Source organism: Paenibacillus sp. FSL K6-2859, assembly GCF_038008265.1.
Lineage (GTDB): Bacteria > Bacillota > Bacilli > Paenibacillales > Paenibacillaceae > Paenibacillus_AQ > Paenibacillus_AQ nitricinens.
This window is the reverse complement of the sequence record NZ_JBBOYU010000001.1, coordinates 5185552-5243222: the sequence shown is the minus strand read 5'-3', so window position 1 is coordinate 5243222 and position 57671 is coordinate 5185552. Positions and strand designations below refer to the sequence as shown.

General features: G+C 44.7%; 59 protein-coding genes, 3 tRNA genes and 1 other annotated feature (1 of these 63 running past the window's edge). Of the genes, 51 read left to right on the top strand and 11 right to left on the bottom strand.

What is annotated here, in order from left to right; all coding sequences use genetic code 11:
• From murD to MHB64_RS23375, 19 genes are all read left to right on the top strand, one after another.
• Positions 1 to 335: the final stretch of a UDP-N-acetylmuramoyl-L-alanine--D-glutamate ligase gene (gene murD / locus MHB64_RS23465; RefSeq protein WP_094873075.1), read on the top strand. Its footprint begins 1087 nt before the window's first position; only the last 335 of its 1422 coding nucleotides appear in the window; the start codon falls outside the window, past its left edge; it ends in the stop codon at positions 333 to 335.
• A 54-nt stretch (positions 336 to 389) separates the two neighbouring features.
• Positions 390 to 1487 (top strand): stage V sporulation protein E, encoded by a 1098-nt coding sequence (gene spoVE, locus MHB64_RS23460; protein ID WP_042130238.1) that lies wholly within the window; start codon positions 390 to 392, stop codon positions 1485 to 1487.
• Positions 1488 to 1492: 5 nt separating this feature from the next.
• Positions 1493 to 2605 carry an undecaprenyldiphospho-muramoylpentapeptide beta-N-acetylglucosaminyltransferase gene (gene murG, locus MHB64_RS23455; RefSeq protein WP_094873073.1) on the top strand — a complete coding sequence of 371 codons (1113 nt, stop codon included), beginning with the start codon at positions 1493 to 1495 and terminating at the stop codon, positions 2603 to 2605.
• A gap of 308 nt (positions 2606 to 2913) precedes the next feature.
• Entirely contained in the window at positions 2914 to 4197 is a 1284-nt protein-coding gene (gene murA / locus MHB64_RS23450) for a UDP-N-acetylglucosamine 1-carboxyvinyltransferase (RefSeq protein WP_094873072.1), read from the top strand.
• 63 nt (positions 4198 to 4260) lie between these two features.
• Positions 4261 to 5031 carry a cell division protein FtsQ/DivIB gene (locus tag MHB64_RS23445; RefSeq protein ID WP_094873070.1) on the top strand — a complete coding sequence of 257 codons (771 nt, stop codon included), beginning with the start codon at positions 4261 to 4263 and terminating at the stop codon, positions 5029 to 5031.
• 344 nt (positions 5032 to 5375) lie between these two features.
• The gene (ftsA, locus tag MHB64_RS23440; protein ID WP_094873069.1) at positions 5376 to 6638 is read left to right on the top strand and encodes a cell division protein FtsA; all 1263 of its coding nucleotides are present in this window, start codon (positions 5376 to 5378) and stop codon (positions 6636 to 6638) included.
• Between the two features lie 61 nt (positions 6639 to 6699).
• A complete protein-coding gene (gene ftsZ / locus MHB64_RS23435; RefSeq protein ID WP_094873067.1) occupies positions 6700 to 7821 on the top strand; it encodes a cell division protein FtsZ in 1122 nt (373 codons plus the stop codon).
• A gap of 275 nt (positions 7822 to 8096) precedes the next feature.
• Positions 8097 to 9044 (top strand): sigma-E processing peptidase SpoIIGA, encoded by a 948-nt coding sequence (gene spoIIGA / locus MHB64_RS23430; RefSeq protein WP_094873089.1) that lies wholly within the window; start codon positions 8097 to 8099, stop codon positions 9042 to 9044.
• Between the two features lie 91 nt (positions 9045 to 9135).
• The gene (gene sigE / locus MHB64_RS23425) at positions 9136 to 9858 is read left to right on the top strand and encodes an RNA polymerase sporulation sigma factor SigE (RefSeq protein WP_028530613.1); all 723 of its coding nucleotides are present in this window, start codon (positions 9136 to 9138) and stop codon (positions 9856 to 9858) included.
• Positions 9859 to 9936: 78 nt separating this feature from the next.
• The gene (gene sigG / locus MHB64_RS23420) at positions 9937 to 10719 is read left to right on the top strand and encodes an RNA polymerase sporulation sigma factor SigG (RefSeq protein WP_036683631.1); all 783 of its coding nucleotides are present in this window, start codon (positions 9937 to 9939) and stop codon (positions 10717 to 10719) included.
• 197 nt (positions 10720 to 10916) lie between these two features.
• Positions 10917 to 11228 carry a YlmC/YmxH family sporulation protein gene (locus MHB64_RS23415; RefSeq protein ID WP_341135480.1) on the top strand — a complete coding sequence of 104 codons (312 nt, stop codon included), beginning with the start codon at positions 10917 to 10919 and terminating at the stop codon, positions 11226 to 11228.
• Between the two features lie 131 nt (positions 11229 to 11359).
• Positions 11360 to 12217 carry a peptidoglycan editing factor PgeF gene (gene pgeF / locus MHB64_RS23410; RefSeq protein ID WP_341135479.1) on the top strand — a complete coding sequence of 286 codons (858 nt, stop codon included), beginning with the start codon at positions 11360 to 11362 and terminating at the stop codon, positions 12215 to 12217.
• Positions 12218 to 12220: 3 nt separating this feature from the next.
• Positions 12221 to 12907 carry a YggS family pyridoxal phosphate-dependent enzyme gene (locus MHB64_RS23405; RefSeq protein WP_341135478.1) on the top strand — a complete coding sequence of 229 codons (687 nt, stop codon included), beginning with the start codon at positions 12221 to 12223 and terminating at the stop codon, positions 12905 to 12907.
• A gap of 11 nt (positions 12908 to 12918) precedes the next feature.
• Entirely contained in the window at positions 12919 to 13362 is a 444-nt protein-coding gene (locus tag MHB64_RS23400) for a cell division protein SepF (RefSeq protein ID WP_094873064.1), read from the top strand.
• Positions 13363 to 13396: 34 nt separating this feature from the next.
• On the top strand, positions 13397 to 13636 hold the full coding sequence (locus tag MHB64_RS23395; protein ID WP_060622150.1) for a YggT family protein: 240 nt from the start codon (positions 13397 to 13399) through the stop codon (positions 13634 to 13636).
• Positions 13637 to 13645: 9 nt separating this feature from the next.
• On the top strand, positions 13646 to 14428 hold the full coding sequence (locus MHB64_RS23390; protein WP_094873063.1) for a YlmH family RNA-binding protein: 783 nt from the start codon (positions 13646 to 13648) through the stop codon (positions 14426 to 14428).
• Between the two features lie 228 nt (positions 14429 to 14656).
• Positions 14657 to 15169, top strand: coding sequence for a DivIVA domain-containing protein (locus tag MHB64_RS23385; RefSeq protein WP_076299650.1), 513 nt, complete (start codon positions 14657 to 14659; stop codon positions 15167 to 15169).
• A gap of 280 nt (positions 15170 to 15449) precedes the next feature.
• Positions 15450 to 15724: a binding site (T-box leader), on the top strand.
• A gap of 355 nt (positions 15725 to 16079) precedes the next feature.
• Complete coding sequence (gene ileS / locus MHB64_RS23380; protein ID WP_094877673.1) at positions 16080 to 19172, top strand: isoleucine--tRNA ligase; 3093 nt, start codon at positions 16080 to 16082, stop codon at positions 19170 to 19172.
• Positions 19173 to 19507: 335 nt separating this feature from the next.
• Positions 19508 to 19798 carry a DUF5665 domain-containing protein gene (locus tag MHB64_RS23375; RefSeq protein ID WP_373455841.1) on the top strand — a complete coding sequence of 97 codons (291 nt, stop codon included), beginning with the start codon at positions 19508 to 19510 and terminating at the stop codon, positions 19796 to 19798.
• 420 nt (positions 19799 to 20218) lie between these two features.
• Here MHB64_RS23375 and MHB64_RS23370 read toward each other — a convergent pair whose 3' ends face one another.
• Positions 20219 to 20944, bottom strand: coding sequence for a molecular chaperone DnaK (locus MHB64_RS23370; protein WP_094873058.1), 726 nt, complete (start codon positions 20942 to 20944; stop codon positions 20219 to 20221).
• A gap of 247 nt (positions 20945 to 21191) precedes the next feature.
• On the opposite strand from MHB64_RS23370, the gene lspA reads away from it, so the two are divergent.
• From lspA to MHB64_RS23300, 14 genes are all read left to right on the top strand, one after another.
• Positions 21192 to 21704 carry a signal peptidase II gene (gene lspA, locus MHB64_RS23365; protein WP_094873056.1) on the top strand — a complete coding sequence of 171 codons (513 nt, stop codon included), beginning with the start codon at positions 21192 to 21194 and terminating at the stop codon, positions 21702 to 21704.
• On the top strand, positions 21697 to 22668 hold the full coding sequence (locus MHB64_RS23360; protein WP_341135477.1) for an RluA family pseudouridine synthase: 972 nt from the start codon (positions 21697 to 21699) through the stop codon (positions 22666 to 22668). The genes lspA and MHB64_RS23360 overlap by 8 nt, the downstream gene beginning before the upstream one ends.
• Before the next feature lie 206 nt (positions 22669 to 22874).
• On the top strand, positions 22875 to 24128 hold the full coding sequence (locus MHB64_RS23355; RefSeq protein ID WP_094877676.1) for an LL-diaminopimelate aminotransferase: 1254 nt from the start codon (positions 22875 to 22877) through the stop codon (positions 24126 to 24128).
• A 505-nt stretch (positions 24129 to 24633) separates the two neighbouring features.
• On the top strand, positions 24634 to 25197 hold the full coding sequence (pyrR, locus tag MHB64_RS23350) for a bifunctional pyr operon transcriptional regulator/uracil phosphoribosyltransferase PyrR (RefSeq protein ID WP_149647673.1): 564 nt from the start codon (positions 24634 to 24636) through the stop codon (positions 25195 to 25197).
• Positions 25198 to 25201: 4 nt separating this feature from the next.
• Positions 25202 to 26107, top strand: coding sequence for an aspartate carbamoyltransferase catalytic subunit (locus MHB64_RS23345; protein ID WP_341135476.1), 906 nt, complete (start codon positions 25202 to 25204; stop codon positions 26105 to 26107).
• 110 nt (positions 26108 to 26217) lie between these two features.
• Positions 26218 to 27501, top strand: coding sequence for a dihydroorotase (locus MHB64_RS23340; RefSeq protein ID WP_179281705.1), 1284 nt, complete (start codon positions 26218 to 26220; stop codon positions 27499 to 27501).
• A gap of 117 nt (positions 27502 to 27618) precedes the next feature.
• Positions 27619 to 28797 (top strand): glutamine-hydrolyzing carbamoyl-phosphate synthase small subunit, encoded by a 1179-nt coding sequence (gene carA / locus MHB64_RS23335; protein ID WP_094873050.1) that lies wholly within the window; start codon positions 27619 to 27621, stop codon positions 28795 to 28797.
• Between the two features lies 1 nt (position 28798).
• On the top strand, positions 28799 to 32026 hold the full coding sequence (gene carB, locus MHB64_RS23330) for a carbamoyl-phosphate synthase large subunit (protein ID WP_094873049.1): 3228 nt from the start codon (positions 28799 to 28801) through the stop codon (positions 32024 to 32026).
• 110 nt (positions 32027 to 32136) lie between these two features.
• Positions 32137 to 32883, top strand: a complete 747-nt coding sequence (gene pyrF, locus MHB64_RS23325; protein WP_341135475.1) for an orotidine-5'-phosphate decarboxylase — start codon at positions 32137 to 32139, stop codon at positions 32881 to 32883.
• Complete coding sequence (gene pyrE, locus MHB64_RS23320) at positions 32880 to 33518, top strand: orotate phosphoribosyltransferase (protein WP_094873046.1); 639 nt, start codon at positions 32880 to 32882, stop codon at positions 33516 to 33518. Before pyrF ends, pyrE begins: the two co-directional genes overlap by 4 nt.
• Positions 33519 to 33960: 442 nt before the next feature.
• Positions 33961 to 35448: an ABC transporter substrate-binding protein gene (locus tag MHB64_RS23315; protein ID WP_341135474.1), complete on the top strand. Its 1488-nt coding sequence runs from the start codon at positions 33961 to 33963 to the stop codon at positions 35446 to 35448.
• 111 nt (positions 35449 to 35559) lie between these two features.
• Entirely contained in the window at positions 35560 to 35724 is a 165-nt protein-coding gene (locus tag MHB64_RS23310) for a hypothetical protein (RefSeq protein ID WP_019909365.1), read from the top strand.
• Between the two features lie 82 nt (positions 35725 to 35806).
• Positions 35807 to 35883: transfer RNA gene (locus MHB64_RS23305), tRNA-Met, on the top strand.
• 44 nt (positions 35884 to 35927) lie between these two features.
• Positions 35928 to 36001 (top strand) — tRNA-Ile (locus MHB64_RS23300).
• Positions 36002 to 36570: 569 nt separating this feature from the next.
• Here MHB64_RS23300 and MHB64_RS23295 read toward each other — a convergent pair.
• Positions 36571 to 37158: a GNAT family N-acetyltransferase gene (locus tag MHB64_RS23295; protein WP_341135473.1), complete on the bottom strand. Its 588-nt coding sequence runs from the start codon at positions 37156 to 37158 to the stop codon at positions 36571 to 36573.
• Positions 37159 to 37881: 723 nt separating this feature from the next.
• Between MHB64_RS23295 and MHB64_RS23290 the strand changes: the two genes are divergently transcribed.
• The 8 genes from MHB64_RS23290 to MHB64_RS23255 all read left to right on the top strand — a co-directional run bounded on the left by MHB64_RS23290 (position 37882) and on the right by MHB64_RS23255 (position 43334).
• Positions 37882 to 38844, top strand: a complete 963-nt coding sequence (locus MHB64_RS23290) for a helix-turn-helix transcriptional regulator (RefSeq protein ID WP_341135472.1) — start codon at positions 37882 to 37884, stop codon at positions 38842 to 38844.
• 113 nt (positions 38845 to 38957) lie between these two features.
• Entirely contained in the window at positions 38958 to 39584 is a 627-nt protein-coding gene (locus tag MHB64_RS23285) for a type 1 glutamine amidotransferase family protein (RefSeq protein WP_094874639.1), read from the top strand.
• 28 nt (positions 39585 to 39612) lie between these two features.
• The gene (locus tag MHB64_RS23280; protein WP_256990061.1) at positions 39613 to 39747 is read left to right on the top strand and encodes a hypothetical protein; all 135 of its coding nucleotides are present in this window, start codon (positions 39613 to 39615) and stop codon (positions 39745 to 39747) included.
• A gap of 310 nt (positions 39748 to 40057) precedes the next feature.
• The gene (locus MHB64_RS23275) at positions 40058 to 41389 is read left to right on the top strand and encodes a serine hydrolase domain-containing protein (RefSeq protein ID WP_341135471.1); all 1332 of its coding nucleotides are present in this window, start codon (positions 40058 to 40060) and stop codon (positions 41387 to 41389) included.
• A gap of 237 nt (positions 41390 to 41626) precedes the next feature.
• Positions 41627 to 42244: a restriction endonuclease gene (locus tag MHB64_RS23270; RefSeq protein WP_094874643.1), complete on the top strand. Its 618-nt coding sequence runs from the start codon at positions 41627 to 41629 to the stop codon at positions 42242 to 42244.
• 207 nt (positions 42245 to 42451) lie between these two features.
• Positions 42452 to 42697, top strand: coding sequence for a hypothetical protein (locus tag MHB64_RS23265; protein WP_341135470.1), 246 nt, complete (start codon positions 42452 to 42454; stop codon positions 42695 to 42697).
• Between the two features lie 373 nt (positions 42698 to 43070).
• Entirely contained in the window at positions 43071 to 43187 is a 117-nt protein-coding gene (locus MHB64_RS23260) for a YjcZ family sporulation protein (RefSeq protein WP_341136116.1), read from the top strand.
• Between the two features lie 30 nt (positions 43188 to 43217).
• Positions 43218 to 43334 (top strand): YjcZ family sporulation protein, encoded by a 117-nt coding sequence (locus MHB64_RS23255; protein WP_341135469.1) that lies wholly within the window; start codon positions 43218 to 43220, stop codon positions 43332 to 43334.
• 216 nt (positions 43335 to 43550) lie between these two features.
• On the opposite strand, the gene MHB64_RS23250 is transcribed toward MHB64_RS23255, so the two are convergent.
• From MHB64_RS23250 to MHB64_RS23225, 6 genes are all read right to left on the bottom strand, one after another.
• Positions 43551 to 44540, bottom strand: coding sequence for a hypothetical protein (locus MHB64_RS23250; protein ID WP_341135468.1), 990 nt, complete (start codon positions 44538 to 44540; stop codon positions 43551 to 43553).
• Entirely contained in the window at positions 44537 to 45031 is a 495-nt protein-coding gene (locus tag MHB64_RS23245; protein ID WP_341135467.1) for an RNA polymerase sigma factor, read from the bottom strand. Before MHB64_RS23245 ends, MHB64_RS23250 begins: the two co-directional genes overlap by 4 nt.
• Before the next feature lie 176 nt (positions 45032 to 45207).
• Positions 45208 to 45540 carry a DUF3139 domain-containing protein gene (locus tag MHB64_RS23240; RefSeq protein WP_341135466.1) on the bottom strand — a complete coding sequence of 111 codons (333 nt, stop codon included), beginning with the start codon at positions 45538 to 45540 and terminating at the stop codon, positions 45208 to 45210.
• 369 nt (positions 45541 to 45909) lie between these two features.
• Positions 45910 to 46071: a hypothetical protein gene (locus tag MHB64_RS23235; protein WP_170880221.1), complete on the bottom strand. Its 162-nt coding sequence runs from the start codon at positions 46069 to 46071 to the stop codon at positions 45910 to 45912.
• A 74-nt stretch (positions 46072 to 46145) separates the two neighbouring features.
• Positions 46146 to 46679, bottom strand: a complete 534-nt coding sequence (locus tag MHB64_RS23230; protein ID WP_094874642.1) for an ImmA/IrrE family metallo-endopeptidase — start codon at positions 46677 to 46679, stop codon at positions 46146 to 46148.
• Positions 46680 to 46828: 149 nt separating this feature from the next.
• A complete protein-coding gene (locus tag MHB64_RS23225; RefSeq protein ID WP_094874632.1) occupies positions 46829 to 47005 on the bottom strand; it encodes a YjfB family protein in 177 nt (58 codons plus the stop codon).
• Positions 47006 to 47154: 149 nt separating this feature from the next.
• On the opposite strand from MHB64_RS23225, the gene MHB64_RS23220 reads away from it, so the two are divergent.
• A complete protein-coding gene (locus MHB64_RS23220; RefSeq protein ID WP_179281775.1) occupies positions 47155 to 47304 on the top strand; it encodes a hypothetical protein in 150 nt (49 codons plus the stop codon).
• Between the two features lie 79 nt (positions 47305 to 47383).
• Here MHB64_RS23220 and MHB64_RS23215 read toward each other — a convergent pair whose 3' ends face one another.
• Positions 47384 to 47815 carry a NucA/NucB deoxyribonuclease domain-containing protein gene (locus MHB64_RS23215; RefSeq protein WP_042194351.1) on the bottom strand — a complete coding sequence of 144 codons (432 nt, stop codon included), beginning with the start codon at positions 47813 to 47815 and terminating at the stop codon, positions 47384 to 47386.
• A gap of 107 nt (positions 47816 to 47922) precedes the next feature.
• Between MHB64_RS23215 and MHB64_RS23210 the strand changes: the two genes are divergently transcribed.
• Together MHB64_RS23210 and MHB64_RS23205 are read left to right on the top strand one after the other, a co-directional pair.
• On the top strand, positions 47923 to 48339 hold the full coding sequence (locus MHB64_RS23210) for a cytidine deaminase (RefSeq protein ID WP_280786818.1): 417 nt from the start codon (positions 47923 to 47925) through the stop codon (positions 48337 to 48339).
• A gap of 174 nt (positions 48340 to 48513) precedes the next feature.
• The gene (locus MHB64_RS23205; protein WP_280786743.1) at positions 48514 to 49989 is read left to right on the top strand and encodes a glycosyl hydrolase; all 1476 of its coding nucleotides are present in this window, start codon (positions 48514 to 48516) and stop codon (positions 49987 to 49989) included.
• 82 nt (positions 49990 to 50071) lie between these two features.
• On the opposite strand, the gene MHB64_RS23200 is transcribed toward MHB64_RS23205, so the two are convergent.
• The gene (locus MHB64_RS23200) at positions 50072 to 50560 is read right to left on the bottom strand and encodes a PH domain-containing protein (RefSeq protein ID WP_094869520.1); all 489 of its coding nucleotides are present in this window, start codon (positions 50558 to 50560) and stop codon (positions 50072 to 50074) included.
• Between the two features lie 118 nt (positions 50561 to 50678).
• On the opposite strand from MHB64_RS23200, the gene MHB64_RS23195 reads away from it, so the two are divergent.
• Both MHB64_RS23195 and MHB64_RS23190 read left to right on the top strand, forming a co-directional pair.
• A complete protein-coding gene (locus tag MHB64_RS23195) occupies positions 50679 to 51239 on the top strand; it encodes a hypothetical protein (RefSeq protein ID WP_094869519.1) in 561 nt (186 codons plus the stop codon).
• A 381-nt stretch (positions 51240 to 51620) separates the two neighbouring features.
• Positions 51621 to 51956: a YolD-like family protein gene (locus tag MHB64_RS23190; protein WP_094869518.1), complete on the top strand. Its 336-nt coding sequence runs from the start codon at positions 51621 to 51623 to the stop codon at positions 51954 to 51956.
• Here the strand turns inward: MHB64_RS23190 and MHB64_RS23185 are convergent.
• Positions 51953 to 52117, bottom strand: coding sequence for a hypothetical protein (locus tag MHB64_RS23185; protein WP_179085776.1), 165 nt, complete (start codon positions 52115 to 52117; stop codon positions 51953 to 51955). The two genes, MHB64_RS23190 and MHB64_RS23185, sit on opposite strands and share 4 nt — an antisense overlap.
• 189 nt (positions 52118 to 52306) lie before the next feature.
• Between MHB64_RS23185 and MHB64_RS23180 the strand changes: the two genes are divergently transcribed.
• The 5 genes from MHB64_RS23180 to MHB64_RS23160 all read left to right on the top strand — a co-directional run bounded on the left by MHB64_RS23180 (position 52307) and on the right by MHB64_RS23160 (position 57424).
• Complete coding sequence (locus MHB64_RS23180; protein WP_341135465.1) at positions 52307 to 52993, top strand: M15 family metallopeptidase; 687 nt, start codon at positions 52307 to 52309, stop codon at positions 52991 to 52993.
• 76 nt (positions 52994 to 53069) lie between these two features.
• On the top strand, positions 53070 to 53540 hold the full coding sequence (locus MHB64_RS23175; protein WP_094869517.1) for a hypothetical protein: 471 nt from the start codon (positions 53070 to 53072) through the stop codon (positions 53538 to 53540).
• A gap of 159 nt (positions 53541 to 53699) precedes the next feature.
• Positions 53700 to 53785 (top strand) — tRNA-Leu (locus tag MHB64_RS23170).
• A gap of 771 nt (positions 53786 to 54556) precedes the next feature.
• Positions 54557 to 55477 carry a helix-turn-helix domain-containing protein gene (locus tag MHB64_RS23165; RefSeq protein WP_094877405.1) on the top strand — a complete coding sequence of 307 codons (921 nt, stop codon included), beginning with the start codon at positions 54557 to 54559 and terminating at the stop codon, positions 55475 to 55477.
• A 177-nt stretch (positions 55478 to 55654) separates the two neighbouring features.
• A complete protein-coding gene (locus MHB64_RS23160) occupies positions 55655 to 57424 on the top strand; it encodes a glycoside hydrolase family 2 protein (RefSeq protein WP_341135464.1) in 1770 nt (589 codons plus the stop codon).
• The last annotated feature ends 247 nt before the right edge of the window (positions 57425 to 57671 follow it).

The window sequence follows — 57671 nt, the reverse complement described above, 5'->3', positions numbered from 1 at the left end:
GTCCCGTAGTGCTGATCGCTGGTGGATTAGATCGTGGCTCCGATTATATGGAGCTGCTGCCAGTCCTGAGCGGCCGAGTCAAAGCGATAGTGGCGTTAGGGGAGACTAGGGACAAGCTAACAAATGTAGCACAGTTGGCAGGATTAAAGCAGATTATCTCCGTCGATAATGGGGAGAGTGCCGCTGCCGTGCTTGAGCAAGCTGTGCAGGAAGCTTCCGCTCTGGCGGAAGAAGGAGATGTTGTTCTTTTGTCTCCTGCCTGTGCAAGCTGGGATATGTTTACATCCTATGAAGAGCGCGGGTGTATTTTTAAAGAGGCGGTGCATAACCTTTAAGTAGGGGGGTGGATAAGCCCCATCCCTACTACGGATGCAAGAGGTGTGCTCCTGATGAACAAAACTCGTCATGCTCCCGATATTTGGTTGCTGATTCCTATTCTATCTTTGCTGGTGATCGGCATGGTGATGGTATACAGCGCCGGGTCCGTTCTGGGCTTCCGCAATTATGGAGATTCGTTTTACTTTGTAAAAAGACAGCTTTTGTTTGCAGGACTAGGCCTAGTCGCAATGTTCGTTACGGCGAATACCGATTACAGGGTGCTGAAAAAGCTGGCTAAGCCGGCACTTCTAATCTGCTTTTTCTTACTTGTTATTGTGCTTATCCCGGGTATTGGTGTAGTACGCGGGGGAGCGCGCAGCTGGCTAGGAATTAGCTCCTTCGGGATCCAGCCTTCTGAATTCATGAAGATGGGGATGATTCTATTCTTAGCCAATTGGCTAGGAAAAGAGGAATACGACATCACTTCCTTCACACGCGGCCTGCTCCCACCGCTTGCGCTCATTGGGTCAGCCTTCGCGTTGATCATGCTCCAGCCGGATTTGGGTACAGGTACTGTCATGTTTGGTGCAGCCTTGATGATGGTTTTTACAGCAGGGGCTAGAATGAAGCATTTACTTTCCCTTGGAGTAGCTGGTGCGGCAGGGTTTGTTGCTTTGATTGCAGCAGCGCCTTACCGGTTGCAGCGGATTACCGCTTTTCTTGATCCATGGTCCGACCCCCTTGGTGCAGGTTACCAGATCATTCAGTCGCTATATGCGATCGGTCCTGGGGGGCTCGGTGGTCTTGGATTAGGAATGAGTCGGCAGAAGTACAGTTATGTGCCTGAGCCACAAACAGATTTTATTTTTTCTATATTGGCCGAGGAGCTGGGGTTTATCGGTGGTTTGGCTGTGTTGATCCTATTTCTTATTCTAATCTGGCGCGGGATGAAGGTGGCGATGAGTCTGCCTGACCGTTTTGGAAGCTATCTGGCCGTTGGCATCGTCTGTATGGTGGCTGTGCAAGTCATTATTAATATTGGTGTTGTTATTGGTCTAATGCCTGTAACGGGCATCACGCTTCCTCTGATTAGCTATGGCGGATCTTCACTTACATTAATGCTAACATCCCTTGGCATTCTATTGAACTTATCCCGTTTTGCGAGGTGAAAGAGATGCGTATCGTATTAAGCGGCGGAGGCACGGGTGGGCATATCTATCCTGCGGTCGCTGTTGCTAGGCAAATGGAGTTGGAAGATAGCAAATCTACCTTCCTGTATATTGGTGGAACGCGCGGCTTAGAGAGCAAGCTTGTTCCTCAAGAGAATATCCCTTTCAAATCTATTGACATCACTGGTTTTCGGCGCAAGCTATCCATAGACAATGTCAAGACCGTGATGCGTTTCTTGAAGGGTGTTAAGGCATCCAAAGAAATGCTAAGAGAATTCAAACCAGATGTTGTGATTGGAACAGGCGGTTATGTGTGTGGTCCAGTCGTTTATGCTGCATCCCGGTTGGGCATCCCTACTTTGATCCATGAACAAAATGCCATACCAGGTCTGACCAATCGCTTTCTGAGTCGGTATGCGAGTACAGTTGCCGTAAGCTTTGAAGGAACAGAGTCCTCTTTTCCGGGCAGCAAAAATGTGATCTATACTGGTAATCCACGTGCTACAACAGTTACTACAGCAAGCCCACAACGTGGGTTCGCATCGCTGGGGATTTCGGATGGCAGTACAGTGGTTTTGGTGGTTGGTGGCAGTCAGGGGGCTAAGGCTATTAATAGAGCCATGATTGAAATGGCCCCTAAAGTGGGTAAGGGTAATGGTGTTCATTATGTGTATGTTACAGGTGAACCCTATTTCGAAGAGACACGGGCGGAATTACGTCAAAAGCTGGGTAGCTTACCAAACTGGTTGCATGTCCTTCCTTATGTTCATAATATGCCAGAGGTGTTGGCTTGTACCTCCTTGATCGTTAATCGGGCGGGAGCATCTTTTCTCGCTGAGATTACAGCGCTGGGTATTCCCTCTGTACTTATTCCATCTCCTAATGTGACGAATAACCATCAGGAGGCGAATGCAAGACAGTTGGAACGTGAAGGTGCTGCTGTGGTACTGCTTGAGAAAGATTTAAACGGCACGGCTCTATTTGAGGCGGTTCAAAAAATCATCGGAACTGAAGCCGTGCGTGAGGAGATGTCAGCGGCCTCCAAACGACTTGGTAAAAGAGATTCTGCGGCAGTAATCACAAGCGAGCTCCGAAGACTTGCAGGTAAGAAGTCTTAAGATATCATCGTTTTCCATACGGGTTTTCCTTATTGGCAGCTCTCTGTCACACACTTGGAGGAACGAACATAGGATAATCCTATAATCGTGACAATCACCCAGGACACTTCCAAACCTGAGATGTAGTGCAGGATATTCTTGAAATATAAGAAAGTATAAGTTTCACGTTATACATCATCCTTATATTTCTCGCTTAAACGCCTATCGTCCTTATAAAGGACGCCGAAGACGTTTATACTTGTACATTTCATATGAGCTTGTAACGGAAGTGTTTGTGGTGGGTGAGCGGTAATCTCGGAGGTGATACATTGGACAAATTGGTGATTGAGGGTGGAAGTCCCCTGTCAGGCACCATTCGTATCCATGGAGCAAAAAATGCGGCGCTGCCGATTCTAGCGGCAAGCCTGCTGGCCGAAGGAGTTCACTCACTGCATAATGTGCCGAAGCTGCTGGACATCGAGACTATGCTAGACATCCTAGATCGGCTGGGCTGCAGGTGCGTGCATCAAGAGGATACGGTGACGATAGATACGTCTGCCGTCGGGACATCTCATATCCCTGAGGATTTAATGCGGCAGATGAGATCTTCTATTTTTCTAATGGGACCGTTGTTATCCAGATTTGGAGAGGTAACGATCTATCAGCCCGGGGGCTGTGCGATCGGAGAGCGTAAAATAGATCTTCATCTACAAGGACTTAAGGCGTTAGGGGCGGAGATCGAGGAGAGCAACGGAAGAATATTCTGTCGGGGTTCTAAGCTTATAGGGAGTGATATTCATCTCGACTATCCAAGTGTAGGAGCAACGGAGAATATTATGATGGCTGCCGCAAAGGCAGAGGGAACAACAACGATATCGGGGGCCGCGAGAGAGCCGGAGATACAGGACCTACAGCAATTTCTAAATAGTATGGGTGCTCAGATTATCGGTGCAGGTACGGACACCATCACAATTCAAGGGGTGAAAAACCTATATCCCTGTACGTACGAGGTGATACCTGACCGGATTGTGGCTGGAACCGTAATGATTGCTGCGGCAGCTACACGAGGAAATGTGACTTTGACACATGCCAACGCGGGGCATCTGACTTCGCTTATTCATGTGCTCAAGCGGGCTGGTGTTCAAATCACAGTGTGCAATGATATAATTAATATCAGTTGTATGGGGCGTCCACGTGCTGTTGAGAGAATTGTGACTTCTCCTTATCCTTCTTTTCCAACCGATCTGCAATCTCAGGTCATGGTGCTGTTGTCACTCGCTGATGGCTTCAGTGTAATCAAGGAGACGGTGTTTGAGGGACGATTCAAGCATGTTGAAGAAATGGCGCGGATGGGCGCTGATATTTCTATTGATATGAATCGTGCGTTTATTCGCGGCGTTCAGAGATTGTATGGTGCTACTGTGGAAGCTACTGATTTGCGTGCAGGTGCGGCTCTGGTCATTGCTGGGCTTGCTGCACAAGGGACTACAGTCGTTGAGCAAGCACACCATATTGACCGCGGGTATGACGGAATAGAGAAGCTGTTTCAGAAGCTTGGCGCGCGTATAAGCCGCAAGGTACCCGTACCGGATCCACTTGATTTGGCCAATTAAAGCTCCCTGTCTCCTTCAGTTCTACCAAGGAAGGAGACAGGGCCTTATTACGGAGATATGAGAATGACAACAACCCGATTACCTCTTCTTAAAGAGGACAAGCCTAAGAAAAAAATGAGCCGTAAGATTACGGCGATCCTTCTGCTACTGTTCACTGCACTTCTTGCTGTGATTTTTTTTAGATCGTCTATTAGTCACATTACAGTGATAGATTTTCAGGGAAGCAAGTATTCTACTAGTGAAGAATTACTCTCGCAAAGTGGAATTCATATAGGTGGACAATTCTTTGCCGTTTCTACGAAGTCTGTGGAACAATCTCTGCTGGAGCTTAAGACGGTTAAGGCCGTGGCCGTAAAGAAGGATTTTCCCGGGGTAATCACAGTGAAGATTGAAGAATTCCCTGCGGTGGCCTATGAACTGGAACAGGGTGGCATCTTGAAGGCGATTCTGTCGAGTGGAGCTGCAGTGCCAGTAAATGATACGGGGATAGCCGTTGAGAAGCCCATATTAACTAACTGGGATCCGGACGATCCGAATAAGGCTAAGCTATGTCAAGCGTTAGCAAGCATTACTAATGAATTGACAAGTGATATCTCTGAGATTGTTCCGTCGCCAACTTTGTCATTTCCGGATCGTATCAAGCTCTATACTAGATCCCGTTTCGAAGTGATCACATCCATCTCTTTATTGAAGAGCAAAGTGTCATACTTGAATCAGGTAATAGAGACAAAGGAGCCTGGACTTATCACGATGCTTGAAGCCGATTCGTATGTTCCTTTTCAGGTCGAAAGTGAGGAGCAAAAGGGCGATGAGCAAAAAGATGTGCAAGAGTAGAGTAGAGGTCAATAGTCCCTACTAATAGAGTTCAAAAAATGCTACAATCGGATTTACGGGCAAGAAGCTATATCCCTCTTTTTTCTTCGATTTTTTTGAAATATAATACTATATATGGTTAGTAATAACCAAAAAGGCTTATATTTCTTGTGATAATTATCATTCTTATAAAAAATTATGAGTAACTAATCACATTTAGGGATGTTGGAATATTATTCCGTTCAAAAAATTTGTAGAAAAAAGAGGGAAAGGGTTAGGTATGTTGAATATGTACAGAGAAGTTTCCCGGGACCGGGATAAGGTTATGCAAATTATTTCGATTATAACAGGAGGTGCCATAGGACTTGAGCAACAATGACATCATTGTTAGTTTGGACATCGGTACATCCAAAGTTCGGGCAATAATTGGGGAAGTTACCAATGGAACCTTTAATATTATTGGCGTTGGATCTGCTGATTCGGAAGGAATACGTAAAGGCGCGATTGTAGATATCGACCAAACTGTGCAATCGATCAAAAGTGCTATAGATCATGCAGAGCAAATGGTGGGTATTCAAATATCAGAGGTTTATGTAGGCATTTCCGGTAATCATATTGGCCTGCAATCCAGCCACGGTGTCGTGGCCGTTCAGAATGAGGATCGTGAAATCGGTGAGGATGATATCGATCGCGTTATTAAAGCTGCGGAAGTCATCGCTATGCCTCCGGAGCGAGAAGTGATTGATGTTGTTCCTAAACAATTTATCGTCGATGGTCTCGAAGGTATTCAGGACCCGCGCGGAATGATTGGTGTTCGTTTAGAAGTGGACGCAACCATCGTTACGGGTGCTAAGACGCCAATACATAATCTACTGCGCTGTGTTGAGAAATCAGGGCTGAAAGTGAAGGATCTTGTGCTGATGTCTCTTGGTGCTGGTGGATTGGCGCTTTCCAAGGACGAGAAATCGATGGGATCTGTTCTGGTTGATATCGGTGCCGGGTCGACAACGATAGCCATATACGAAGAAAGTTCCCTTTGTGCAACCTCTACGATTCCGATCGGCGGAGAATTTGTAACAAATGACATTGCATACGGACTACGTACACTTACTGATCAAGCGGAGAAAGTAAAGCTAAAGTATGGTTGCGCATGGATTGACGATGCAGCCTCTGACGTTGTCTTCAAGGTGCTGCGCATTGGCAGTAATGTAGAGAAGGAATTTAACCAAGAGGATTTAGCGGCAATTATCGAACCACGGGTGCAAGAAATCTTCCATCTGATTAAACAGGAAGTGAAACGGCTTGGTTACAGTGAACTACCTGGAGGTTATATACTAACGGGTGGAACTGTTTCGATGCCTGGCGTATTAAAGGCGGCCCAGACTGAATTGGCCGCATCTGTACGCATCGCTGTACCGGATTATATCGGTGTACGGGACCCTGGGTTTACCGGAGGTGTTGGTATCCTGCATAATGTTGTCCGTAGCTTCCGTGGAAGAAGCAGTGGTGGAAGCAGCAACAAAAAGACGGTCAACCGGAGTAAGCAGAACGCCACTCCAAATCAGGAAACGGCTCAGAAGACCGGGTTTGTCGAGCGTCTAAAGAACATGTTCAGCGAGTTTATATAAGTGTAAGTCCAGATATACTTGGACCGGCCATCCAAGCACATTGAGGGGGAGATGGAACTATATGTTAGAATTTGATTTTGAAATGGAGAGCTTGGCGCAAATAAAAGTCATCGGCGTAGGCGGCGGAGGTAGTAATGCTGTCAACCGGATGATTGAAAACGGCGTTCAGGGTGTAGAGTTTATTACGGTTAATACAGACGCCCAAGCGTTGCATATGGCCAAATCGGAGCACAAGCTGCAGATTGGGGACAAGCTAACCCGCGGTTTGGGTGCAGGCGCCAACCCTGAAGTCGGTAAGAAAGCAGCGGAGGAATCCCGTGATCTGATTTCGAATACCCTTAAAGGTGCAGACATGGTGTTTGTTACTGCAGGAATGGGTGGCGGTACCGGTACAGGTGCTGCGCCAGTTATAGCTGAAATTGCTAGAGAGTGCGGAGCCTTGACTGTGGGTGTAGTTACTCGTCCGTTCACCTTTGAAGGAAGAAAACGTTATAACCAGGCAATGCTTGGTATCGAAGCTTTGAAAGAAAAAGTCGACACGCTAATCGTCATTCCAAATGACCGTTTGCTTGAGATCGTTGATAAGAAAACACCGATGTTAGAAGCTTTCCGTGAAGCAGATAATGTTCTCCGGCAGGCTGTTCAAGGTATCTCTGATCTAATTAAGGTTCCTGGTCTAATTAACCTTGACTTTGCGGATGTGAAGACCATCATGACCGAGCGCGGTTCAGCGCTCATGGGTATTGGTATCGCAAATGGTGAGAACCGTGCGTCAGAAGCCGCACGCAAAGCCATCATGAGCCCACTCTTAGAAACGTCTATTGAAGGTGCTCGTGGCGTAATTATGAACATTACGGGAGGATCCAACCTCTCTCTATACGAAGTGAATGAAGCGGCTGAGATCGTTACATCCGCCTCTGACCCTGAAGTGAATATGATCTTTGGTGCGATTATAGATGAGGATCTGAAGGATGATATCAAAGTAACAGTAATTGCTACTGGCTTTGAACATAAACCTTCGCCTGAAACTCCAGGACGTCGTCCGGTCTCGACGAATAACGAGCCTGCGGCAGCACCGGATAAGAGCGCAGCAAATTTACGTCCTTTCGGCAATCAGAGTTCTTCTGACCAGCTCGATATTCCGACGTTCCTGCGTAATCGTACTCGGGGCAACAACGATTAATTAAAGAGAATCAAGTTAATACGAGAACACCGTATCGCTTAGCTAATTAGCTATGGCGGTACGGTGTTTTTTTTTTGAAATAAAAGATCCGAAAATTCCATGAAGAAGGAATAAATCCTCAGGCGCTATAACTCGACAAAAAAACCGCAAGAATGCCCCCCAAGTTTAGACAGACTTTGAAAGCGAGACTTTCTATACTAATCATATCGTCCAAAAAACAGAGCCTGATCCAATTTGGCTAGAGGATAGATTCCGCCATTAAGCAGGTGAATGCACTGGTTGTTTATATTGACTTGATATTCGCCGCCAATCTAGTGATCGACGGAATTCTTTTGTGGCTGACAGGCTGGATGGTTAAGCTGAGAATCTCATGGTGGCGTTTAATCGTCTCAGCTCTCGTTGGCGCACTGTATGTAGTGATGATGTTTGTACCGGAGCTGTCTTTCATGTATACCTTCCTTATCAAGTTTGGATTGTCGGTAGTTATGTTATGGATTGCCTTTGGTTTTGGGAGTCTGCAAAGCTATCTTCGCACTATGGGAGCTTTCTATATTATCAATTTTGCAGCCGCAGGTGGAATTGTTGGTATTCACTATTTGCTGCAGAGCTCCAGCGACATTTGGAATGGTATTATGTTCACTGCTTCAGGAGGGCATGCCTACGGCCTAAAGATCGGCTTTTGGTTTGTCATTGCAGTATTCCCCCTGGTGTTAATCTGCTTCAAGGCAGTGCATTCTTCACGAATCAGAAGGGAGCAGCTTGAAACCTATATCGGTGAGGTGGTTGTTGAAATTGATGGTGTAAGTGTTTCCTGTCCTGGCCTGTTAGACACAGGTAATCGTCTCTGTGATCCTTTGACCCGCATACCGGTGATGGTGATGGAATCGACGCTCTGGGAGGGGCATCTGCCTGCTGCATGGAAAGGGAGACTCACTCAGGATGGTGCGGACAAACTTTTGCTAGAAACGGACGGGCAGTCGTTTGCTTGGCAGGATAGGATGCGACTAGTACCTTACAGGGGGATTAACCGAGGGGCATCATTTATGCTCGCACTGAAGCCAGACCTTGTGACGATAAAGCTCGGTGAAGATATCTTTTATAGTAAAAGAGTCTTAATTGGGCTGGATGGCGGGACACTCTCAGGAGATGGAGCCTATCGGGCGGTCATACATCCAGATTTAACTCAAAAAGAGAGCGCCACTGATGCAGCACTACCTTCCTAATCTTTAAAGCTAGCTGAACCAAACTTCTGATGGCTGAAAGCGGGAATTAAAAGCTTTATACGCTAACCGTGTACTTCTTGGAGGAGGAACAATAATGGTCAAATGGAAAATTGCTCTGCAGCTGCAATATTACCGCATGCTGTTTCTACTGGGGTTGAAGAGTCAGGAAATCTATTATATCGGCGGGAGCGAGGCTCTACCTCCACCGCTGACACGGGAAGAAGAAGAGTATCTGCTTCAGCGGCTATCCAGCGGCGATGCAGCTGTTCGTGCGATGCTGATTGAGCGTAACCTGCGCCTCGTAGTGTATATCGCTCGTAAATTTGAGAATACCGGAATCAATATTGAAGACCTGGTTTCGATAGGGGCTATCGGATTAATTAAGGCGGTTAACACTTTTGATCCCGAGAAAAAAATAAAACTAGCAACTTATGCATCACGTTGCATAGAGAATGAAATTTTGATGTATCTGCGGCGTAATAGCAAGACACGGAGTGAGGTTTCTTTTGATGAGCCTCTTAATATCGATTGGGATGGTAATGAATTGCTGCTCTCAGACGTATTAGGAACGGAAAATGATACCATTTATCGGAACATTGAAGAACAGGTCGATCGCAAGCTGCTGCAAAAGGCGCTGGAAAAGCTGAGTGAACGGGAAAGACTCATTATGGAGCTGCGTTTCGGACTGCGTGGGGGCGAAGAAAAGACACAAAAAGATGTGGCGGATCTGCTCGGAATTTCCCAATCTTACATTTCTCGTCTGGAGAAACGAATTATTAAGCGGCTGCGTAAGGAGTTTAACAAGATGGTATAAGGTGAAATTAGCAAGGAATAAAATGGCCAACCCGGGAGATAATGTACAGTAATGTTTCTCCTTGGGAGGTAAATCATCATGACCCGTAATAAAGTCGAGATTTGCGGTGTGGATACTGCTAAGCTGCCTGTTCTAACGAATGTGGAAATGCGGCAACTGTTCACTTCGCTGCAGCAGCAGGGCGAGCGATCCGCCAGAGAGAAATTGGTAAATGGTAATCTTAGGCTTGTTCTAAGTGTTATCCAGAGGTTCAATAATAGGGGGGAATTTGTTGACGATTTGTTCCAGGTAGGCTGCATCGGTCTGATGAAAGCCATCGATAATTTCGATTTATCACAAAACGTTAAGTTCTCCACATATGCGGTTCCGATGATTATTGGTGAGATCCGCCGTTACTTGCGTGATAACAACCCGATTCGAGTATCGCGTTCACTCCGAGACATTGCTTACAAGGCGCTTCAGGTACGCGATAGTCTGACTAATCAGAATTCGCGGGAACCGACGATATTCGAAATCTCTGAAGCACTTGGTGTACCGAAGGAAGATGTAGTGTTTGCCCTTGATGCTATACAGGATCCAGTGTCCTTATTCGAACCGATCTATCATGACGGTGGCGATCCTATTTATGTAATGGACCAGATTAGCGATGATAAGAATAAGGATGTGTCGTGGATCGAAGAAATCGCCTTACGTGAAGCGATGCGTAAGTTAGGTCAAAGGGAGAAACGAATTTTATCCATGCGGTTTTTCGAAGGGAAAACACAGATGGAGGTCGCAGATGAGATTGGTATCTCACAGGCACAGGTCTCACGTCTAGAGAAATCTGCGATTCAGCAAATGCAAAAACATGTGAAGTCTTAAATTGTCTGAATGAGGAGATATCCAGAATCCGTGATAAGGATTTTGGATGATCTCCTCTTTTTATTGTTTAAGCTTAGCCTCACTTTGCAGGGATATTTCAGGCATGTGGCCAAGCTTTCATAACATATATTGGACTATAGGTCTGATTGTACAGGGGTGGTGAAATGAACGAGGATTATTTAGGATCAGCTAAAAAGATGAAAATCTCTGATTTTCAGACTAAAGACGTTATTAATATTGTGGATGGCAAACGACTAGGCCAAATCAGTGACTTAGAGCTTGATTTACGCCGAGGTGTCATCGATGCCATTGTAATTCCCGGCTACACACGGTTTATGGGTTTGTTCGGAGGAGGAACGGATCTGATTATTCCATGGCGAAATATTGTCAAAATCGGGTCTGATGTAGTGCTTGTGAAGATTGAAGAATCAAGAATGCCTCAAGGGCAGGATGAACGAGAAACGATGTATCTGGAACGAGGGGACCGAGGCGAACGGCGCACTTATTAATTAGGTGCGTTTTTTGTTTTTTATAAAAGAATTGGAGTGCATCGCATAAAAAGCTGTTAATTTGAGGTTTTAAGCTTAAACGCATTTTGTGGGGGTATTTACATGTGGTACACTTAGGCGGAGGTGAGGATATGGAACCGTTTGTGCAGGGGAAGGAAACACTTATGCTGCTCCATCTGGAGCCTTGGTGTGTGGAGCATAAAGAAATTACAGCAGGGTTTACAGGTAGACAGGGAGGGGCTAGCAAAAAGCCTTATGACAGCCTGAATTGTGCATTTCATGTTGGGGATGCTCCGGAAGATGTCTTAACGAATCGTAGGACGCTTGCGGAAGCTCTTGATTTCAAGCCGGAAGCTTGGACTTGTGGGGAACAAACCCATGGAGTAGAAATAGCAGTGGTAAGGGAAGCCGATCGTGGTCGGGGCCAAAAGGATAGAGCCTCGGCATTTCAGACAACCGATGGCTTGCTTACAGATGTGCCGGGTGTATTGCTTACTTCTTTTTATGCGGATTGCGTGCCTCTTTACTTTTATGATCCAGTGCACCGAGTCGTCGGTCTTGCGCATGCTGGCTGGAAGGGAACTGTGGCCCAGATTGCAGCCGCGATGGTGAGTAAAATGGAGACCGTTTACGGCAGCCATCCGCAGGATATCATTGCAGCGATCGGACCCTCCATTGGGGACTGTTGTTATGAGGTGGACGATTATGTGATGAAGCATGTCCGTCAATTGGAGGGTGATTTGAGCAAGCCGACAGAAACAGCCGATTCTGTAGGGCTATACAGAACATCTGACACAGATGAGAACAAATACATGCTAAACTTGAAAGAAATGAATCGACGCATTATGATTAAAGCAGGAATATTGCCGACTCATATCGAATGTACTTCTTGGTGTACAAGCTGTAATCAAGATTTGTTCTTTTCTTATCGTAAAGAAAATGGGGTTACAGGCAGGATGACGAGCTGGATCGGAATAAAGGAGAGTTGAAAGTTGGCTTTAACACTGCAGGAGAGAATTGCTGAAGTAGAGGAACGTGTAGCACGTGCCTGCGCGGCAAGCGGCCGGGATCGAAATGACGTCAAGGTAATTGCAGTGACGAAATATGTTTCTCTGGAAATGGTGTCCTCCGTATTGGAGGCAGGCCTAGAGCATATTGCCGAGAGTCGCTGGCAGGATGCTGAGCACAAATGGAAGGTTTTAGGGGACCAAGGGACATGGCATTTTATCGGGCATTTGCAGACCAATAAGGTTAAAGACGTTATTGGCAAGTTTCAATATATACACTCTTTAGACCGGATATCCCTGGCGCAAGAATTACACAAAAAGGCGATTGCCGCAGATCAAGAAGTGAATGTCTTTCTTCAAGTAAACATCTCTGGAGAAGATACGAAATTTGGTCTGTCGCCTGAGGCGGTACCGGGATTTTTGCGTGAAATTGCCAGTCTCGACCGTGTAAAAGTAATTGGACTAATGACGATGGCACCTTTAGAAGGTGATCCGGAGCTTACCCGCCCTGTATTTCGCGGACTTCGTGAGCTGCGCGATGCGCTCAATCAACTTGCTTTGACACCTGAGCCGATTACGGAGTTATCCATGGGAATGTCGAATGATTTTGAAGTGGCGATACAGGAAGGAGCCACCTGGGTACGCCTAGGTACGGTGTTAGTAGGCCATTAGGAGGGATCGTGATGAGCGTTATGAACCGATTTATGAGTTTTTTGGGCTTGCAGGAGGAAGAGGAAATTGTGGAGCGGGAGCGTATTTCCCAAGATGAGGATGAATATGAGCCAGCCCCTGTCGAAACCCGCAAAAATCAAAGGGGCAACGTTGTCAGTATCCATTCGCAGAAGAATGTAAAAGTTGTACTCTATGAGCCGCGTTCGTACGATGAGGCACAGGAAATTGCGGACCATCTCCGTTCTCACCGGACGGTAGTGATTAATCTTCAGCGTGTCCGTAATGATCAGGCAATGAGAATTATTGATTTTCTTAGCGGAACCGTTTATGCCCTTGGGGGAGGAATCTCTAAAATTGGGGGCAATATATTTATGTGCACGCCAGATACCGTTGAAATTCAAGGTGCCATTACAGAAATCCTAGGTGACGATCCAGACTATAACAGAATGAGGTGAATGAGCTTTGCTCCAAATTGATTACATTATTGATATGCTGTTTAATATTTATTTTTACATGATTATTTTCTACGTACTGATGTCGTGGTTACCAAATGTTCGTGAGAACTTTATCGGAGAACTGCTGAGCAAGCTTGTTGAGCCGTATTTGACACCATTTCGTCGGTTTATTCCGCCACTCTTTGGTACGCTTGATATTTCCCCGATCATAGCACTGCTTGTCTTAGAATTTGCGGCAGGTGGACTCAAATCCATTTTGCACTTAATTTTTTAGGCAGAAGTGATGAAGACAGAAGTTTACGGGCATTTTCATCCCGATGAAAGACAATTTGTGGACAAGGCTTGGGAATGGGTTACCCATGCTGGAGAATATCATGAGACGAAACTGACCGAATTTCTAGATCCGCGCCAAGGATTTATTCTGCAAAGTCTCGTCAATCGGCATCCAGATGTTATCGTCAGATGGGAAGGCGGCCACCCTGAGGCAGAGCGGAAGCGAGCACTCATTGCGCCTGATTATCGTGATCTGGAACATGAGGACATGGAGCTGAAGGTTCTTGCGATAACCTCTGGTGAGCAAAAGTTTCTGGCGCTAGAGCATGGGGACTACATGGGCTCTATTCTGGGTGTTGGAGTAAAACGTGGCAAAATCGGTGATATTCATGTTCTGGACGATGGTTGTCATGTGGTAGTAGCTGCTGATATTGCAGATTATTTAGCCATGAATTTAACTGGAGTTCATCGAATACAGGTGAGCACGGAGGTACTGCCACTTTCTGCCTTGCGTAATAGTGAGGTGAAGCTGGAAATGATGGATTTGACTGTAGCGTCCCTACGATTGGATGGCATTGCCGCAGATGTAACACGGCTTAGCCGAAGCAAAATTCTTGCTCCCATCAAGGCTGGACGCGTTCGGGTAAATTGGAAAGTGGAAGAAGACCCTTCCTGCGGACTTAAAGATGGTGACATGGTATCTATTCAAGGATTTGGTCGATTCAAGGTTCTAGAGGTCGGTAGTTTGACGAAAAAGGGCCGATACCGTGTTCAGGTTGGTAAATTTGTGTGAATCCCTTGCAGGAATCCGGCTTTACTTGTCGAAATTGATTATTTCGAGGGAATCAAACATTTTTAAAGCAGGACGCCGATATTTTATAGAAGAGGCGAACCATGAATGGCAGTTGGAGCGTTGATATAATCCTCTGCCTTTACTTGAAGTACAGTCTTGCTTCTTTGTCTGCTGCGCAGGGTTGGTTCAGAGACTTAGAAGGTCCGAAATTTCTAGGAGGTGCACAGCATGCCATTAACACCGCTCGATATACATAACAAGGAGTTCTCTCGGAGACTTCGCGGTTATGATGAGGACGAGGTCAACGAATTTCTGGATCAAGTCATTAAGGATTACGAAAGTGTCATCCGTGAGAACAAAGAGCTGCAGAATCAGCTTTTGTCCATTCAAGAGCGTTTAGATCATTTTGTGAATATTGAAGAGAGTTTATCGAAAACGATCTTAGTCGCTCAGGAAGCGGCGGATGATGTGAAGAACAACTCCAAGAAGGAATCGCAGCTCATTATCAAGGAAGCGGAAAAGAACGCGGATCGGATTATTAACGAAGCGTTATCCAAATCCCGTAAGGTTGCTATTGAGACTGAAGAATTGCGCAAGCAAGCTTCGATCTATCGCACTCGTTTTCGCACATTGGTGGAAGCACAGCTTGAGCTGTTGTCTCAGGATGACTGGAATGCCTTGGAGAGTCGTGAGGCAAGCGAGAGCGTAACTTTTAAGGATGATGTTCTACATCGTATCTGATGCATTATGACGATTGAATGCTGATTTGGTGTGTGATTAGGCCAGATCTGGGGCTTAATGGTCTTCGATCAGATTAGAGGGAATTCCCTCTAATTTATAATTTCATGCTAAATCGGCTAAATAGAGGGAGTTATTCCCTCTATTTTTATTTTCCGCTAAAATCGATCATAATAAAGTATTCAGCCTACACTGGTATACTCCTAATTGCGGATTTCGCTAGCGGTTGTTGACATTTAGACTTAAAAAGTCTATAAATAGAACATATCTGTATAATGTTTATATGTATTCGATGACGGGACAAGTACGACAAGGTAACGTTCTCCAGAGAGTCGGCGATTGCTGAGAGCCGATTGTTCGAACCCTGCCGGAAGATCTTCCCCTAGAAGTTAAGCTGAAGCGTTGATCGTGCGTAAGCTTAGCCGTCTGCCGGACGTTACACCGGACCTGTGCATGAGATTTACGCACAGGACTGAGATTGTGCTGAATACATTCCCCTTAAGGATGTGCTCATGCGCAGAATTAGGGTGGTATCGCGAGCGTTGTCTCGCCCCTTTGGGGGTGGGATGACGCTTATTTTGTTGTTCCGGGGTGGCCATCCCCCTAAATCCCCCTTTCTAAGGGGGACCCCAAGGGCTGCCGCCCTCTGGACACCGGCAATGTAAAGCCTCGTGCATATAGGTACGGTGGTGGAAGCGAACGGACTCATGTGGCTGAAGGAGCGGCCCTTCTTAGGCTCCCCTGGCGGGTTAGCCTGCGGGGCCTTCACTGCTAGAGCAGACCGGCGTTTCACTCGCCGCTCCATGTGGCACCCCGAGCCAGTGCTGCCCTACGGGATCGCGGCTCGGATGCCTGAGATAAAGCGTGCCGCTTACGGCTTTACAGACTAAACCATGAAAGGATTGACCATCACATGCAAAAAGTAGATGTCAAAGAAAAAGCGCGGGCAAGAGATGTCCGCATACTGAAGAAATGGAGCGACGAAAATACGTTCCGTAAATCCATGGAGAATCGTGAAGGACGTCCGAACTATGTATTTTACGAAGGTCCTCCTACAGCCAATGGTGCTCCGCATATCGGGCACGTGCTGGGCCGTGTAATCAAGGATTTCATCGGTCGTTACCAAACGATGAAAGGCTACCGCGTGGTTCGTAAAGCCGGCTGGGATACACATGGTCTGCCAGTAGAACTAGGTGTACAAAAGAAGCTTGGCATCTCCGGCAAACAAGAGATCGAGGAATATGGCGTAGAAAAATTCATTCAGGAATGTAAAGACAGCGTCTTTGGTTATGAGAAGCAATGGCGCGAGTTTACTGAGGGTATCGGATACTGGACGGATCTGGATAATCCTTACGTAACTTTGGATAACACGTATATCGAGAGCGTGTGGAACATCTTGGCTACTGTGCATGACAAAGGATTGCTCTACCGCGGACACCGCGTTAGTCCTTACTGCCCTAGCTGCCAGACTACCCTAAGCTCCCATGAAGTAGCCCAAGGCTACAAGACCGTCAAGGATCTCAGTGCGACTGCAAAGTTCAAACTGGATGACAGTGGAGACTACGTACTAGCTTGGACGACTACACCTTGGACGCTGCCAGCGCATATGGCATTAGCCATGAACCCTGACATGGACTATGTACGTGTACAACAAGAAGATGGTATCTACATTGTTGCCAAAAATTTGGTGGAGGAAGTAATGAAAGGCGAGCACACAGTCCTTTCTACACATAAAGGTTCCGAGTTTATCGGCAAAACTTACGCTCCTCCATTCGGATACATCAAGGCAGAGAAAAGCAATGTCATCGTAGGTGCTTCCTTCGTTACAGATTCCAGTGGTACAGGGATTGTTCACATGGCACCAGCGCATGGCGAAGATGACTACAAGACTTGCCGCGAGAACGGCATCAGCTTCGTGAACGTGGTTGATAACTCCGGTAAGTATACGGATGTAGTGTCTGATTTTGCTGGACGCTTCGTGAAGGATTGCGATTTGGATATCGTTAAAGCTTTGTCTGAAAAAGGACTGCTTTACGGCAAAGAAAAATACGAGCACAGCTATCCGTTCTGCTGGCGTTGTGATACACCACTCTTGTACTACGCAACAGACAGCTGGTTCATCAACACTACAGCGATCAAAGATCAGCTGATTGCTAATAACAACAGCGTAGATTGGTATCCTGAGCATGTACGTGAAGGCCGTTTCGGGAAGTTCCTGGATGAACTGGTGGACTGGAATATCAGCCGTAATCGTTACTGGGGGACACCGCTTAATGTTTGGGTATGTCAAGAAACGGGCAAAGAGTTCGCTCCACACAGCATTGAAGAACTAAGAGCGATGGCGATTGGCGATGTACCTGAGGATATCGAGCTGCATAAGCCTTTTGTAGATAAGATCAAGCTGCGCAGTCCTTTCAGCGAAGGTGCAGAGATGGTTCGCACACCGGAGGTTATCGATGTTTGGTTCGATAGTGGTTCGATGCCATTTGCGCAAAGTCATTATCCATTTGAGAACGAGGATAAGCTGAATGATCAATATCCAGCAGATATGATCTGTGAAGGGATCGACCAGACACGTGGATGGTTCTATAGCTTACTAGCTGTATCTACCTTGTTTAAAGGTAAAGCTCCATATAAAGCTGTTATTGCTCACGGTCATATCCTTGATGAGAATGGTCAAAAAATGTCCAAATCAAAAGGCAATGTTATTGATCCTTGGGATATCATGAACGATTACGGCACGGATGCTTTCCGTTGGGCAATTCTGTCCGATAGTGCACCGTGGAATAACAAACGTTTCTCTCGTGGTCTTGTAGGGGAAACCAAATCCAAAGTTGTAGATACACTGGTGAATACGCATGCGTTCTTGACGCTTTATGCAGGCATCGATGGTTATGATCCTGCCGATCATCCTTTTAAAGTGTCGGAACATAAGCTGGACCGCTGGATTTTGTCCCGTCTGAACAGCTTGATTCTTTTGGTAGACAAAGGACTTGCAGTAAATGACTTCGTGAATACATCCAAAGGTATTGAGAACTTTATAGATGAGCTGAGCAACTGGTATATCCGTCGTTCCCGTGACCGTTTCTGGGGTAGTGGTCTAGGTGAAGATAAGCTGGATGCTTACCGTACACTGACTCATGTGCTTTTAAAGACCGCGTCTTTGATGGCTCCATTTACACCGATGTTGTCTGAAGATATCTTCACGAACCTTGGCGGCGGAGAAAGTGTGCATTTAGCAGATTATCCGGTTGCTGATGAAAGCTTGATCGATAAAGAGCTGGAAGAGGATATGGAAAGTGCGAGACAAATCGTTGAGCTGGCGCGTAATGTGCGTAACGAAACAGGCATTAAGAATCGTCAACCGCTGTCTGAGCTGATCGTTTCGATGAACCGCGACTTTCATTTGGCTGAGTATGAAGAGATCATTAAAGACGAGATCAACATCAAGAACATCGTGCTAGAGACTAGCGACAGTGGATTTGTTGACTTCACACTCAAGCTGAATCTTAAAGTTGCGGGTAAAAAATACGGTAAAAACGTCGGCTTCCTGCAAGGCTTCCTGAAAGCTTTGGATAGTGACTCCACCCGCAAAGCGGTGCAAGACGGCTCAATCGCGATTGCGACACCAGAGGGAGAAGAGCTGGTGATCACTTCTGATGAGCTACTCGTTGAAAAAGAAGCTAAAGCAGGTTTCGCTGCAGCTTCCGGATATGGAATTACGGTTGCGCTCAATACTGAAATCACACCTGAGCTTGAACAAGAAGGCTGGGTTCGTGAGATCATTCGTGCGGTTCAAGATTACCGTAAACGTTTGGATCTGCCGATCGAGAAACGGATCGCACTCACGCTGAATGTAGACGATGAGCTTAAAGCAGCAGTTACAGCCTTTGAGAATGTATTGCGAGACAATGTACTTGTAACTACGGTTGATTTTGGCGGAGAACATGCTTTTGAATCGGTAGATGTCGGTGGTAAATCCATCGGTATCCATATTGGAGCGTAAATCTGCATTACCTGTCCCAAAACAGCATATACTAGCGGCACAAGTGTAAACAGAGAACTTCTGTTTATGCGGGAAATATAGTCTTTATATTTCGCCCGCAAAAATAACGAGCCCCGTGCTCAAGGAGATTCATTCTCTTTGACCGGGCTCGTTTACTTTGTGGCGAATATAGACGTATGAGAGGAGCTGTGGCTGTGGAGGATCAGAAGAACAGAATCTCCGTCAAGACATCCGACAACAAGAACAGCCCAGATAAGGGAGCGGAGAAAAAGGTTATTCCTGAGGAAAACCCTGAGCGTTTAACAGCAGATCATCGTAATCCAGAAGATATTCCACTGGAAGAAAAAATGAATACGATGTATCGATTAACCTTTGAATGGGCTAATATATTGGAGAAATCACGAATTTATCAATATACAGAGCTGTTACATTCACCTTGGACTTTAATTTGGAAAAATATCTTATATGGAACGGCTCGTGGCGTTGGGATCGCGCTAGGCTTTACTTTTTTTGCAGCAACGATCATTTATGTCCTTCAGGGGCTTGGAGCCTTGAATCTGCCGATCATCGGAGATTATATTGCGGATATTGTACGAATTGTACAGCGTCAGCTGGAATTCAAATAGCTTTTAAAAGTGGTCTTTACTCCGGTTGTAGGGTGATTAGGGTTCGGTCTATTTTCTTAGGTGGATTTACCCAGCCTTGGGCTTCTACGTTTCTCCTCAGTCCGTATCTTTCGTTCTTTAATCTTTGGAGAGGGCTGCACTGCTTTTTTTTCTTGTGTATGATACGCAAACCTCTCATTAATAATAAATATCGTCTATCATCTTCATGACTGAGTTTCTGTACATTTTTAAAATACTCCTGATTCACTTACGTTACACTCCTTGTATGTCGATTTCAGCATCCGTTAGATCAGTTTACCAGCTGAATCTGAACATTTTCTTAACAAAATGACATAGAGCAGAAAAAATAAAAAAACAGCGGGCCATTCCATCATGATACTGGAACCGCGCGCTGTTCATTTTCTTGTAGCGACAATGCTTTTACTCCTCGCCTTCGAGTGGATCAAGCATGAAACTTCCCTCGTCGCTATCCTTATAACGCTCGTAGCTACGTCCCGGCACTACCATTAAATGATTACCTGTAATATCGGTAGCGATAAAGTTCTCCCAAGGCTCCACACAGCCTTCCAGCTCATCCGCTTCAATTTCCATATCATTATAGGAGTCAATATTATTGCCCTCCGCCATAGCGGGGGAATTGGAGCTGCCATAGCTTTCTACAATCTGCCAGGCATCCTCACCATCAAAGCCATTTTGATCCTCTCGTTCATCGAGACTAGTCCGCCCAAATGGAGGAGATAAAAATTCTTCTTCAATGGGCCGAGTAAAGGGTGCATTTTGACGTGGGGCGTGCTCTTTAGAATAAAGTGTGGAGGGAATGGCGGATAGACGCTCAAAAGGGATCGGTTGACCGCTAGCCTTACATATCCCATAGGTGCCTTCATCCATAGCGTTGAGAGCAGCTTCAATATCATCCAGCTCATGCTCGTCCCGCTCTAGCAGTGAAATATCCATGGAGCGGTTATACAAATCGGTGGCTGCATCTCCTGGATGGTTGTCATTCTCGGAAAGTTCTCCGGTGCCATCCCGCATGGATTCCTGTAAGCCGTAATTTTCATTATTCTGAAGCCTGTGCTGAATAGTATCACGGTCTTTTTCTAATCGGGCGCGCAGCTCTGAGAGCTGCTGTACTGTCAGGTGCGTCATGATGAGTAAGCTCCTTTCTGTACTTTTTCTAAGAATCCTTCCGACTAACCGATTTGCACCGGATGGTTCTTTGTTAGGTTGACCTGAGAGGCGTTATTTTAGCGATGGAAAATAGTCCCCAAGATTAAGCGCCCGAGAGGTGTCACGCAATAGACGATCTTCTAAGGGCTGTGCTACAATATACAAGTCTTATAACAGTATTTGTACCGCATTTGGCGGGAAAAATAAGAACGGAGTGACAACTTCTGTGGTGTACTATTTGATTGCTCTTATTGTATTTTTGGTGGATCAGGGAACGAAGTATCTCATTGCCACACGTCTGGAGCTCGGGGAACAGATTCCGGTCATCGGGAATTTTTTCCTAATTACCTCACATCGTAATCGCGGAGCTGCTTTTGGGATCCTACAAGGTCAGCAATGGTTCTTCTTTTTAGTTACGGTTGTAGTGGTTGCAGGTATCGTTTGGTACTTGAACAAAACTAGACATTCGCGGAAGATGCTGTCGGTTGCCCTTGGACTTGTTCTGGGTGGAGCGATAGGTAACTTCCTCGACCGGATGATTAGTGGTGAGGTTGTTGATTTCCTTCTGTTTAATTTTGGAAGCTATAGCTTCCCGATTTTTAACGTTGCAGATTCGTGTATCGTCATTGGGGTTGGTTTAATTCTTTTGGACTCCTTCCGCGATCTTAAGAACGGTGAAGAAATTACGGAAATTAAAGAAGTAAAAGAAGCAAAGGAAGTAAGGGAAGGGAATGAATGATTTGAATAAAGACGTCAATCACCAAGCGGCAACTACGAGCGAAGAAGAGAGGGACGTCACGGAGTGGACTGTTTCGGCGGAGAACGCGAAGGAGCGTATCGATAAATATATTACGGAATCTTGGGAAGAGGATGTTTCACGTTCTCAGGTGCAGCTGTGGATCAGTGGTGGCCATGTTATGGTTAATGGAGCACCCGTGAAAGCTAATTATAAGCTCTCAGAAGGCGATGTAGTTTCCATCATCGTTCCTGAAGCAGAAGTGACCGATTTGATTCCGGAGAATATCCCCCTTGATGTTGTCTACGAGGACAGCGATGTCATTGTGATTAATAAACCGCGTGGTATGGTTGTGCATCCGGCTGCCGGGCATCCGTCTGGCACCTTGGTAAATGCACTGATGTATCATTGTAAGGATCTATCCGGTATTAATGGTGAGATTCGTCCAGGTATTGTACATCGTATTGATAAGGATACCTCTGGTCTTATTATGGTGGCTAAAAATGATGCCAGTCACGCGTCGCTCGCAGCACAGCTTAAAGAGCACAGTGTAACACGCCGCTATATAGCTGTTGTACACGGCAACTTGTCGCATGACAAAGGTACGGTTGATGCTCCGATCGGTAGAGATCCACATGATCGCAAACTATACACTGTCACGGAAAAGAACAGTAAGAAATCTGTGACCCATTTTACGGTGATGGAGCGCTTTGGTGAATGTACTCTACTGGAGCTGCAACTGGAGACTGGCCGCACGCATCAGATCAGGGTGCATATGAAATTCATTGGTCATCCGCTTGTAGGTGATCCGGTTTATGGACGCAGCAAAGGAACAGCTATGAATGGACAGGCGTTACATGCAGCGGTGCTTGGATTTATTCATCCTACATCAGGTGAATATAAAGAATTCAGCAGACCTATTCCGGAAGACATGGAAGAGGTTCTGTTCACATTGCGCAGCAGATAAGTACAAATGAAGTGATAATTAGTCTATGGAATTGAACTCTGCTTTCCATCATATTTAATAACATAAGGATAAAGAGAAGGTTATGCCTTATTCTTTATCCTTATTTTTATAACTGAAACGGATCTCTAGAAACATAAGCCATCCAAGGGACGGCGAAGCCGTTTCTTCTAAAATGAGAATAGATAGCCAGGAGATGAGATGAAAGTATGAGTATTGAACAATACCAAGACAGCTTCATTCAGACTAATTTTGCAGACCGCATCGGCGGTGCGAACTACGGCAAGGACACTTCGATTTATAAATTTGAGAAGATCAAACGTGCGAAAGCATCCGCAAAACAGGATTTTCCTGATATTGAATTGATCGATATGGGCGTAGGAGAGCCAGACGAGATGGCTGATGCAGGTATCGTGGCTAAGCTGGCGGAAGAAGCAGCTAAGGAAGAAAATCGTGGTTATGCGGACAATGGAATTGCTGAGTTTAAGACAGCTGCAGCTGATTATTTGCGGGAAGTATTCCGTGTTGAAGGCATTGATCCCGTTACGGAGGTAGTTCATTCTATCGGATCTAAGCCTGCGCTGGCGATGTTGCCTTCTTGCTTCATCAATCCTGGGGATATTACGATCATGACGGTGCCGGGTTATCCAGTGCTGGGTACACATACTAAATACTTGGGTGGACAAGTGTTTACGGTAGAGCTGAAGAAGGAGAATAAATTCCTTCCAGATTTGAACGAAATTCCGGAAGAGGTTGCTCATAAAGCTAAGCTTCTTTACTTGAACTATCCAAACAATCCGACGGGCGCTAGTGCGACGCCTGAGTTTTTTGCTGAGGTCGTTGCATGGGCTAAAAAATATGATGTAGTCGTAATTCATGACGCACCATATGCTGCTTTGACCTATGACGGTTTGAAGCCACTTAGCTTCCTCTCTGTGCCAGGTGCCAAGGACGTAGGGGTGGAACTGCATTCCTTGTCCAAGTCCTACAATATGACGGGTTGGAGAATCGGCTTTGTTGCCGGAAATCCTTTAGTGGTAAAAGCCTTCAGTGATGTGAAGGACAATAACGATTCTGGTCAATTTATCGCGATTCAAAAAGCTGCTGCTTACGGTCTTGCGCATCCAGAGATTACAGAAGCAATTGCTGCCAAGTATTCTCGTCGTCACAACCTGTTGGTGGATGCACTGAACAGCCTCGGCTTCCAAGCTGAGAAACCAAAGGGTTCCTTCTTCCTTTATGTGGCTGCACCGAAGGGTGTCAAGGGTGGCCGCCGTTTCGAATCCGGTGAGGATTTCTCGCAATTCCTGATCCGTGAGAAGTTAATCTCTACCGTGCCTTGGGATGATGCAGGTCCATTTGTACGTTTCTCTGTTACCTTCATTGCTAAAGGGGAAGAGGAAGAAAGACGTGTCATCTCTGAGATCCAAAGACGCTTAAGCGATGTGGAGTTTGAATTTTAATCATTAGTTAGACATTGAAGCTGCCTAGGGGAAACCTTGGGTGGCTTTTTTGCGTTGAGTTTAGATCTAACAAATCTACAGGAAAAATAGGGTAACCTTCCCTATGAATCTGTGTTTAGGAGGAATCAGTTCAAATATAGGGAGGTTCTTCTTTTATTTCTAAAGAAATATTCAGCATTACCGCCTTCCTTTTGTTGTTAATAGAAGCAGGCTTGGAAAGTGTTGTAGTTTAGGCAGATAAAGTTGACATGCCGTGTTTGTTCTGTCATAATTCTCATTAAATGAATAGCGCCTTTAATTCAGTCCTGTGAGGCTGGCAAGGTAACGTGAATCGAGGTTCGCGACTCTTAGAAAGGTACCCGTGTGTATACACCGGACTGTCTTTTTATGCGCGCGGCCACCATCTTCTTCATCTGCGGATTTCACTCCTTGCCTGTTAATAGGCAAGGAGTTTTTTGATTTCCAGGAACTTGAACAGGCGAAACAAGTGGAGGGTGACAAGATTATGGTTACTGAGAAAAATGTAATTATGGACGAAACGGCGATCCGCCGGGCATTATCGCGTATTGCTCATGAGATTTTGGAGAAGAACAAAGGGATTGAGAATTGTCTGCTGGTCGGTATCCGGACACGAGGCGTGTACCTAGCACAGCGCATCGCTGAGCGGATCAAGGAAATTGAAGGCGTCGAGATTCCTTACGGCGAACTCGACATCACGCATTATCGGGATGACCGTGAAGTAGGAGGCAGTGAAGCAGTAGTGAAGAGTAACGTCATTATTACTTCCGGCAATGATGGCATCCATGATAAGAAGGTCATTTTGTTCGACGATGTGCTTTACACCGGACGCACCATCCGTGCGGCGATGGACGCTTTGATGGATTGTGGACGCCCACGAATGATTCAACTGGCAGTACTGGCTGACCGTGGACACCGTGAGCTGCCGATCCGACCAGACTACATCGGTAAGAATGTACCTACCTCAAAGCATGAGCAGATTGAAGTGGCGCTGAAGGAATACGACGGCAAAGATGAGGTCTACATTATTTCAAACCGGGAGGAACGATAACATCATGACACTTACAAAGGTAAAGGAACGTAGTCTGCTGGGAATAAAAGAGCTTGACCGGTCGGAAATCACTGGGTTGCTGGACAGAACAGCGTACTGGGACAATCAGAGCAAGAAGCTAACTCCCATTTTGAACTCGCATTTTATTTCTAACATGTTCTTTGAGAACAGCACACGCACTCGTTTCTCCTTTGAAATGGCAGAGAAACGACTGGGTGCACAAGTACTGAATTTTACGGCTGCAGCTTCTAGTGTAGAAAAAGGGGAGTCGATCTACGATACAGTACGCACACTGGAATCGATGGGGATCGATGCCGGAGTTGTGCGTTTGAAGCCTGCAGGTGTGCTGCAGCAGCTAGCTGAGAAGGTGAACATACCGCTTATTAACGCGGGTGACGGCAACAATGAACATCCAACACAAGCGCTGCTTGATCTTTACACCATGACCAAAACGTTTGGAAATTTAAAGGGTCTCACGGTTTCTATTATCGGGGACATCATGCATAGCCGGGTAGCACGCTCCAATCTGTGGGGACTTACAAAGCTAGGGGCTAAAGTGCAATTCTGTGCACCGGAGAATATGAAGGCTCCTGAGCTTATGGAATATGCACCTTATGTAACCATAGAGGAAGCTCTTAAAGCAGATGTAGTTATGATGCTTCGTGTGCAGCTGGAACGTCATTCTTCTGGTATCGTACTTTCTGCGGAAGATTACCGCAGACATTATGGTTTAACGGAAGAGCGCGCAGCTAAGCTCGCAAAAGGTACAATCATTATGCACCCAGCTCCGGTTAACCGGAATGTCGAGATTGATGATGCAGTTGTAGAGAGCAGTCAATCAAGGATTTTCCCGCAAATGTCTAATGGAGTTCCGGTTCGGATGGCGGTTCTCGAAAGAGCTTTACTATAAAGATCAAAGAATGATGATGAATAAGGACTAATAAATATACACAAACATGAATTTTTATTATATAATAATGAGAGGGCTCACAGCCGGGAACTGTGGGTAAAGGTAGAATCATGACAGTGATTATTAGAAACGCCAGCGTATTGAATAAGGAAGGCTTGTTAGAGCGGAAACATATTGTACTTGAAGAAGGTGTTATCTCGGCCTTCATCGATGGAAATGAAGCTGCTCCAGAAGCTGGAGAGATCATTGATGCTGAAGGCAAACTGCTCATTCCAGGACTCATTGATATGCATGTGCACTTACGCGAACCGGGATTTGAACACAAGGAAACCGTGGAAACCGGAAGTCGTTCGGCTGCCAAAGGCGGATTTACAACCATCGCTTGTATGCCTAATACCCGTCCAGTAACAGATACCCCGGAAATCGTACAATTTGTGAAAGACAAAGCGCGTGAAGCAGGACTCGTAAAAGTACTTCCTTATGCAGCCATTACGAAAAATGAGCTTGGACGTGAGCTGACTGATTTTGCAGCGCTTAAAGAAGCTGGAGCGATTGGTTATACCGACGACGGCGTGGGCGTGCAAAGTGCTCAAATGATGAAAGATGCTATGAACATCGCCGCAGCATTGGATATGCCAGTCATTGCTCACTGTGAGGATAATTCACTGGTTGAAGGCTGCTGTGTAGCCGAGGGTGAGTTCGCAAGAAAGCATGGCCTGAAAGGAATTCCAAATGAGTCGGAAGCGATCCATGTTGGACGCGATATTTTGCTGGCTGAAGCAACAGGCGTTCATTACCATGTATGCCATGTAAGTACTGAACAATCGGTACGCCTGATACGCCAAGCGAAAGAAATCGGCATTAAAGTGACTGCTGAGGTGTGTCCGCATCACTTGCTGCTGTCTGAAGAAGATATTCCAGGCCTTGATGCCAATTGGAAAATGAACCCGCCGCTTCGCTCCCGCCGCGATGTTGAGGCATGTATCGAAGGTTTGCTAGACGGCACACTAGATATGATTGTTACTGACCATGCGCCGCATAGTGAAGAAGAGAAGGCTAAAGGCATGCAGCTTGCACCTTTTGGTATCGTTGGATTCGAAACAGCCTTCCCACTACTATACACAGCGTTTGTAGCAACGGGGAAATGGGATTTATCCTTACTGGTACAAAGAATGACAGCTGATCCTGCACGGGTATTCAGACTGAACACCGGTGTGATGGATATCGGAGCTCCTGCAGATTTGACACTGATTGATTTGGAGCAGGAGAAAGAAGTAGACCCAGGATCTTTCGCAAGTAAAGGACGGAATACTCCTTTTGGTGGCTGGAAGCTTAAGGGCTGGCCAGTAATGACATGGGTAGACGGCAAAGCCGTATGGACTGAGAAAAACTAGCGGACTGGTGGGGCGGAGTTGCTGATCTTTACGGAGCAGTGATTGTGTACACGTTCACTCCGGAAGGCTTGTAAGGCATAAGCATTAGACTACAGAAACAAGAAGGAGTGGAATGGAATGCAGGCGAGATTGCTGCTGCAAGACGGAACTTTATTTACAGGTACCGCATTTGGCGCTGAGGGCGAAAAGACAGGCGAGGTTGTTTTTAATACAGGAATTACAGGATATCAAGAGGTGCTGTCTGACCCTTCATATTGCGGACAAATCGTTACAATGACTTACCCATTGATCGGGAACTACGGGATTACTCGGGATGATTTTGAATCTGTTCGACCTTTCGTACACGGCTTTGTAGTGCGTCGTCATGAAGAAGTACCTAGTAACTGGCGTGCTGAATATAGTGTGGACGATCTGCTAAAGGAATACGATATTCCAGGGATCAGCGAGATTGATACTCGGATGTTGACTCGGATTATTCGCCACTACGGAACAATGAAAGCCATCCTAACCACCTCTAACAAACGTGTAGAGGAACTGATGGAAATGATGGGAAATACTACGATTGAGGAATTGCGCAATCAGGTAGCTCGTACATCAACTGCAAGTTCGTATAGCAGCCCAGGCAACAAAGAAAGAATTGTACTTGTGGATTACGGTGCGAAGGCTGGTATCCTGCGTGAGCTTAACGAACGTGGTTGTGATGTTGTTGTAGTGCCACATGATGTAAAAGCGGAAGAAGTTCGCCGTCTGAACCCGGATGGTATCCTGCTGTCCAATGGCCCTGGGGACCCGAAAGATGTGCCTCACGCTGTTAAGACCATTTCTGAATTGCTTGGCGAATATCCGATCTTCGGCATCTGCTTAGGTCATCAGTTGTTTGCACTGGCTTGTGGAGCGGACACAGAGAAGCTGAAATTCGGTCACCGCGGTGGCAATCATCCTGTGAAGGAACTGGAAAGTGGACGCTGCTTCATCACTTCTCAGAACCATGGTTATACCGTAAATGAGGAATCTGTGAAGAACACTGAACTAGAAGTTACTCACATTAATAATAATGATAAGACGGTTGAAGGAATTAAACATACTCGTTACCCAGCATTTTCGGTGCAATATCATCCAGAAGCAGCGCCAGGACCACATGACAGCAGCTACTTATTCGATCGCTTCCTTCAATTGATTGCAGATCATAAAGCAAAGACACCTGTTATTTCACGTCAGGCACAACTTGCGGCAAACGCCAGAATCACGGCGCCAAAAACTAACTTACAGCTTGAAGCCGTGAAAGGAGCTCTATAACATGCCAAAGAACGATAAGCTTAAAAAAATACTAGTGATCGGTTCCGGACCGATCGTCATCGGTCAAGCAGCGGAGTTTGACTACGCAGGAACTCAGGCTTGCCAAGCCCTTAAAGAAGAAGGCGTGGAAGTCGTACTGATTAACAGCAATCCAGCAACAATTATGACTGATACAAATATTGCTGATAAAGTGTACATCGAGCCTATTACGCTTGAATTCGTAACTGCGATTATTCGCCAAGAGCGTCCCGATGGATTGCTTCCAACGCTAGGTGGTCAAACCGGCCTAAATATGGCTGTAGAATTGGCTCGTGCAGGTGTACTTGAGCAAGAGAATGTTAAGCTTCTCGGTACACAGCTTGATTCCATTGAGAAAGCAGAGGATCGTGATTTGTTCCGTGACCTAATGCGTGAATTGGAACAACCTGTACCGGATAGCACCATTATCACTACTGTAGATGAAGCAATGAATTTCGCTGAAGAGATTGGTTTCCCTCTGATTGTACGTCCAGCTTATACACTTGGCGGCACAGGTGGCGGGATCTGCGATAACGCAGAAGAACTGCGTGAAACCGTCAAAGCAGGTATTCGTTATAGCCCGATCGGACAATGTCTAGTGGAGAAAAGTATTGCCGGCATGAAGGAAGTTGAATACGAGGTTATGCGGGATGCTAATGACAACTGTATCGTTGTCTGCAACATGGAAAACTTTGATCCTGTAGGCGTACATACAGGTGACAGTATTGTTGTGGCACCTAGCCAAACGCTGTCAGATCGCGAATACCAAATGCTGCGTACAGCTTCGCTCAAAATCATTCGCGCCCTGAATATTGAGGGTGGATGTAACGTACAATTCGCACTTGATCCACAAAGTTATCAGTACTATGTAATCGAAGTAAACCCGCGTGTCAGCCGTTCCTCGGCTTTGGCTTCCAAAGCAACTGGATATCCAATTGCCAAAATGGCTGCTAAAATCGCAATGGGCTACACGCTGGATGAAATCGTCAATCCGGTTACCGGACAGACTTATGCATGCTTCGAACCTACACTTGACTATATCGTAAGTAAAATTCCACGTTGGCCTTTCGACAAGTTCATTCATGCGAACCGTAAGCTTGGTACGCAGATGAAGGCAACTGGTGAAGTAATGGCAATCGGCCGTACTTTTGAAGAGTCCATTCATAAAGCAATTCGTTCCTTGGAGATTGGTGTTCATCGTTTCCGTCTGCCAGGTGCAGAAGCATTGGAAGAGAATGTGCTGCGTGAACGTCTTGCGAAGCCTGATGACGAGCGTCTGTTCCTGGTTGCTGAAGCTTTCCGTCGTGGCTATGAGCTGCAAGAAATTCAGGATATTACGAACGTGGACTGGTGGTTCCTCTCCAAAATTGAAGGTTTGATTAACTTTGAAGATGTGATTCGCGGAGAAGAAACCTTGTCAGCGGAAACGCTATACCAAGCGAAACGCAAAGGCTTTACAGACCGTGCGATTGCTGAGATTCGTGCAGAAGGACAAGCGGACGGCAAGTATACTAAAGAAGCAGATGTGCGCGCGCTACGTTTGGAGCAAGGATTAACACCTGTGTTCAAGATGGTAGATACCTGTGCGGCTGAGTTTGAAGCTTCTACACCTTACTATTACTCGACTTATGAGACTGAGAATGAGGTCATTCATTCTGATAAGCAAAAAGTTATCGTGCTGGGATCTGGTCCAATTCGGATCGGTCAAGGGATTGAGTTCGATTATTCCACAGTGCATGCGGTATGGGCGATTCAAAAGGCTGGATACGAAGCGGTTATCATCAATAATAACCCTGAGACTGTATCTACAGACTTCAATACTTCGGACCGGTTGTATTTTGAACCTCTATTCTTTGAAGATGTTATGAACGTAATCGCACAAGAGAATCCGATTGGGGTTATCGTTCAATTCGGTGGTCAGACCGCGATTAACCTTGCGGCACCCCTAAGTGCTGCTGGTGTGAAGATTCTCGGAACTAGCCTCGATAGCATTGATGAAGCTGAGAACCGTAAGAAATTCGAAGCTTTGCTGGGTCGTCTTGATATCGCTCAACCAAAAGGTAAGACAGTTACCGATGTGGATCAAGCCGTAGAAACTGCACAATCCCTTGGATATCCGGTACTGGTTCGTCCTTCCTATGTACTAGGCGGACGCGCAATGGAAATTGTATATAACGATACTGAACTGCTTAGCTACATGGTAGAAGCGGTTAAAGTGAATCCAGAGCATCCGGTATTGATTGACCGTTACATGTTAGGTAAAGAGGTTGAGGTAGATGCGATTTGTGACGGTGAGACGGTAGTTATTCCGGGCATCATGGAGCATGTTGAGCGCGCAGGTGTTCACTCCGGTGACTCTATCGCTGTATATCCTCCGCAATATCTGGATGAAGGTCTAAAAGCAAAAATCGCTGAAATCACTATCAAGATCGCTAAGGAACTGAAGACGATTGGACTGGTCAACATCCAGTTTGTTATCTATCAGAACGAAGTATACGTAATCGAAGTAAATCCACGCTCCTCGCGTACAGTTCCTTTCCTGAGTAAAGTGACTGGAATTCCAATGGCGCATTTGGCAACCAAAATCATTCTCGGCAGCAAGCTGAAGGATGACGGTTATACAGAAGGTTTGTGGCCGGAAAGCGATTATGTATCGGTTAAAGTGCCAGTGTTCTCTTTTGCTAAACTGCGCAGAGTAGAACCTACGCTTGGACCTGAAATGAAATCAACCGGTGAAGTTATGGGCCGTGATAAATTGTACGCAAAAGCTTTATACAAAGGTCTGGTAGGAGCAGGAATGAAAATTCCAGCTACAGGCGCTATCATTGTTACGGTGGCAGATAAAGATAAAGCAGAAGCTGTAGAACTTATGAAGGGCTTCCATTCCATGGGTTACAAAATCATTGCTACTGGAGGCACGGCACAAGCACTTGAAGATGCAGGCCTTAACGTAATGAATGTGAATAAACTGGATGAAGGTGCGCCAAACATTCTCGACTTGATTCGTGGTGGGCAAGCTAACTTCGTCTTTAATACCCTGACTAAAGGTAAAACGCCAGAACGTGACGGATTCCGTATTCGCCGTGAAGCGGTTGAGAATGGCGTCGTATGTATGACTTCACTGGATACAGTGGCGGCACTTCTCAGAATGCTGCAGACGATTAACTTCTCGTCACAGTCCATGCCTGCTTTTGTAGGACAATTGAACTAATCTCATAAAGATGCATAGGGCGGTTTGCGTTTACGCAGACCGTTCCGCTATGCCTAGGGTCAAATAAATAAACAGTGTGGATGTAGTCTGCACTGGATAGGAGCATGGTTATGGGAGTTGAAGAAGTAGAGTGGAAAGCAATGGCGAATCGTCTGATGATCGCTTTGGATTATCCTGATGTGACTAGAGCAAGAGCCTTAATCGATAAGCTGGAAGGAATTCCTTGCTACATGAAGGTAGGTATGCAGCTGTTCTATGCGGCAGGACCAGACTTTATTCAAGAGCTGAAATCTCGTGGCTACTCTGTGTTCGTTGACGTGAAGATGCATGATATCCCTAACACGGTAAAAGGTGGCGCTCAAAGTCTTACGAATCTTGGCGCTGATATGTTTAACGTACATGCGGCAGGGGGAACAGCTATGATGGCGGCAGCGCGCGAAGGAGCGGCTTCAGCAGTTAGTACTAATGCAGCCCTGAAGATGCCTTTGATTATTGCAGTTACCCAGCTAACCAGTACGAGTCAAGAAGTGATGAATAACGAAATTGGGATCGCTGGAGAGGTAGCAGCTACTGTGGTAAGATACGCCAAGCTGGCTGCCGATGCGGGTCTAGATGGTGTAGTAGCATCGCCACAAGAGTCTGCAGCTATCGCAGAAGCTTGCGGCCCGGCATTTTGCACGGTTACACCGGGTATCCGGCCAGCAGGTGCTTCCTTGGACGATCAGTCCCGGGTTATGACACCTGGAAAAGCCATTCGTCAGGGTAGTCACTACCTTGTAGTAGGACGGCCGATTACAGCTTCACCAGATCCACGTCAAGCAGCACTAAACATTATTGAGGAGATGACCCTAGCATGAGCTCATTAAATAGAAGTGAACAAGTAGCAAGTTATCTGCTGGAGATTGGAGCAGTAGCACTGCGTCCCCAGGAGCCTTTTACATGGACCTCTGGTATCAAATCGCCGATCTATTGCGACAACCGTCTGACTATGGCTTACCCGGAAGTTCGTAACTATATCGCAGATGCCTTCGCCCAGCTTATTAAGAGCGAGTATCCGGACGCTGAAGTGATTGCAGGTACAGCAACCGCGGGTATTCCACACGCGGCTTGGGTAGCAGATAAGCTCAATCTGCCTATGGCTTATATCCGTGATAAAGCTAAAGGCCACGGCAAGCAGAATCAGATCGAAGGTCTGATTAAGCCGGGACAAAAGGTTGTTGTTATTGAAGATTTGATCTCCACAGGTGGAAGCTCCATCAAAGCGGCTCAGGCCGTGCAAGAAGCTGGCGCAGAAGTGTTGGCTGTACTCGCAATCTTCAGCTATGAGCTGGACCGTGCAGTGGATGCTTTTGCTGCAGCTGAAATGCCATTACAAAGCTTGTCCAACTACAGCACATTGATTGATGTGGCTCTTGCACAAGGTAAAATTGAATTGACGGACGTAGAAGCACTGAAGTCTTGGAGAAAAGATCCGTCATCATTTGGTGTTTAAGCTTAAATAAATGAGCCTGGTTTGGGCGAGCCTCTCACTTTTCAGTGAGGGGCTTTTATTTTTTAATTGCATAGAGTGGGATTAAAAAGAGAGACACAACATACTCAACTGCCATCCAAGACACGAATAGTTGTATTTTGTACATTTAAACTAACTTTTCTTAGAGGAATTGGCACTATAGTTGCACTTTGTGCAATTATCCAGTCGTAAAGGGTAGGAATGTTCGCTCATAGGAAAGGTAGTAAGGAGTGGTAAAGTTGAGATAAGTATCTGCAAAAGCTCCTAGTAACATTTTTATGAGAATAATATGAAGAAATCGTAGTATAACTTTAAACGTCCTGTAACTTCCCTTCTTGATTAAAGCATTATACTGTTACTAGAATTATGGATTATTTATCCATTCGATGTAGAAGAATCAAGTATTTTATGGGAGGAAATAATAATGAATCATATAAACAACAATAAACGGCTGTGGCGCCGCTGGTTAAGCTTTGGGGTATGCGCTGCGCTGATACTACCACTAATCTCTGATGGGTGGAATACGGCTTGGGCTGAGCCTTCTAAGTCTTCAGTGGAGCAGCGTGTATTGCGTATTGGGAGTCTATGGTCTGGGGAGGACGATACGTTTTTTCGTCAGCAGTTTACGGATATGTATGAGTTGCAGCATCCAGAAATCAAATTGGAGATTATTCCGGCTATAGATACGAATGACCTTCGATACAATAACAGCTCCTCAGACGTAAGCTCTGACAATTTGGAAAATATCCGAGCGATTATGGGCGGGGATAAGCCTGTTGATGTGATCGTCGGTGATAGCGCATTAGTGAAGAGTTTGGTGGATCATAATCTTGTCCAATCGCTGGAGCCGCTTATAGCGCGTGATCAGTATGATTTAAGCAATATGGCGCCTACAATGCTGAATGGAGTTCGTGAGCTGGGTAGAGGAAGTCTTGTTGCGTTGGCGCCGATCTTCTCGTCTAGTGCACTTTTTTATAACAAGGGAATCTTTGATGCTGCTGGTGTGGGCTATCCAACGGACAAGATGACTTGGAATGAACTTTTTACGCTGGCAGATAAGGTTACGAAGAAGTCATCTAATAAAGAAACTCGGATATACGGGTTCTCAATGAACCGTTACTTAAGTGATCCATTTTGGGATATGCAGAGCTATGTCGCACCGTTGGAACTTACGATGTACGATAATAAGGGTCAGCACATGACTGTAAATACTACACAGTGGAATCAGGCTTGGACTACTTACAGCCAGTTGGTTAAGAAACAAATTGTACCTGAGTTCAATGGGTTGGATTTTGCAGGAACAGAAGGGAATGCCTACAGTCCAATCCAAGGCGATCTGTTCCTCACAGGAAAAGCAGCAATGGTCGTGGGAGAATATGGTTATCTCAATGAACTGGCGGGAGTGGCCCGTAATGCTGCTAAGATCAAAAATTATAGTCCCATCAATTGGGGCGTGGTTACTGTACCTACCTTTCAGGAAAAACCGGATGTTGCTATTGGAACATGGCTTGGCAATATGATGGCTATTAATTCTATGGCTACTAATAAGGAAGATGCTTGGGATTTGATTAAGTTCGTCAACAGTAATGAGGTTGCGAAAATTAAAGCCCATAACAAGAGTGAACTGACTTCCCGTAAGGATTATATTACCACTCAAACCCCTTCTGTAAATTTGGAAGCTTTTTATACGCTTAAGCCTTTACCTGCAACGGATCCTTTATTGATCAATTTACAGATGCAGAAGCCTGGGATTAGCCGGATTAGCGATGTTGGACGTCAATTATTCATTGAAGTTTATCAGGGGAAGAAAACCGTCGAGAATGCACTCAAAGCTTGGGAGAAGCAAGGGAATACCATGCTGGATACACTTGGAAAAGATCCGACGGTCTATTTCGACTCAATCGGTGAATGACTCTGAATATGCCCTTAGCCACCAGTTTTCTGGTGGCTTATTTTGTGGAACTTGGGCATGATAAGTTCAGAGCGGTGTATCATAAATTTGCGAAAAGGAGAAGAGGGCATCATGAATTGGATATACTTCGCGAAACTGTTCAGGACCAGATTTCAAGCAGGTTGTTTGGCTAAAAGATTGGAACAAGATGGCTGGATTTACGGTTATCATGACCCACGTTTTGTAGAAATTTATCGTTCCCGTAAGGGAAGATACGGAGTTAGATTTCTGCCTTGAGAACTTTTATAAATTCTTCCTTGACGTAGACCCAATTTGTACTGTATATTATTTATTGTCGCTGTTTGAATATTTTTTCTGACGCGGGGTGGAGCAGCCCGGTAGCTCGTCGGGCTCATAACCCGAAGGCCGCAGGTTCAAATCCTGCCCCCGCAACCAATTTATTTACAACAGCAATTGTACATTCGGATATTTTTAGATCCGGGCCCTTAGCTCAGTTGGTTAGAGCGGTCGGCTCATAACCGATTGGTCGGGGGTTCGAGTCCCTCAGGGCCCACTTATCAAAAACCCTTACTTTGTAAGGGTTTTTTGCTGTCTGTAGGATTAGTGATATAAAGAAAATAGGATGGGGAAAGGCCGGGATTTTAAGTTTGCTAACGGATTTGCTAACGGGAATGATATATCCACAGGTTCGAGTTGTTTTTCAGCGTATTTTTGCAGTTCCGCTTCTATTTGTCAACGGCTTCTTCTTGCATGATCGGGAGTAGGTGTGAATATCGTTCGTTGAACATCGCTGGAGTCATACCCAGTCGCCAGTCGTTCCGCAGCTACTTTTGGATTTATTCCGATCGCCAACTAGAATGATGGATGTGTATGTCGCTGTCGCTGATGGTGGAATCTAATTTTTTTGACTCTTGCTTTTCGCACAAGTACAGTAGGTTCACTAGCAGGAGGTTAAAACTGAGTTGCTACGCCGTCGACGCAAACTGCTCACTATCGAATTCCAAAAGAGCTCGTTTTAAGGGTTCAAATTTAAAAAACCAACAGCTGTCTAAAACTGAGAAATAAATCCTAGACTGCCGTTGGTTTAATGATCTAAACGTTTCACTTTAGGTTAATGCATGACTATATATTGTGATGGTCATTGTGAAGAAGATCCCCATATTCATCCTTTGTTAAACCGAACAAGATGGAATCGTGATATCTTCCATTTATGTAAAACACTTGACGTCTGACTCCTTCTTGAACGCATCCTACTTTTGTAAGCATAGCAGCCGATGCCTTATTTCCTTCAAGAACATAATCATTAAATTTATTAAGTCTGCGCTCGAAGAATGCATATTTTAAGAGCATGTGCACTGCCCTGGTACCATACCCCTTACCTCGATAGGGATGATCAATTACAATGCCTATGCTGAATGTGCCATTCCTCTCGTCAATGCTGTTTAAATTAATACCACCTACAGCTTCACCGTTCAAATTTTCAATTGTAAACATGATTCGACCATTAGTGGAGGAAAATTCAACGTTTTCTTCTACGAATTTCTTCGCACCTGAGATTGTAGGTGGTAATTCAATAGAACATTCTAGAAAACGTCGAGCAGGGGTATCGAATTCACTTAGATATGAACTCTCCCAATCTTCAGCCTGTATTGAGCGCAATCTAATTTCATCATCTTGCCAATAATAATCTATATAATCTATATTTCGCATAAGCACACCTCCAAGTGATATCAGGACTCTATAAGTTTATATTAAGAAATATATATTTTGGGGGTACTTTTTGATTATAAGCAAACTCTCCATGATGATATTACTTAGATGACGTAGTTCTTAAATTATTCAGGAAGCTTAATGCCCTCGAATGTCTAATACTTTTTTCCTTTTGACAGAAATGGTTCCGTTAGATGTTGCACAGTACGAAGAAACACCACAATACCAATCTATTAAGGGGTGAGAGGATATGGATCGGGCGTGATAGTTTTCGAAATCGCGTGGAACTCATGAGAGAGTTTGGCAGTATATTTTCTCGGATAATGGTTACTGCAACCGTGAGTGTTCGATAGGTGGACTGCTGCAGCTGCGAGGTAAGGAGTTGTAAGGGAAGGATGCGGTGAAGCAAATCATCTATGTGGTCGTAATGAACCGGAAACATCTAGCCGAACAAGCAAGCAGTCTCACTTTTTGGGTAACGGGCAGCATAGTTTAAGATCATACTCGGTGAACTGTATCACAAGTTGTGGTAAGCAGAAAGTTGAGTTGAGAGTAAAAGCAGCAATGTTAAAAATTGCAGATTGTTGTTTAAGTTACGGGAGTCGACACACATTAAATGCTACGTGAGGATTGAAAGACTGAAAGATTGATGAATAAAGGGATGCAAGCGATTCGCAAAGCTAATAATTTAGAGAGATCCTAATAAAAGATGAGGTATATGTGATGCCAAAAAACGATAATATGCTGGCAATCCTATGGATGCTGAATTCGGGCGTTAAAATGACCGCAAAACAAATATCCGAAAAGCTAGAAATAAATATAAGGACAGTCTATCGGTATATTGATGCGCTAGGTGCCAGTGGAGTGCCTATAATATCCGACACTGGTCATAATGGCGGGTATAGCTTGCTGAATAATTTTATCAGAGCACCTCTGCTATTTGATATTGAAGAAAAAAAAGCACTTCTTCATGCTGCTGTTTTTGCAAAAGAATCCGGATACCCTTTGAGTGAGGCATTAGGTAATGCGACATCCAAATTGAAAATGTATTCGAATCAGGAACAGGAAAGTGTTCTCAGCCGTCATTTAGCCGGATTTGAAGTTATAAACCGTATGGGAGACCCTTCTATTCAGCCAGTATTGGTGGAATTGGAGCAAGCTGTAGCAAACGAATTCTCTGTAGAAATTGATTATCGCACACGCCGTGATGATCAACACAAGACTAGGGTGATAGATCCCTATGGAATGGTTTACTGGAACAATAAATGGTATATTGTTGCATTCTGCCACCTGAGAAATGAGATCCGCAGCTTTCGGGTAGAACGGATTTTACAAATCAAGCGTACTCAAAACATATTTAAGCGTTCCGAAGCTTTTTTGGCTCGGGAATTTTTTTTGCAAAATCTATTACCTGATTTAGTCGGCAAGGACGGGTTAATTGCTTTAATTATCGAAGGTAGGTCAGAGGCGTTGGATGACTTATGCCTGCATTGGTTTTTGGGGCATCATCTGAAAGAGCGTACATCAAATCAAGCAATCTTTTTACTTGAGGAAACATCAATTCATACCTATGTTCCTTCATTTCTCTTATCCTACGGGAAATCCATTCAAGTAATTGAACCACAGAGTTTGAAGGAAAAACTTGTTGTTCTTGTGTCGGAGTTAATGGAATATTATCAACTTTAATAGCTTCACTGACAGGGGATGTCAGTGAAGCTATTTTATAATGATGATAATCATTGATTACCGATGGATGGTTGGTATCACTTGATGAATTGTAAAATAAGGAGAACTTGCAAATGAATAATACGGTATATCTTTATGTGTTTGACACAATGGCAGACTGGGAAATAGGCTACTTAACTGCCGAACTGAACTCGGGAAGATATTATAAAAAGGGGCTGGCCCCATCAAAAATAGTTACCGTGGGAATTGATAAGACTCCAGTAACTACAATGGGCGGACTTACAATACTGCCTGACATCAAATTGGATGAGTGCAGCATTGAAAGATCAGATCTATTGATTTTACCCGGTGGAGATACATGGACAGAAACCATTCACCACCCCCTCTTAAAAATTGCTGAGAGGTGTTTAAGGGAAGGTATATGGGTTGCAGCGATTTGTGGTGCTACAATGGGACTTGCCCAGACAGGATTGCTGAATTCACGTGGGCATACAAGCAATGATCTGGAATACCTTAAAATGATCTGTCCCACTTATACAGGAGAAAAGTATTACAAAATGGAGTCTGCTGTAACTGATGGAAAACTGATCACAGCATCTGGAATAGCTCCGTTGGAATTTTCTGCACACATCTTGAAAGCTTTGGATGTGTTTTCTCCAAAAACATTAGACGCCTGGTATAGCCTTAATAAGACTAATGATTCTAAATATTACTATGAGTTGATGAATTCAACACAATGAAGGTATCAGCATTTAAGGAGGAGTAAAAATGACTGAAAGCATAAAAGATATGGGAGTGTCAGGTAAATATACTAGAATGGAACATCCAAAGACTTTACATCTATTACACCATTTAGAACAGTGTGTTGTATATGGATATGGATATGGACAAGATGCCACATGAGTAACAATGTGACTTAAAATATTCGTTCCACAGGAATTCTAACGGAGTACGATAATTAAGCATAAAGGGTTCCACATATTAGTCATGTATAATATGTGGAACCCTTTATTATATCTGACTTTCCTAAAATCTAGGTCTTGATAAACACGGGAAAAAGATACTAGATTGTCAAGGGCACTAAGCTAAGGGGCAGGATACATAAATAAGTATAATCATTCTCTACCAAAAAAAGCATTGGCATTATGGTAAAATAAACCTATTACTAAAGGGAATTTAACAGTTTGATGCCGAATATTTTTGGGGGGTTAAATTGATTAATGATCTGAATATAGGGAGTTTGTTACATGAAATGCTAGCAGATTTCGTAGAAAATGAACAGATTCCAGGTTTAGCAGTCGGAATAGTGAGGGACAACCAGATTTTATTTACTGGTGAATATGGAACAGCAAATGTATCGACAGGTGATCCCCTTATCAGGAGTACCTTATTTCACCAAGCCTCAGTTTCTAAAACCTTCGTTGCTACAGCCATCATGCAATTAGTTGAGCGTGGCAAAGTAGATCTAGATTCACCGATAACCCATTATCTACCGTATTTTAAGATGGAGGACGAGCGATTTCGCATTCTTTCAATAAGGCAGCTTATGAGCCATACCTCGGGGATGCCGGATGAAGAAGATTACGGATGGGACCGTCCAGAATATGATGAGCAAAGTCTTGAAAGATATGTAAAAGGTGTTTATCGTCACAAGTTATTGAGCGAGCCTGGCGATAACTTTGCCTATAGTAATATCGGATATGAAATTTTGGGAGACATGATCGCAAAAGTTAGCGGAATGAGCTTTGAGGAATATATGAAAAACAACATTCTTACACCAATTGGAATGCGGTCCAGTTCATTTCTGAAACTGGAAATTGAAACTCATCTAGCTGCACCTCATATTTTGGGTACTTCCAATGGTTATGGTGGCTATGTTAGTGATGTGTTTCCGTACAACAGGGCACATGGCCCCAGTTCAACCTTATATACTAATGCTGGAGATATGTGCCGATATCTGCTAATGCATCAAAACCGCGGAACTGCAGGAAATGGCTATCAATTATTACAATCCGGCAGCTATGATGAAATGTGGAAGCCACATACAACAACTAGTTACGGTCAAGAAAATGCACAGATTGGATTAGGCTGGTTTCTGGGAGAATATAAGGGTTTGCGTATCACCTCGCATTCAGGATGGGATACCGGTTTTTTGAGCAATCTGTTCCTTCTTCCCGATGAAAATATTGCGGTTTCTATTATGACCAATTGCGACTATGTTTGGCTGGGGAGCGCTCTCTATCCAATTCTGGATCTATTGCTTGGTTCGAACATTACCCACATCAAGCGATCTATTGCTCAAAAAGTTGCAGCTTTAGCTGTATCTAATGGAGTAGACAATGCGATGGAAGAATATCACCGCATCATGAGGATGGAACAAGATAAACACTATTTAATGGAATTTGAATTTATACGAATCACTGAAGCATTAACGTGGGGTGGCCATAAGGAAGACGCCTTCCGAATTCTGAATTGTACCTCTGCAATATTTCCTGATAGTATCTCAATTTCTAGTAGGTTACAGGAATTTCAGGCAATGTTGTAGTTGGTTAACAACAAAAGCTCAAATTCATTTGGTGTTCGGATCGTTCAACTAACGGGAAATGTTAGTTCAATAAACCAACAGTAGTCTAGGACTTTTTATTACTGATAATATATACATAATGTTCCAAATAATTTATATTAAGGTTATAGGGTTTGGAAGTAATGGCATTGCAATTTGGAAAAACCTCGCCGGCATTGGCGAGGTTCTTATATTAATGGGGGTTGCTGGTTGACAAAAATGATAATTTTGTTGGTTATTCTTGCTATCATTACTGCTGTTTTTGTATTTAAAGTTTTATCAAGGAAGAAGAGCTGTCCTTCCCAAAATATAGTAATTGATCCACTTAAGATTACGATCCAGGACATAGACCAAATGGAAGACGGAACTGGCTTTATAGAATATCTGTATCGTTTATTTTTGGCCATGGGTTATAGTGATACATATAAAACGAGAAGAGGCAGAGATTTTGGATCTGACTTAGTGTTTACAGACGGGGAGGGGGTTCGAAATGTCGTTCAGGCAAAGCGTTATTCCTATCCAGTAGGGTTAGGAGCTGTTCAAGAGGTCTATAGTTCCATGAGATATTACAAGGCAAAGAAGTCCATGATAATATCCTCAAATCAATATACCTCTGCGTGTGAAGAGCTTGCTAGTTATAACGCCGTAAGATTACATAGTAGAAGTGACCTTATAGAAATTATAAACTTTTTCAAGTCAGGGCAGATTGATAAAGCGAAGGATATCCTTGAGTCAGAGCCCAGGATTATACTGGAGTCATGGGATAATTACATGAATAGCAATAAAGTAATTAAGAAGGACTTCAAAGTTGAAAAACGATGGGTTGCGAAGAAATAGATAGTTCTGAGTACAAGGAGTTTTTATAATGATGAACAATGAAGATTTTCAATACAGAAATACATATTTTTTCGTAGGGAATCCAATGATTCTATGGATCACCATACTTGGCTTGGTATTGTTAGGATTAGTTTTGTTTTATTTGATTAAGAAATACATGAAGCGGAGAAAATGAGATCAGGTATTTTAATACATAGGAGTACTGTAATGAAGAAAATCTTCAAAGAATTTGGTGTCCATTTTTGTGCGGCAACTATTCTTCTAGGTATTTCATTATTGTTCAATAATTATGATGTTGCGAATGAGAAACAACAATCTTTGATGGTTGTAATGATGTGTGGAGCCCTCATATCTATTGGTGGATATAACTATTTGGTAAACAGAAAAGGTGTTGTTGTGATAATTGTAGGAGTTATTGTATTAGGATTAGCGCTTTGTACCTTATCTTTTTAGGAGTGATCAAATTGAGCAATATTTACAAGTCCTAAAAACTGACTTTGAATTCTATCTGCTGCCTTAAAGCAATCTCACGTGGATATGCTTGAACGGCGTGGCGAACTGGCCGACTGCGTAATTAATTGTGAGGGTCCAGTACAGAAATTGGAGCGTTAAGGTTGCTGATGTTTATTACATGAGAAATGAATTTCAATTTAGGATGGTTTTAGCATAAATGTGTACATTAAATACCCCATCTACCTTAATTGGTTAGCGGGGTTAATTTCATCTCTCAATACCCAAGCACGATCAGAAAACTGGCATATCCTACATTTGTATTCAATTACAAAGGAGGAATTCACGAATGGGCGAATTTGTTGGTGGATGCGGTATTGGAGAACGTGAACGTGAACCTGAACGTTTTGTTGGTGGAGCCTTTACATCCACAGGTGCAATCTTGGTGCTCTTTATCCTGCTGGTTATCATTACTAAGGCCTGTATATTTTAAGTAGCATTCATTTACAAAGGAGGAATTATGATGGGTGAATTTGTTGGAGGATATGGCGGTGGTATCGGAGGAGCCTTTACATCTACCGGTGCAATCTTGGTACTGTTTATCCTCCTTGTAATTATTTCTAAGACTATCTGTTTATAAAATGTTAGTCTAACTATATATTAATCGACAAAATCATCCTACCAATGCAAACCATACAGCTAACACAAAAAGGCGCTGCTGCAAAGCCATGAAATGGTTTTGCAACAGCGTCTCTTTTTTTGTATCCAGCTAGACTTCTCTAATGGGTATAGTGTCCGAAAAGTTGTCACAAATCGTTGTCGCAATCGCTGTACTCTCGGTTTTCGACCATCATCCTTATGGTTTCATACTATCCCATAGCTGCTGGAATGCCCCGGACTCGACTTCGAAGAATACAGGTGCCTGGCCGTAATGTACTAGCCCTTGACCAAACAGCGTCAGCTCTACCCGGGCGTTGTCTTCCAGCTGGAGATAGAGAACCTTGCGGTCTTCGCTGTCGTAGATGCCTTGCGCGATAAGAGGCTCTGCTGCCAGCGGTTTGGCTGCTTGGAGTGCCTTCAAGAAGCCATTAAGCGCCTCGTCGTCAGCGAGCGGTGTGTACTGCTGCTGTCCGTTGTTCCAACTGTCGAAGCTTTCCCATTGTACGGAAGTAATTCGGCCTTCAATATTTAGCTTGCCAAATAGATCAGCGCCGCTGTTTACAGTGATCCCGTTTGTATGCTCATACAGTTCGGCGAATACCTCGCCGTTGATTTCCGAATAGGACATAATCAAGAAATCGGAATCATAGCCCTTTACGGAATAGATATCCGTTTCTCCGATGTTAGAAGCTAACTCAATATATTTGTCTTTACCGCTCCATTCATCGATGCCACCTGTAGTACGACCAAGCTTGTCACCGCGCAGAGCGGCAGCATCAGCTGCGTTGATTCGAGTCGCAGACTGTGTATAAATGTTATCTTTATATACGACTAGAGCGATCATATCTGCCATAACGCCAGATTTGGTATCCGGAAGTTCCAGCTTGGGAATGACAATGCCTCCGGACGCATTTGTGCCAGAATTGTCTGGTTGCTTTGGACCTGGAGTTACCTGAGCGATTTGCCCCTGAGTACTCTGGTTATTTAACTGCTGCCATATATTAGGTGCAGCTAAGCCGATCCCGGCGGCGAGGATGATACTTGCCGCGATATAAACCGTCTTGCGCGGACGCTTCCGCTCCTGCTGTTGCTCCAGTTTGTCGATCAATTCTTTTTTCATCTCTTCACCTGGTTTCATAGAATCCACCGCTTTCTTGTATAATGTTCGAAACTGATCTTCTTTCATTGTGATTCCACTCCTTCCAGCTCCAGTTTTAACAGTTGCCGTCCCCGCTGAAGTCTCATCTTTACGGCAGACTGACTAATCTGCAGAATTTTGCTGATTTCCTGGATGGGATAGTCCTCGTAATAATAAAGATGGATTACGGTTTTATACTTCATAGGCATCCCCATAACTAACTGCAGCAGAGACAAATCCTCGGGGGTGTCTAACGAAATCGGCTCAGCATTTTCCAGTTTGACCTCGCGCTTGCGCCAGCCTCTGCCTAGTAATGTTTTACAATGATTGGTGATTACCCGGATCAGCCATGCTTTCTGATGTTCAGCGTCTTTGAACTTTGGTGCTTTTTCTATCAGTTTGATGAAGGTATCCTGAGTGGCTTCTTCGGCATCTTGGCGGCTGCCTAAATGGACCAAAGCAATCCGGAACAGCATATCTGCGTAGATTTCGTAACTCTTTATCACATGATTTCCCGGCCGGGTCATGGATCGTTGCATGATTCTATGCCCCCTTTACCTTTAACACCATTTAGGACGGCATTTGGTCACATTATGTTCCTGAGAGAATTTGTTAGCGTCTAGATCAAGGGTTAGAATCAAAAAAAAGGCGCGATAGCCCAGCAGCCATATCATGACTGCTGAGACAATCGCACCTTTATAATAGAAGTTCCCCTTTACGGGAGGGTCTCCTCACTATGTTTATATGTATATTTTGGATCAAACCCTTTTACAAGAGCCATGCTATATTGATAAATCCGATCCTTCTCTTTTCGATAAAAGTATCTTGCGTTAGGTTCATCTGCAAAAATCACCGTTGTACTTACGACGGGAGCCTTACTAATCTGGGTGTGTACTTTATAAAGATCTTCATTTTTATAATCTCTCGTGGCTACCAAATAATGAATCACTTCATTGTCCATATGATTTCGGAAGGCCTGAAGCGCTAAAGAAGCGACTCCATATATAATAACGAAGGTAATAAGAATTATTGTTGTTCTTTTCTTCATTAATTCCCTCCATTTAGCTAAAATGTATATATTATAAGATAATATATTGTGACTGGTATGTCATATCTATTGTATCTTGTAATTTACACATTAGAAGGGAGGAAGAAAATGATGCAACAAGAAGAAAAGAGAATCATGCTAGTCCCAAGCTACCAGGTCTCCGAATTTTATGGTTTATTATTTGGGGAGTTGTGGGTATGTTCCTCATTCTAACTCTTATTGGTGTGATTCAGTTTGTATCCGCCTAACAGAGTTTTATTACAAATAAGGCAGCAAATTTCCCGCCGATAGTTAAACCCGCGTAGGTAAAGAATTGCCTGGGTATACTATACTTGCTGCCTTTTTATTATGAACTTACACAAATCAGCTTCAGTCGTCTTTGGGTTCTTGCAATAAAATGGAGAAGGTTCCCGTTTCATGATCCACTTCAATCGACTCGATCCCAACAAAATCCGGAATTTCGGGGTGCACTGCATCTACGTTATAATCTGGATGAGTCATCAATAATTCAATTACTTTAATGGCTTCCATATCGATCCCCCTTGCGAGAAATTCCACCATAATAATGGTCCTTCATTGCGACTCCCTTATTATCTCCGCAGTCATTATTGAATATGTGTTAATCGTTCTTCGTTTCTTCCCATCACGGCCAATAATTGCCCCTGAAAAACACGTCTTTGAATTTGATCAATCCGCTGTAAAGCCAGCTCGTTTGGTACTTGAAATTCTGCTGCAAGATAGCTGATTGCATCTTCCCGTTGCTCAGGCAACGTCATGCGGGAGATCATGGAGTAGGGCATAGCTGCATAAAGAATAAATCGCTCAGATTCATCCTCCTGTGCCCGCGTGAAATGTTCTGGCATCAATATTTGATCCGTACCATGGCGGAGCAGGTGACAGAGCTCATGGAGAAACTCTAGCCGCTGCAGACTGGCTGGAAGCCGGTTGTCAATAAACATGGTGTACATCCCCGCTGATGCTTCGATGCTCTTGCTTCTTACATCCAAATAATGAACCCAAATATTAAGCCGTTCTGCAATATAAGCAATCGAAATTTGCGAAGGCTGAGTAAGGTTCAGACGCTTGTATAAATCTTCCGTCCACTTCTCCAGCGCAGTCATTTGATAATAGGATTTCATGTTATTCACATCATTCACCTCATTCAGAATCGATTATAGGATCGTATGTTCGTATAATAAGACAAAAGAAAAGCCCAAGGGGCTATGTAGGGTAAAAATATAAGGACACATAAGAACGAGTGTTCTTGTGTGTCCTTAGCATAATGCAATTAAACACTAATATCAAGTGTTTTTCCTAAATTCGGAGCAACGCTTTTGCCCAGCATTTCCACCATCGTCTGACTCTGGGTTTCAGCCTGATTTTTGGCAATATTCATGACTTGTATTCCTACATTTTGAGCTAAGGATGCCTGGCTCATTGCTACTGATAACGCGGCTATATCCATATTGCACCTCCTTTGTGTATATCCTGTTTATCGACTGCACCTACCTAATTCATTAGGTGAATAGCATTTGTTTGCCAATTCGCCCAAACGGCTTATCTCCTTTTTACATATCTTGTGCTGTAGTCATTAATCATTAGGAGGAATTGAAAATGGGATTTGAACATGGTTGTGGATGTAACGTAGGTCCGGTAGTAAGCCCAGCAGCAGTAGGTCCGGTGTGTAGCCCTTGGACTTCAACAGGAGCTATTCTGGTACTCTTCATCTTGCTGGTTATCATCACTAAAGCTTGCTTATTCTAAGCTAGCTGATGCACATTGTAGCCCCATCCGGTATACCGGATGGGGCTACTTTTTTTGAAGCGCTGTTCTCGTTAGCTCATTATTTAAACATAAATTCTACGCGGGTTCCATCCGCATAATCTTCTAACTGATTGCCAACCCAGCTACCTGCGCCGCGGTTATCTTTTGGGGTTATGTATTCAATATCGGCCCCTTTTCCGCCTTCATTACACATGGCCATGGGCCATTCATCGCGGTCGTAGCCTTTTTTGGTGGGGATCCCTTTTAAGGATTCTTTGCGGTTGTCTTCAGCCTGCTCACGGTTAATCGTGCACGTCGCGGACTCCCCTTTGGCAATCGCGTCCTGAATGTGCTTAGCGGTTTCAGGATAACGATCTGATGGGAAGATCAGCTGAACAACTTCTGAATCGGATGTGGACGAGGGGGCTGCCGGATCTCCGTTCTGTTCATACCAATAACCGCCCAAAGCAAGTAACACAACAATGATGAGACTGGTGAGTAGTTTCTGTATTTTCAAATCTGCTCCTCCTTTTTTGGAACTTAAAATAGTATATCTTATATCATAATGCAGTGCGATTTAATATACTTAGGAAAAATAAGAGGAGGACGGTATTGGATATGGAGTATTTGATTACGATTGAAGATCAGACGCTTATAGCCTCTGCTGAAGATATTATAACTAGACGCTATGAATGGGAAAGGCACCATGTAGGGGCGGCGCTCCGTACTAAGACGGGGGAAATCTTTACAGCGGTACATGTAGAAGCTAGCATGGGACGAATTACAGTCTGTGCAGAAGCGATGGTGATTGGAAAAGCGATATCCGAAGGCTACAAGGAATTTGATGCGATTGTTGCGGTAAGGCATTCTGATCCGGACAGCGAGGAAAGAGAAATTAAAGTAGTTTCTCCCTGCGGGATGTGCCGTGAGTTAATTGCTGATTACGGGAAGGACTGCAAAGTTATTGTATCCGAGGACGGCCGGTTAGCTAAATATGATATTTCTGAATTACTACCGCTGAGATATACGAGGTAAATTGGAGAGTTTGCTCGGGAGCCACTAGGCTCCTTTTTTTATGGAGCCGTGAATTTATTCAGCAGTTCCTTACACTGACCTAAATTAATTTACAACTTCATGTCCATTCGCTGAGTTCATGTCACTAGTATCCCCATACTATAACTTAAAAAAGTTAAAAGGATGTGAGAGTGGATGGAACAGCGCAATCTTCGAAATATGGTTGATTCGGCATCGAGGTTTGTGAGCGATGTTCAGTGGCAAATGGCGTATCGTAAATTGCAAATGGCTCCGGCAGATTCGGAAACGGTGCCTTCTGCTCAGAAATTGTTGAATACCCTTTATTTTCTGCAAGGAAAAGGATGGATTAGTGGACAACATGATTATTTGGAAAGCGCGGATGAGTTCAATGGAGAGCTGAAAAATACTAGCGGGCAATATGCGGCCCTTCACGGCTATGAGCTGGGCGCAATCAATAATCAGACGGCAGCACTAATAGACAATCAGCGGGATTGGGTCGTTAGCAGTGCTATTCGCTGGTATAATTCCGGTGGAATCGTAACGATAAGCTATCACGCTCAGTTGCCAGGGACAGCTCCAGCTTGGACTAATGTTTCTACGAGCATAAGCAACGCTGATTTTGACAAATATATAACCCCGGGTACCACTCAGTATAATGCACTGATTGCTGATCTGGATAAGATAGCTCTTTCTTTAAAAAAACTAAATGATGCAGGTGTTCCTGTGCTCTGGCGGCCGTATCATGAAATGAATGGCGGATGGTTCTGGTGGGGGAAGAAGAGCAACTACGTGGGACTGTGGAACCTTATGTTTGACCGTTTCACCAGCTATCATAAGCTGCATAATTTATTGTGGGTCTGGAGCCCAAATGCCAAAAATCAGTGGAGTGATGACCCTGCCGAATACTACCCAAGCGGTGATAAAGTAGATGTGCTGGCACTAGATATCTATGATGGGGATTTTAAGGGAAGTCACTATGATAGTCTATGGGATCTGGGTCGTGGAAAAGTGATCGCGATTGGAGAAAATGGAGAGCTACCGTCCCCTGCACTACTATCTAAATCACAGCCCAAATGGTCTTATCAGATGACCTGGGGCAAGCTTCTTTATGAGAAGAATACCGATGCGGTAATTAGAGCCTTTATGAACGACAGCTTTGTATTCACACGGGAAGAGTATGCTGCTGAGGCGGCAATTGTGGAAGCTATGGGAGATAGTGTGCTGCAGAGTGGACTATGGGGACAATATTACAATAATATGACCCTTAGCGGCGCTCCTGCGCTGACGCGAACGGATGCTAACATCCAATTTTCGTGGAAACAGGGTTCGCCTGATCCAGCCATTCGCATCGACGCTTTTTCAATACGGTGGAGTGGTAAGCTTACTGCAGCCTATAGTGAAACCTATACCCTTTACACCTCCTCTGATGACGGGGTGCGGGTGTGGATTGATGGTGGGCTGATCATTGACAGTTGGGTGAATCAGAGTGGGCAAGAGCGAAAAGGCAGTGTGAATCTGATTGCAGGCAAGCTGCATGAAATAAAAGTGGAGTACTATGAGAATGTGGGAGACGCGCGGATTGTATTGCAGTGGGAAAGTCCTAGCCAACCCAAAGGGGTTATTCCAGCTGGAGCATTTTATCTTCCTTAAGGCGATATCCGAACGGATTCGAGCATCCGAATATTAGCAAAAAAGCCCCGGATTCCGGGGCTTTTTTTAATGTGAAAAAATCTCAGATTTGTTCACGGTAGCTAATGTTGTTGGCGATCTTCTCGTCACGAACAGCTTTGCGCAGAACATCTTTGACGGTTTGAGCATCATGAATTTTTCGGAAAAGAAGCTGAGGTGCTGAGGCATCATCTGAAAATACAGTTAATGTACCGATGCCGAGCATCCGGTCCATGATAGATTGTGCTACGGATAAATCGCGTACACGCAGTAATTCGATCTCTTCGACATTTTTACCGATAAGTCCGGTCTTTACCATAATGCGCTGGCTTGTAATGGTGTACGTAGTAGTGTTTAGGCGTACGATTCCTTTGAGGCGATCAGAGATACTGGCTGGTTTGCCTTTCCAGAGAACGACTTCTTGAGTAGCATTTGGATTTGCTGATGGACGGCGGGCGGTCACTGGAGCGGTGCCGTCCATGCTAGTTCCGCATTCTCCACAAAATTTAGCGCCCTGCTTATATTCTGATCCGCAGGTTGTGCAATAAGGCATAAATACCTCTCCTTCCCTGATTACAATTAAAATAATTATAACATAATAGTCGTTTTACATAAATTTCATTTGCGCTTTACACAAACCGACATTATTCTGTTAAGTGGAGGGATAAATAATGAAAAAAGTGTTACTAATAGGAACGCTAATGCTGACTGTCATCCTTAGCGCCTGCAGCAATAATAATTCAACTTCATCGGCACCTGCCTCGGAAGAAGAAGTGCAGGAAACCGTGCAAAACTTCTACAATGAAATGTCTAAACTTGATGAATTAGGAAAATCATCTTTAGCGGAGTTCAACGAAGCTATTGCTGCTTATTCAGCAGGAGACCTTTCGGACAGGCAGCTGGAGAAGAAGATTAACGAATTCCAGAAGACCGCAACAGACCTATCCAATCAGGCTGAAAAAGTGAAAATTTCCTCTAGCTTGCCCGAAGACATTCGTAAGCTGCTTGATGAGTCTAAGATTGCTTTTCAAAGTGCTTATTCTCTAAAAGAACAGGCCTCTCAAGGTGCTGATTCCGCAGAGGTCACTGCTGAGAAGTTCGAGGAATTGAATCAGAACGCTGACGTCGCGATGCTATACGGCATTTCCAAGCTTAATGAAGCAAGAGAAGCAACAGGACTCATCGATGCTGATGGTCAATCCACCGCTGAATCAGAGAAAGTTCAAGAATAGATCGGAAGTTAGACGCTGAACAGTTCAACTGTCAGCGTCTTTTTGATGCGATGTTGAGCTTGAGTAGAGGTAACACTGATAATCCTATAAATAAACCAGCTACGATTCCTTTTGTGAGGTCTGAGAGGGTACTGCTTCGATATACGAGGGGGTATAGACACAGGAATAATACAGGGATTAGGATGAGCAGGGCATTGTTTTTTTTCAAGTGGAAAGCTCCTCTCAATTAGATATACAGTATTATACAACTTTTAAATGAAGAGGAGGATTTATAAAAGGTATCTTTTTCCTGATTATTGATTATTCAGCGAAGGTGTGGATATAATACAAACATACGTTCGTGCATAGCGGAATAAGTATAGAAATTAGGGAGGGGATACCATGGGCAAAAAGCTGGAGAAAAACGGACTTTGGGAAAGCAGTCGCATGATGCTGCCGGAGCACAAGGTAAGAATTATTAGGGATGAACGGGAGACGCTGCGCCGCATCAAGCCTATTCTTGATGAGCAGAAGCTGGAGGAGATCGAATGTACACTGGCCTTATCGTTACGGAGTCATGTGCGCGTCACTGCTGTGCTGTTTGATCCTTTTGAGAATAAGACAATAAGTGGTTTTGTGACTTCCATTCACACCCACTCGCGTGAGTTTAAGCTGCAGTGGGCGGAGGAATGGAAGTGGATCAATGTAGATGACCTCGTGGAGGTTTACATCGTCTAATGCTGAGAACCGCTGACTTCACTTTTTTCATAAGCAATTAGGGTCACCGTTGGGTTGCCGGTCAGATGTGCAATGGAAGCTTCGGCATTTCGAATAATTTCGAGCGCTTCTTCCTGCTCGCTCAGGGCAGCAACTTTATAGCTATCGCTATGAATGTCCATATGTGTTCCCACCTTTCGCTAATATTTTGCCCTTTTTTGTGGAATTGATCCAAGGTGGAGAAGCTATGAATAAGTGCTTTTCAGGGGAGATCTCGGGGATACCGGGGTCTTTTTTTGCTGATGCAAGCAGGGGTATTAGTACAAGCGAATGGGGGAGCGGGATCATTGATTATACCAAGGGGTGATTCTATGCTGACTTTAGATCAAGTGAGGGACAAATCGGCGGCGAGGCTTGTTGGGCTTCATCCTGTTTTGGCAGCAGGGGCGAAGGCTTTGATTCAGCAAAGCTATGCCAGAGGAGTGCCCATCGTTATTACTCAGGGGTTACGGTCGATTGCTGAACAAAATGCCTTGTATGCGCAGGGGAGAAGTAAGCCTGGACCTATAGTTACCAACGCCAAGGGTGGAACCAGCTATCATAATTATGGCCTTGCGTTTGACTTTGCGCTTTTGCTGCCGGATGGAAAAAGTCTTTCCTGGGATATGAATCGTGATGGTGATAAAGATAAAATTGCGGACTGGCAAGAGGTTGTACAGGTGGGAAAACAGCTAGGGCTTGAGTGGGGAGGAGACTGGACGTCTTTTAAAGATTATTCACATCTGCAAATGGCCTTCGGCTTAACCACGACTCAACTTCGGGCAGGTAAACGTCCTACGACGGATCAGGTCAATGAAGCTTTAAAAAGGATTACTGGGGAGGATGAGCAGGTGAACAAAGACGTTAAAGTAACAATAACCTTAAACGGTTCTAAACTTACGGATGGTGTTCTTGATACCGGCATAACGTATGTACCCGTACGTGCTCTAGCTGAGGCGCTTGGAGCAAAGGTTACGTATGACGCAGCGAGTAAGACAGTGAACGTAGTAAAAGAGTAAAGCTAATCATGTATAGACAGTGCCACCCAAGGGGAAGTTATCAATGATAACTAACCATAAAGGGAGGCATAACGTTGTGAATAAGCTAATAACAAGCCTTGCATGCTGCACTGTACTGTCATTGAGTATAATGGGAGCTAGTTACGCTAATCCAATCGGGTCAGCCGCATTAGGCGGTATCCCGAACGCGAATACGGGCATGGATGGTACCATGAATAACACTCGGATGATGAATACGGAAGGCAATCTAATGAACGGTACTACGGGAACGATGAATCAGCATGAGAGCATTATGAGAGATAAGATTCGCACAGGGGAAAATTATAGACCTAACACCACTAACTACAATGACAACTACACCCGGGATAACTACAACAGAAATACGGTAACTCCACTATCCAACACTACAACAGACGGTAAATATCGGGCAACCAGCACAACTACGAATACTGGAACTACCAGCAGAGGATCTAACTGGGGCTGGCTCGGATTGTTTGGACTCTTGGGTCTTGTCGGAATGAGAAGCAGAAGTGACGAACGCAGATAAACGACATGCTTAATAACCCGTGTCGGCATATGCTGGAACGGGTTATTTTTATGGCATAAATATTTTTTCGAAAAAGTATTGCACGTTATCGAAATTCGTGATATTATATTTCTTGTCGCTTAATACATAAACAACGTATGGAGCAACAACACATAATATGCCGGGGTGGCGGAACAGGCAGACGCACAGGACTTAAAATCCTGCGGTACGTGAGTACCGTACGGGTTCGACCCCCGTCCTCGGCATCACAGTGAAAACCTTGAGAAATCAAGGTTTTTTTGTTTTTCTTAAAGGAAAGCTTCTATAATAAGCTAGGGTTCTGTGTGTCTGGAAATAACATTCGAGTATACAGGACTCAAGGTCATAATACTCCTTTTCAGTGCTTGTATAATAACAAGTTCTAGAAGGGGGTTTTTATTATGGTTAGAATTAAACAAATTAAGAACAACAAAGCAGTGGTATAGACAGAAGCGTTGTCGCAATTTTTGTTCTGGAAGAAAGAACAGGAAGCCAGCGAACAAACAAGGATTATGAATAACATGTGCGGCTTTTCTTCAAGAGGTACAGCAACTCATTCGAGACTGTAGAACATCTGAAAAACAATCTGTTTGAATATCTTGGGCAAGAAGGCATTAAGCCATGTACCTATAACAATCGTCAAGTTACGAACCTGCCCTGCAGCGAAAGGAAATACGCCAGTGTTTGTCGAATCGGTAAGGGAAAAGCAATGGCTCGGCCGGCGTTTATTATTAGGCGGTACGCTGCTGCAGGTGACAGTTATTGTGACCGCTGTGTTATGATTACACTGCTCAAACCAGATATTTTCTGATTAAAGCCGATTTAATGAGGGGAATGTTGTATTTTGTGCAGGAATTTAAATCGAAATAGTGAATTTGCTTTCTTCCCGTTCCATCGCAGTTACATCATTGCCAAAAAGGGGAAATAAGAGTTCAAAAGTTCAATGTTATAGTTCAAATAGATAGCAAAGCGGAGTGATCGATATTCTGGAATTATCCATGGAACATCTTGATGATCTGGTGAAAGTGACACATGCGCTGTCTACGGAGCTTAGATTGAGAATGCTGGAGTTGTTGAACATCCGAAGAATGAATGTAGTGGAGCTGGCTGAAGCGCTGGAGATACCGGTATCCACCGCCGCTTCGAATGTGAAGGTGCTGGAACAAGCCAAGCTGATTGAGACCGAGCTGCTGCCTGCTTCGCGCGGAGCCATGAAGGTCTGTAGCCGCATCTATGATGATATCAAGATCGTCATAAATGTACCGGAACGTCGTGCGCAGGCGGATCAAGGCGATTATTGCTATGAAATTGAGATGCCGATCGGTAACTTCACAGCTTGTGAAGCAGCGCCAACCTGCGGCATGGTTAGTGAGACAGGGCCGATTATTGTGGAGGACTCGCCGGCGGGCTTTTTCCATCCTGACAAGGTTCATGCCCAGCTACTCTGGCTGCGCAAGGGCTATCTCGAGTACCGCTATCCGCTGGAAATTCCGCAAGGGGCTGCCATCCGCCTGATTCAGTTCTCGATGGAAATCTGTTCCGAGGCGCCGAATTATGAGAATGACTGGCCTTCGGATATTACGCTGTGGATCAATAATGTGGAGGTTGGTACCTGGACGTCGCCCGGTGATTTCGGCGGCAGACGCGGGAAGCTGAATCCTTCCTGGTGGCTCGATACGGGAACGCAATTCGGCTCGCTCAAGACCTGGAGTGTAGACAACACCCGCAGCACCATTGACCACCAAGAGATATCAACCGTCAATCTAAGCCAACTGAGGCTTACTAAGCAGAACCATGTGGATCTGCGGGTGGGTGTGAAGGAGAATGCGGTATTCAAGGGCGGAATGAATCTGTTCGGCAAAAAGTTCGGCGATTATGAACAGGATCTGGTGATGAAGATTTTTTATACCGTACAGTAATCAGCAGTAATTGATTCTGACAGCAAAGTGATGAACATGCGAAGAACCTGATGCCATAGGCAAAGGTTCTTTTTTCTATGCATTCTACGATTGACATTTCAGAAGATTCTGTAATAATTAATACATAATTATTGTAATAAAACAAAAATATTGTTCATAAGGAGCGTGTGCAGTTTAATGGCAACCCAGCACTATATCAAGGATTATCCGCGGCCGCAGTTCGTCCGTAACGACTGGCAGAGCCTTAACGGGGAATGGGATTTCCGGTTTGATAATGACAACATTGGCGAGCGGGACAAATGGAATGAGCATCTGCACGGGGATTTGAAGATACAGGTTCCTTTCACTTATGAGACGCAGGCCAGCGGAATCGGCGAGACCGCCTTCCATCCTTATGTATGGTATGAGCGGGAACTGAAGCTTCCTGCTGATTTGAACGGTAAGCGAGTGATACTCAATTTCCAGGCAGTCGATTATACCGCTAAGGTATGGGTTAATGGCTGCTTCGCCGGTGGGCATCAAGGCGGTTATGCGGCCTTTTCGCTGGATATTACCGATTATGTGAACACTGGTGCAGGAGTGTACAACCGGCTGATAGTCAAAGCGGAAGACAGCCAGAGCTGTACACAGCCGCGGGGCAAGCAGCGCTGGGTGGATGAGAACTTCGAGTGCTTCTATGTGCAGACAACGGGAATCTGGCAAAGTGCGTGGATAGAGTATGTATCGCCCTCCTATCTCAAGGCTGTCAAAATCACGCCGGATCTTGATAACCGCTCGGTACGTTTTGAATATCAGACACAGGCAGCGGAGGATAATCTCCGCCTGGAGACCCGGATCAGCACGCAGCAGAAGACATTTAAGCAGGTCTCGCTGCATGTAGACCGGGCCTGGCTGCAGCTGGATGTGGAGCTGACCCATGAAGCGAATGGCCCGTGGAAGCTGCAGTCATGGTCACCTGCGGCACCGGCGCTGTACGAAGTGGAGTTTATTTTATATAAAGATGATCTGGTCATTGACCGGGTATATTCCTACTTCGGCCTCCGCAAAATTTCCATCGAACAAGGCAAGGTGCTGCTTAACAATACGCCTATGTATCAGCGGCTGATTCTGGATCAGGGCTATTGGCCGGAAAGCCACTTGACCCCGCCGTCAGAAGAGGCGCTGATTGCCGATATCGACGCAATTCTGGCTATGGGTTATAACGGCGTGCGTAAGCATATGAAGATCGAGGATGCCCGGTTCCTCTACTGGTGTGATGTGAAAGGCCTGTTGGTTTGGTCGGAGATGGCGGCGACTTTCGAGTTCAATGATGAGGCAGTGGAGAGCTTTACGAATGAATGGACAGAGATTGTGCGCCAGCAGTATAACCATCCTTCAATTATCACCTGGGTGCCTTTTAACGAATCCTGGGGTATTCCGCAAGTCTACACGAATAAGCAGCAGCAGAAATTTACGGAAGCCATTTATCATCTGACCAAAGCTATTGATCCTAATCGTCCGGTCATTGTGAATGACGGCTGGGAGCATACAATCAGTGACATCATCACCCTGCATGATTATGAGCAGAGCGGAGATGCCTTGCTAGAGCGTTATGCTGACTCCGGCAGCGTACTAGGCGGAGGATTATCTTTCAACAACTGGAAATATGTGATGGCAAAAGGCTATGAATACCGCAGCCAGCCGGTGATGGTCAGTGAATTCGGGGGCATTGCTTTTAATTCCGACGAAGGCTGGGGCTACGGAGAGCAGGTAAGTAATGAGGAGGCGTTCATCGGGCGGTTCAGCAAGATTACGCAGGCAATCAAGGACACGCCTTATATTTGCGGATACTGCTACACGCAGATTACGGATGTCCAGCAGGAAGTGAACGGACTGCTAACAGCGGACCGGACGCCGAAAATTCCTCTGGAAGTGATCCGGAAGATCAATTTGTCAGCAGCAGAATAATCATAACTTTGTTGCCTAAAAAACGGTCAATTATCGGTTCAATGACAAGGTGAAGCAGATTAGAATCTTGTTTGAAAGCACTTACATATGAGTGCGTTCAACAGGTTTCATAATTGAAGATCAAGAGGAGGGGCTTATTTGTTGAAAAAATTATTCACCTCGCTGTCTGCTTCCCTGTGTCTGCTTCTGGTCCTTACAGCCATCCCGGCTTTTGCAGCGAATGGCCCGGTAGTGTGGGGCACATCAT

Coding starts and splice junctions, on each gene's coding strand:
- spoVE (WP_042130238.1), top strand. CDS start 390: ATGAACAAAACTCGTCATGCTCCCGATATTTGGTTGCTGATTCCTATT.
- murG (WP_094873073.1), top strand. CDS start 1,493: ATGCGTATCGTATTAAGCGGCGGAGGCACGGGTGGGCATATCTATCCT.
- MHB64_RS23445 (WP_094873070.1), top strand. CDS start 4,261: ATGACAACAACCCGATTACCTCTTCTTAAAGAGGACAAGCCTAAGAAA.
- ftsZ (WP_094873067.1), top strand. CDS start 6,700: ATGTTAGAATTTGATTTTGAAATGGAGAGCTTGGCGCAAATAAAAGTC.
- sigG (WP_036683631.1), top strand. CDS start 9,937: ATGACCCGTAATAAAGTCGAGATTTGCGGTGTGGATACTGCTAAGCTG.
- MHB64_RS23415 (WP_341135480.1), top strand. CDS start 10,917: ATGAAAATCTCTGATTTTCAGACTAAAGACGTTATTAATATTGTGGAT.
- pgeF (WP_341135479.1), top strand. CDS start 11,360: ATGGAACCGTTTGTGCAGGGGAAGGAAACACTTATGCTGCTCCATCTG.
- MHB64_RS23400 (WP_094873064.1), top strand. CDS start 12,919: ATGAGCGTTATGAACCGATTTATGAGTTTTTTGGGCTTGCAGGAGGAA.
- MHB64_RS23395 (WP_060622150.1), top strand. CDS start 13,397: ATGCTGTTTAATATTTATTTTTACATGATTATTTTCTACGTACTGATG.
- MHB64_RS23390 (WP_094873063.1), top strand. CDS start 13,646: ATGAAGACAGAAGTTTACGGGCATTTTCATCCCGATGAAAGACAATTT.
- MHB64_RS23385 (WP_076299650.1), top strand. CDS start 14,657: ATGCCATTAACACCGCTCGATATACATAACAAGGAGTTCTCTCGGAGA.
- ileS (WP_094877673.1), top strand. CDS start 16,080: ATGCAAAAAGTAGATGTCAAAGAAAAAGCGCGGGCAAGAGATGTCCGC.
- MHB64_RS23370 (WP_094873058.1), bottom strand. CDS start 20,944: ATGACGCACCTGACAGTACAGCAGCTCTCAGAGCTGCGCGCCCGATTA.
- MHB64_RS23360 (WP_341135477.1), top strand. CDS start 21,697: ATGAATGATTTGAATAAAGACGTCAATCACCAAGCGGCAACTACGAGC.
- MHB64_RS23355 (WP_094877676.1), top strand. CDS start 22,875: ATGAGTATTGAACAATACCAAGACAGCTTCATTCAGACTAATTTTGCA.
- pyrR (WP_149647673.1), top strand. CDS start 24,634: ATGGTTACTGAGAAAAATGTAATTATGGACGAAACGGCGATCCGCCGG.
- MHB64_RS23345 (WP_341135476.1), top strand. CDS start 25,202: ATGACACTTACAAAGGTAAAGGAACGTAGTCTGCTGGGAATAAAAGAG.
- MHB64_RS23340 (WP_179281705.1), top strand. CDS start 26,218: ATGACAGTGATTATTAGAAACGCCAGCGTATTGAATAAGGAAGGCTTG.
- carA (WP_094873050.1), top strand. CDS start 27,619: ATGCAGGCGAGATTGCTGCTGCAAGACGGAACTTTATTTACAGGTACC.
- carB (WP_094873049.1), top strand. CDS start 28,799: ATGCCAAAGAACGATAAGCTTAAAAAAATACTAGTGATCGGTTCCGGA.
- pyrF (WP_341135475.1), top strand. CDS start 32,137: ATGGGAGTTGAAGAAGTAGAGTGGAAAGCAATGGCGAATCGTCTGATG.
- pyrE (WP_094873046.1), top strand. CDS start 32,880: ATGAGCTCATTAAATAGAAGTGAACAAGTAGCAAGTTATCTGCTGGAG.
- MHB64_RS23315 (WP_341135474.1), top strand. CDS start 33,961: ATGAATCATATAAACAACAATAAACGGCTGTGGCGCCGCTGGTTAAGC.
- MHB64_RS23310 (WP_019909365.1), top strand. CDS start 35,560: ATGAATTGGATATACTTCGCGAAACTGTTCAGGACCAGATTTCAAGCA.
- MHB64_RS23295 (WP_341135473.1), bottom strand. CDS start 37,158: ATGCGAAATATAGATTATATAGATTATTATTGGCAAGATGATGAAATT.
- MHB64_RS23290 (WP_341135472.1), top strand. CDS start 37,882: ATGCCAAAAAACGATAATATGCTGGCAATCCTATGGATGCTGAATTCG.
- MHB64_RS23285 (WP_094874639.1), top strand. CDS start 38,958: ATGAATAATACGGTATATCTTTATGTGTTTGACACAATGGCAGACTGG.
- MHB64_RS23280 (WP_256990061.1), top strand. CDS start 39,613: ATGACTGAAAGCATAAAAGATATGGGAGTGTCAGGTAAATATACTAGA.
- MHB64_RS23270 (WP_094874643.1), top strand. CDS start 41,627: ATGATAATTTTGTTGGTTATTCTTGCTATCATTACTGCTGTTTTTGTA.
- MHB64_RS23265 (WP_341135470.1), top strand. CDS start 42,452: ATGAAGAAAATCTTCAAAGAATTTGGTGTCCATTTTTGTGCGGCAACT.
- MHB64_RS23255 (WP_341135469.1), top strand. CDS start 43,218: ATGGGTGAATTTGTTGGAGGATATGGCGGTGGTATCGGAGGAGCCTTT.
- MHB64_RS23250 (WP_341135468.1), bottom strand. CDS start 44,540: ATGAAAGAAGATCAGTTTCGAACATTATACAAGAAAGCGGTGGATTCT.
- MHB64_RS23245 (WP_341135467.1), bottom strand. CDS start 45,031: ATGCAACGATCCATGACCCGGCCGGGAAATCATGTGATAAAGAGTTAC.
- MHB64_RS23240 (WP_341135466.1), bottom strand. CDS start 45,540: ATGAAGAAAAGAACAACAATAATTCTTATTACCTTCGTTATTATATAT.
- MHB64_RS23235 (WP_170880221.1), bottom strand. CDS start 46,071: ATGGAAGCCATTAAAGTAATTGAATTATTGATGACTCATCCAGATTAT.
- MHB64_RS23230 (WP_094874642.1), bottom strand. CDS start 46,679: ATGAAATCCTATTATCAAATGACTGCGCTGGAGAAGTGGACGGAAGAT.
- MHB64_RS23225 (WP_094874632.1), bottom strand. CDS start 47,005: ATGGATATAGCCGCGTTATCAGTAGCAATGAGCCAGGCATCCTTAGCT.
- MHB64_RS23220 (WP_179281775.1), top strand. CDS start 47,155: ATGGGATTTGAACATGGTTGTGGATGTAACGTAGGTCCGGTAGTAAGC.
- MHB64_RS23210 (WP_280786818.1), top strand. CDS start 47,923: ATGGAGTATTTGATTACGATTGAAGATCAGACGCTTATAGCCTCTGCT.
- MHB64_RS23205 (WP_280786743.1), top strand. CDS start 48,514: ATGGAACAGCGCAATCTTCGAAATATGGTTGATTCGGCATCGAGGTTT.
- MHB64_RS23200 (WP_094869520.1), bottom strand. CDS start 50,560: ATGCCTTATTGCACAACCTGCGGATCAGAATATAAGCAGGGCGCTAAA.
- MHB64_RS23195 (WP_094869519.1), top strand. CDS start 50,679: ATGAAAAAAGTGTTACTAATAGGAACGCTAATGCTGACTGTCATCCTT.
- MHB64_RS23190 (WP_094869518.1), top strand. CDS start 51,621: ATGGGCAAAAAGCTGGAGAAAAACGGACTTTGGGAAAGCAGTCGCATG.
- MHB64_RS23185 (WP_179085776.1), bottom strand. CDS start 52,117: ATGGACATTCATAGCGATAGCTATAAAGTTGCTGCCCTGAGCGAGCAG.
- MHB64_RS23180 (WP_341135465.1), top strand. CDS start 52,307: ATGCTGACTTTAGATCAAGTGAGGGACAAATCGGCGGCGAGGCTTGTT.
- MHB64_RS23165 (WP_094877405.1), top strand. CDS start 54,557: ATGGAACATCTTGATGATCTGGTGAAAGTGACACATGCGCTGTCTACG.
- MHB64_RS23160 (WP_341135464.1), top strand. CDS start 55,655: ATGGCAACCCAGCACTATATCAAGGATTATCCGCGGCCGCAGTTCGTC.